Source organism: Pelagibius sp. 7325 (assembly GCF_037652055.1).
Classification (GTDB): Bacteria; Pseudomonadota; Alphaproteobacteria; order Kiloniellales; family Kiloniellaceae; genus Pelagibius.
The window spans coordinates 55532-112464 of record NZ_JBBKAH010000015.1 but is presented as its reverse complement, the minus strand read 5'-3'; the positions used below and the strand labels follow the sequence as shown (position 1 = coordinate 112464).

The following is a 56933-nucleotide window of genomic DNA, read 5'->3' as shown; positions in this document are numbered from 1 at the left end:
CGGAGTACACGGCCGACGAGATCGTCGCCAGCCTGCTGGCGCTGGCGCCGCGCATCCTGCCCTTCGCCGACCGCGTGTGGCAGAGCCTCGATGCGGCGCGCCGCAGCCGCAAACGCATCCTCTTCGAGGGCGCGCAGGGCGTCATGCTGGACGTCGACCACGGTACCTATCCTTACGTGACGTCGTCGAACACCGTGGCCGGCAGCGCCGCCGCCGGCTCCGGCATGGGCCCCTCGGCGCTGGACTTCGTGCTCGGCATCACCAAGGCCTACACCACCCGCGTCGGCAGCGGGCCGTTCCCGACCGAGCTGACCGACGAGATCGGCGAGTTGCTGGGCGCGCGCGGGCGCGAGTTCGGCGTGGTGACCGGGCGCAAGCGGCGCTGCGGCTGGTTCGACGCGGTGATGGTGCGCCAGGCCGCCAAGATCGCCGGCATCGACGGCATCGCGCTGACCAAGCTGGACGTCCTGGACGGCCTGGAGGAGATCAAGGTCTGCGTCGGCTACGAGGTCGACGGCGAGCGCCTCGACTACCTGCCGGCTCAGCCGTCGCGCCAGGCCAGGGCCAAGCCGCTCTACGAGAGCATTCCCGGCTGGGCCGAGAGCACCATGGGCGCGCGCTCCTGGGCACAGCTTCCCGCCCAGGCGGTGAAGTACATCCGCCGCCTGGAGGAGCTGATCGAGGTTCCGGTCGCGCTGCTCTCAACCTCGCCGGAGCGCGACGACACCATCCTGGTACGCGACCCCTTCGCCGACTGACCCCCGCCGCAAAGGCGCCCAAAAGTGCGAAAAACCGTGGTTCCGCCCGGGCGCCTTTAACGTTCTGTTTTCCTTATTGCTGTTAACTGTGGCCTCCCGGGCTGGTTGATAGACCGCCGGGCGGAAGTCCTTCGCTTTCAACAGCAACGAGCAGACAGCAACGGGCAGCGGACGCCGCAATGAGTGACGACAATGGCCTCGTCATGGTGGCCGAGCGCTACCGTGTGCACCCCGACCAGCCGATGCCGGCGCTGGACGCCGCCGGCGGCGTGCGCGCCTATCAGGCCACCGACGAGCGCGGTTCGCCCAAGGCGCTCTTCGCCCTGGTGTGCCGCCGCGATCTTGCCCCGCGCACCGAGGCGCTGAACAGCTTCGCCCGCTTCAACCGCCTGCCGCTGGTCACACCGCTACGCTGGGGCGTGGTCGACTGGCCGCCGGAAAAGGCGCGCCGCTTCGTCATCATCCTGAACCAGCCCGGCGGCGAGCGCATCGCCACGGGCCCCGATGCCAGCTTCGAGCCCTGGCGCGAGGACCGCGTGGTCCGCCTGGTGCTCAACCCGCTGATGCCGGTGTTCAAGGAACTCGGCGGGCGCAACCTGACCCACCGCGCGATCCGCGCCGACAACCTGTTCTTCACCAACGGCACCCGCGACGCGGTGATGCTGGGCGAGTGCTTCTCGCTGCCGCCGGCGATGGCGCAGCCGTCGATCTACGAGCCGATCGACGGCGCCATGGCGATGCCCGAGGGGCGCGGCCACGGCGATCCCGCCGACGACTACTATGCGCTGGGCGTTCTGCTCCTGGTGCTGCTGTGCGGCGGCAACCCGGTGCCCGACATGACCGAGGAAGAGATCGTCGAGTCGAAGATCAGCAAGGGCTCCTATGCCACCCTGGTCGGCGACACGCGCCTCTCGCTGCCGATGGTCGAGGTGCTGCGCGGCCTGCTGTGCGACGATCCGGACGAGCGCTGGCGCCACGGCGATCTGCAGCTGTGGCTGAACGGGCGCCATCTGAGCCCGAAGCAGGCGCTGCTGCCGCCCAAGGCCGCGCGCCTGTTTCCCTTCAAGGAGATCGAGTACGCCAACGCCTCGGCGCTGTCCTACGCCATGGGGCGTCACTGGGCGGAGGCGCTGGACGTCATCAAGACGCCGGATCTGGAGCGCTGGATCCGCCGGTCGCTGGCCGACGACCGCCGCGCCGACGCGGTGGGCGCGGCCACCCAGGTGGTGATCGGCATCGGCGGCGGCGGCTCGGCCGTGGCCGACCGCATGCTGTCGCGCGTGCTGATGGCGCTCGATGGCCAGGCGCCGATCCGCTACAAGCAGGTCGCCGTGCGCCTGCAGGGCCTGTCCACCGCTTTTGCCGTCAACTACCACAACGACGAGCGCCGGCAGATCTTCGCCGAGATCATCCTGCACAAGCTGCCGCAGATGTGGATCGAGGTGCAGCCGCAGGTGCGCGCCGACGTCGTCGCCTTCGTGCGCGCCTTCGACATGGTCGCCATGCACCTGACCAAGCCGCGCATCGGCTACGGCCTGGAGCGCGCGCTCTATTCTCTCAATACCTCGTGGCCCTGCCAGAGCCCGCTGCTGGAAGGCGACTACGTCGCCGACCTGAGCGATCTGCTGCCGGCGCTCGAGCGCCTGGCGCAGCAGGGCAAGACCGACCGCCTGCCGATCGACTGGCACATCGCCGGCTTCGCCTCGGCGCGCTCGAAGATGTCGCTCGACCGGGCCTTCGCCGAGATGTCGGAGACCGAGCGCGAGGACATCCACAATCTCGGCCTGGTCCGCCTCTTCGCGGAGATCCAGGAAGCGGTCGGGCCGGAGCGCCTGCCGCATCTCGCCGGCTGGTGCGCGGCGCTGCTGAAGCCTGCGGTCGACAAGTTCCGCAACCGGACCCGGCGCGAGCAGATGACCGAAGTGCTGCAGCAGCTGGCCGGCAAGGGGCATCTTTCGTCCTTGGTCGCCCTGATCGACAACCCGGACCGGCGCGCCGCCGACGAGCAGGGCTTCCTGCTCGCCCGCCGCGAGTTCGCCGCGCTGGTCGAGCAGATGAACTGGCTGCGCAATGGCGGCCTGACCAGGCCGGCGGTGGTGCGCGCCAGCGGCCGCGAAGCCGCCAGCGTCGTCTCCGGCGTCATCGCGGCGGTAGCGGTGATGCTGATCACCTTGAATGCGGCGCTCTAGGAGGCGGCGATGGCAAAGGCGGTTGCGGTAAGGGGTCAGCCTCAGGGCGGCGGGGCTCAAGGCAGCGGGGCTCAAGGCAAGGGCGGCCCGGGCAAGGCGGCTTCCCAGGGCCAGCGCAAGGCCGGCAAGGCGCGCCGCGGGCCCAGGACCTGGGTGAAGGTGCTCGCCCTCATCATCCTGTTTCCCTTCGCCGCGGTGTTGCTGCCGACCACGCTGGTGTTCTTCACCATGATGGCGCCGACCTGGGTCGCCTACATGACCGACCGCTCGAAGGAAAAGCACCTGGCGGCCACCGTCGGCATGCTGAACTTCGCCGGTACCCTGCCGGCGATCATCACGCTGTGGGCGCGCGGCCAGAACCATCCCGTCGCCATGGACCTGCTCGGCGACGTCTACGTCTGGGTGGTCGCCTACGGCGCCGCTTCCTGCGGCTGGCTGATTTTCGGCTTCATGCCCAACATCGTCGGCAGCTACTACCGCATGACCACGCAGAACCGCATCCGCGGCCTGGTCAAGCGGCAGAAGGCGCTGATCGCCGAGTGGGGGCACGCGGTCGCCGAGGGCATCGGCGTGATACCGTCGGGCGACGACGACGACGCGGAGGCGGGCGAAGGCGCCGAGGACGAAGAAGAGCCGGAAGTCACGGAAGCCGAACTGGTACCGCCACGCCGCGCGCGGTGAAGACCGGCAGTTCCCGCTGCGATCGGTCCCCCGCATTCGCCCATCGCATGCAGCAGAGGTTCGCCCCTGCCAAACCAGGGCTGTCGTCCCGGGACTTGATCCCGGGACGACAACGGTATGTGTGTGGAAACATTGCGGGCAAACCGCGAGAGACGTGTGAATGCAGTAGGGCGACAGCCTGGGGGAGGCGGGCTGACCGCCCGGCCTCGCTCAGTTGACCGCCAGGCGCTCGTCGATGGCGGCGTTGCGGATCGCCTTCTGCAGCTTCTCGAAGGCGCGCACCTCGATCTGGCGCACGCGCTCGCGGCTGATGCCGTATTCCTGCGACAGGTCTTCCAGCGTCGTCGGCTCGTCCTTCAGGCGGCGTTCTTCCAGGATGTGGCGCTCGCGCTCGTTGAGGTTGGCCATGGCCGACTTCAGCAGGGTGCGGCGCTTGCCCATCTCCTCGGACTCGGCGAGCAGGCTTTCCTGGTCCTCGCCCTCGTCGACCAGCCAGTCCTGCCACTCGCCGTCGCCGTCGATGCGCAGCGGCGCGTTCAGCGAATGGTCCGGGGCGGACAGGCGGCGGTTCATCGACACCACGTCCTGCTCCGGCACGCCCAGGGTCTCGGCGATCTTGGAGACGTTCTCCGGATGCAGGTCGCCTTCCTCCATCGCCTTCAGCTGACCCTTCAGCTTGCGCAGGTTGAAGAACAGTTTCTTCTGCGAGGCGGTGGTGCCCATCTTCACCAGCGACCAGGAATGCAGGATGTACTCCTGGATCGAGGCGCGGATCCACCACATGGCATAGGTTGCCAGGCGGAAGCCGCGCTCCGGATCGAAGCGCTTGACCGCCTGCATCATGCCGACGTTGCCTTCCGAGATCAGCTCGGACAGCGGCAGGCCGTAGCCGCGATAGCCCATGGCGATCTTGGCCACCAGACGCAGGTGCGAGGTGACCAGCTTGTGGGCCGCCTCGGTGTCGCCGCGCTCGCGCCAGGACTTGGCGAGCATGTACTCCTCGTTCTGCTCCAGCATCGGGAACTTGCGGATTTCCTGCAGGTAACCGCTGAGATTGCCTTCGGGAACGAGAACCGGAACTTTTGCCGCCATCTCCGTCACTCCTCTAGGGCCCTTGGGGACGGGCCCGCCTTAAAGAACTCTGCTGCGCTCACCGCCGGCCGCAATGCCGTCGCGGGGCCGTCGCTGGGCCGTCGCGGGAAAGCGTCACGCCGTCGCATCAGACTCTGGCACGGACCCCCCTTGGCCCCGACGTCAAATTCCTGGATGTCCAACTCTTGAAACCATACCTGACCAATTTGCTCCAGTATATTTAAAACGATTCTAAGGAGCGGATCAAGGCACTTATGTCAGATGGTAATACGCTTTCAAATTGCAAGCGCTCCCCGCTGACAGGGTGTTGAAAACCCAGGGTTTTCGCATGCAGGGCCTGGCGTCCGAGGGCGCCCAGGGCGGTCTGTGCCGCCTCTGGAAGCAAACGGGCGCGGCGCCCGGCGGTTCCCTGGCGCCCGTACAGCGGGTCGCCGAGCAGAGGGTGGCCGGCCTCCGCCAGGTGAACCCGGATCTGGTGGGTGCGCCCGGTCTTCAGGTGGCACTCTAGCAGGCTGACGCGGCCGTTCTGGTACGTTTCGATCACTTTGTAGGCGGTCTCTGCCGGCCGCCCGCCGTGCTTCACGACCGCCATTTTCTTGCGGTTCTTCGGGTTGCGGCCGATGTTGCCGGTGATCGTGCCCGCAGCGGGCTGGGGCAGGCCCCAGACCAGCGCCTGGTAGGCGCGCTCGATGCTGCGGTCGGCGAAGGCCGCGCTGAGGCCCTTGTGGGCGGCCTCGGTCTTGGCCGCCACCATCAGGCCGGAGGTGTCCTTGTCCAGGCGGTGGACGATGCCCGGGCGCTGCTCGCCGCCGATGCCGCCGCCGACGCCGGTCAGGTCGGGGCCGCAGTGCGCCATCAGCGCGTTCACCAGGGTCTTGTCCGGGTTGCCGGCGGCGGGGTGGACGACCAGGCCGGCGGGTTTGTTCAGCACGATGAGGTCGCGGTCCTCGTAGAGGATTTCCAGCGGGATCGCCTGGGCCTCCAGGGCGACGGGCCGAGCTTCGGGCACGATGATGGCGAAAGTTTGGCCGGCCTTCACCTTGGCCGAGGGCGTGGTCACCGCCTGGCCGGCGCAGCGGACCCGGCCCTCGGCGATCAGCGTCTGCAGGCGGCTGCGCGAGAGTTGCGGCAGGGCGGCGGCCAGCAGGCGGTCCAGGCGCTGGCCGGCCTCGGCCGCGCCGGCGGTGACGCTGAGCGCCTGCGCCCCGGCTTCCTGCGACCCGGCCGCCTGGTTTCCGGCTTCCTGGTCGCCGGCCATCTCTTCTTGACCCTCAGGGGCCGTCATGCTTCCTCGCCTTTCGGTCTCAGGATGCGGCGCCCGGCCCGGCGCCGCGCCCGATTCCCCCGTGGCCCGGTTGCCCGGGACCCGACTGCTGTGGTTAGCCAGGGGTTCTACCCGATGCAAGCGCTCAAAGCCCTCGTCATCTTCATGGCCGTGCTGATCGTTGCCGGCATGGTGCTGCTGGTCTACGGCCTGATCACGCGCACCGGAGGAGACGGGGCTGGGGACGAGGCGCCGGCGGCGCCGCCCGCTGCCCCGGGGATCGCCCCCGCCGGGGTGGTCTCCACCCCCACGGCCGTCACGCCCTTCGGCACCCTCGACCTGGCGGTCCCCGACGGCTGCAGCCTGGCGGCCAGCGAGCTGGCCGGCGACCGCCTGGTGGTGCGCTTCACCGGCCAGCCGGCGCGCGGCTGCCAGCTGCTGGTGATCGTCGACCTCGCCAGCGGCCGCGAGATCGGCCGGGTGAAGGCGGTGCCGTCCTCCGCCCAAACGCCGCCCTGAGACCGGCGCCCCGACACCGGCGCCCCGAGCCGGCGCCCCGAGCCGGCGCCAACCCAACACAGAGCCTCACCCTGAGGAGCCGCCGCCAGGCGGCGTCTCGAAGGGCGAGGCTGCCCCAGCTCCGCCGATCCAGCCCCGCCGCTGCCCCACCCCCAAGCCCCTTGCGCGGGCGCGCAGAGGGGACTTGCAAGCCCCGCCGTCTTGGGCTACACAACCGCCCTTCCGGCCATTGGTCCCCTTCGTCTAGTGGCCTAGGACGTCGCCCTCTCACGGCGAAAACAGGGGTTCGACTCCCCTAGGGGACGCCAGGCTTTTTCCACCACATCGTCGCTCTTTTCCCGGCGCCCGTTCCCGGCGCTCCGCCGTCAGCGCCCGCGCGGGCTTGCGCCGGCTTTTTCACAGGTCGAACATGGTTTATTAACCATGAGGTAAGCCGCGGGGCGGTAAGAATTACCGTCGCAACAGCCAACAGGCAGATCAGGCTTATGGCTCCCGCCACCAGGGCTCCCGTCAGGACACTGCAGATCGCCGGCCGCCGCATCGGGCCGGACGAGCCGCCGTACATCATTGCCGAGATGTCGGGCAACCATAACGGCGAGATCGAGCGCACCTTCCGGATCCTGGAGGCGGCCAAGGCCGCCGGCGCCGACGCGGTGAAGCTGCAGACCTACCGCGCCGACACCATCACCATCGACCACCACGGGCCCGAATTCATGGTCGAAAGCGGCCTCTGGGCCGGCCGCCGCCTCTACGAGCTCTACGAGGAGGCGCACACCCCCTGGGAGTGGCATCCGGAAATCTTCGCCCGCGCGCGCGATCTCGGCATCACGGTGTTCTCCTCGCCCTTCGACCCGACGGCGGTGGACTTCCTCGAGAGCCTGGGCGCCCCGGCCTACAAGATCGCCTCGCCGGAACTGATCGACATCCCGCTGATCCGCAAGGTCGCGCGCACCGGCAAGCCGATCATCATGTCGACCGGGATGGCGAGCCTGGAAGAGATCGAGGAGGCGGTCGCCGCGGCGCGCGGCGCCGGCGCCGAGGACCTGGTGGTGCTGCACTGCACCGCCGCCTATCCGACGCCGCCCGAGGAGGCCAACCTCGCCACCATCGCCGACCTGCAGCGCCGCCTCGGCGTCGTGGTCGGCCTCTCCGACCACACCCTGGGCACCACCGTCGCGGCCATCGCGGTCGCGCTGGGCGCCGCGGTGATCGAAAAGCATTTCACGCTGGCGCGCGCCGACGGCGGCGTCGACAGCGCCTTCTCGCTGGAGCCGGCGGAACTCCGGCGCCTGGTCGAGGAGGCGGCGATCGCCCGCGCGGCGATCGGCACGCCGGCCTACCAGCCGACCCTCTCCGAGGCCACGGTGCTGAAGAACCGCCGCTCGCTCTACGTCGTCGCGCCGGTCGCCAGGGGCGAGGTGCTGACCCACGACAACGTGCGCTCGATCCGCCCCGGTCACGGCATGAAGCCCCGCTACCTCGACGCGGTGATCGGCCGCAAGGCCGCGCGCGATCTTGCGTTCGGCGAGCCGCTCGACCCCTCGATGATCGAAGGCGGGCTGGCGCTATGAGCGGCGCCGCGCCGCGCTGTGTCGCGATCGTTCCGGCGCGCGGCGGCAGCAAGCGGATTCCGCGCAAGAACATCCGCCCCTTCCGCGGCCGGCCGATGCTGGCGTGGTCGGTCGAAGCGGCGCTCGCCTCCGGCGCCTTCGACAGCGTCATGGTCAGCACCGACGATGCCGAGATCGCCGCGGCAGCGCGCGCCTGCGGCGCCGAGGTGCCCTTTCTGCGCTCGGCCAAGGCCGCCGACGACCACGCGACCACCTGCGACGTGCTGCTGGAGGTGCTGAACCGCTATGCGGAGATGGGTCAGACCTTCGACCTCGCCTGCTGCCTCTACCCCACGGCGCCCTTCGTGCGCGCCGAGGACTTGCGGGCCGGCAAGGCGCGGCTCTTGGCGGAAATCTTGGACGTCATCATGCCGGTCGCGGCCTTCAGCTACCCGATCTGGCGCTCGCTCACGCGCGGCGACGACGGCCGCGTGCGGCTGAACTTTCCAGAGCACCTCAACGCGCGCTCCCAGGACCTGCAGCCGGCCTACCACGACGCCGGCCAGTGGTACTGGTTTCGCACCGCCGCCTTCCTGCGCGACCCTGTCCTGATGGGGGCGAACACCGGCTCGATCGTGCTGCCGGCGGGCCGCGTGCAGGACATCGACACCGAGGACGACTGGGCCCTGGCCGAGCTGAAGCACGAGAGGCTCTTCGGATGAACGATCCGCGCCTGAAGCGCCACGCCCTGGGCTTCCTGGAGGTGGCCGAGCGGCCCAGCGAGGCCGAGCTCGCCGACTACTACGCCCGGACCTACTACCAGGAAGAAAAGAGCGGCTTCCGCAAGGCCTATCCGCCGGAGGAGCTGGCCGTCATCGAGCAGCGCATCGCCCAGCGCGGCGCCCGCGCGCTGGAGCTGCTGGGCCGCGACGCGCCGGGCAGCCTGCTCGACGTCGGCTGCGGAGAGGGCTTCGTGGTCGCGGCCTTCGCGCGGCAGGGTTGGCAGGCGCAGGGCATCGACTACAGCCGCGCTGGTGTCGAGGCGATGAACCCGCAGGTCGCCGGCCGCGTCGAGCAGGGCGACGTCTTCGCCCTCCTGGACCGCCGCATCGAGGCCGGCGAGCGCCACGATCTCGTCTGGCTCGGCAACGTGCTGGAGCACGTGCTCGATCCGCTCGGCCTACTGCAGTCGCTGCGCTCCCTCGTCGCGCCCGGCGGTCTGCTGGTCGCCACGCTGCCCAACGACGGCAATGCCTACCACGAGGAGCTGCTGGCGAGCGGCGCCATTCCCGAGCGCTTCTGGGTCGCCATTCCCGACCACCTTTCCTATTTCACGGCGGAGAGTCTGCGGCGCACGGCGGCGGCGACCGGCTGGGACTGCCTCGACATCCTGGCGGACTTTCCGATCGACCTTTTCCTGGCGCACGAGGGCTCGAACTACGTGCGCGACCGCGCCCAGGGCGGCGCCGCCCACCGCGCGCGCCTCACGCTGGAGCGCGTCATCGGCCAGGCGGGTGTGCCCGCGGCCAACCGTTTCTACGCCGCCCTCGCGGAGGTCGGCCTGGGCCGCAACATCACCGCGTTCATGCGGCCGAAGATCTGAGGGAACGTTTCATGACGGCGAAGAAAGAGATCCGCACGCTGGTGGGCTCGACCCGGGGCGAAACCGACGCCAAGCAGGACCTGGTGGCGCGGCTGCGCGGCACGCCGGTCCCCGATGTGGAGCTGCTCGACAACCTCGGCCTGTTCCTCACGCGCCAGACGCTTTCGCGCATCAATTTCATGCAGAAGCTCTACGAGATGATCGTGCCGGTGCACGGCGTCATCATGGAGTTCGGCGTGCGCTGGGGCCAGAACATGGCGCTGTTCTCCTCCCTGCGCGGCATCCACGAGCCCTACAACCACAACCGCAAGATCATCGGCTTCGACACCTTCTCCGGCTTTCCCGCGGTGGCGCGCGAGGACGGCGCCCACGCCAGCGTCGGCGACTACGGCGTCTCGGACAACTGGAAGGCGCAGCTGGAAACCATTCTCGACTTCCACAACGCCAACGCACCGATCCCGCACAAGCGCAAGTTCGAGCTGGTCGAGGGCGACGCGACCGAGACTCTGCCGGCCTACCTGGAGGCGCATCCCGAGACCATCGTGGCGCTGGCCTACTTCGACTTCGACATCTACAAGCCCACGCGCGACTGCCTGAAGGCGATCCAGCCACACCTCACCAAGGGCAGCGTGCTGGCCTTCGACGAGCTGAACATGCCGGAGTTCCCGGGCGAGACCCTGGCGCTGCGCGAGGTGCTGGGCCTCTCGCGCTACGCCATCCGGCGCGATCCGGCGAGCCCCCTGACCTCCTACCTGGTCGTGGAATGAACCGGCCGGAGGCGATTCCGGGCAGCGGCGGCTACCGCTGCATGCCGCGTGCCGAGGTCGCCGACGGCCGCTACGCCGTGCGCGCGGTGGAGCCGCAGCACATTGAGGCGATACGCTGCTGGCGCAATGCGCAGATCGACGTGCTGCGCCAGTCCGCCCCCATTGCGTCGCCGCAGCAGGCCGCCTACTACGCGCGGGAGATCTGGCCCGACAAGGACGCCGCCGAGCCGCGCAACATCCTGCTCATCTACCTGGAAGACGGCCGGCCGATCGGCTACGGCGGCCTCGTCCACATTGCGTGGGAGCATCGCCGCGCCGAGGTTTCCTTTCTGCTCGATCCCGCCGTGGCGCGCGGCGACGCCGAACTGGCGGACCTCTTTGCCCGCTTCCTGACCTTGATGAAGACGCTGGCTTTCGAGGACCTGGGGTTGGCGCGCCTGCACACCGAGACCTATGCCCTGCGCCTTGTCCACATCGCGACCCTGGAGGCCTGCGGCTTCCGCCGCGAAGGGCGGCTGCGCGGCCATGTGTGGATCAACGGCCAGCCGGTGGACTCGCTGCTGCACGGCTGCCTCGCCGCCGATCCCGACCCCGACGCAGGGTGACCGCCATGGGCGGCGCGGCGGCGGAGAACATCCTCATCACCAGCGCGGCGCGCAAGGCGCCGCTGGTGCGCGCCATGCAGGCGGCGGCCCGGCGGGTGGTGCCGGGGGCCGCCGTCATCGCCGGCGACGTCGACGCTCAGGCCCCGGCACGCTACGCCGCCGATGGCTTCTGGCACATGCCGCCGCTGGCCGAGAGCACGCCCGAGGCATTGTGCGAGGGCTGCCTGGCGCGCGGCATCGGCAGCGTGCTGCCGACCCGCGACGGCGAGCTGGCGTTCTGGGCCGAAGCCAAGCCGCTGTTCGCCGAGGCCGGCATCGACGTCATCGTCTCGGCGCCCGACAGCGTCGCGCGCTGTCTCGACAAGCTGGCCTTCGCGCGCATCGGCGCTGAACGCGGCCTGCCGTTCATTCCTGCGGCTCTCGAGATCGACGCCCTGGACGCTGGCGCCTTCGTGGTGAAAGAGCGCTTCGGCGCCGGCTCGCGCAATATCGGGCTGGGGCTGGATCGCGCCGCCGCGCGGGCGCACGCGCGCGCGCTGCAGGCGCCGCTGTTCCAGCCCTTTGTCGCCGGCGTCGAGATCTCCATCGATGCCTGGATGGACCGTCACGGCGCGCCCGCCGGCCTCGTGCTGCGGCGCCGCGACCGTGTCGTCGGCGGCGAGTCGCAGATCACCACGACCTTCCGCGACGCGGCGCTGGAGGCGGCGGCGCACGAGGTGTTCCGCGCGCTGCAACTGAACGGGCCCGCCGTGATGCAGGCCATCGTCTTACCCGAAGGGGGACTTCGGATCATCGAGTGCAATTGCCGCTTCGGCGGCGCCTCGACCGCTTCCATCGCCGCCGGGCTGGAGCTGCTTGGCTGGAGTCTCGCCGAGCGCCACGCGCCGGGCACGCCGCCGCTGTTCCGCCGCGCAGAGGGCGAACTGCGCCAGGTCCGCCTGCCGCAGGACGTCATCATCCATGATCCTGATCTTTGACCTCGACGATACGCTCTATGACGAGCGCAGCTACGTCGACAGCGGTCTCCATGCCGTCGCCGACCACGGCGCGCGCGCCTTCGGCTGGGATGCGAAAGAGGCCTTCCGCTGCATGACCGAGGTGCTGGAGCGCGAGGGGCGCGGGCGTATCTTCGACGCGGTGCTGGAGCGTCACGGCCTGGCGACGCGGGGGCGCGTCGCGGCGCTGGTGAAGGTCTACCGCCATCACGCCCCGGACCTGGCGCTGTTCCCGGCGGCGCGGCGCGTGCTCGACCGCTACCGCGACGAGGCGCCGCTCTACCTGGTGACCGACGGTCACAAGGTGGTGCAGGCGAACAAGGTGACGGCGCTGGATCTCTGGCCGCGTTTTCGCCGGGTGATGATCACCCACCGCTTCGGCATCCGCCACGCCAAGCCCTCGATCCATTGTTTCGAGCGCATCCGCGCCCTGGAAGGCTGCGCCTGGTCCGACATGGTCTACGTCGCCGACAACCCGGCCAAGGATTTCGTGAACCTCAACCGGCAGGGCATGCCGACGGTGCGCGTGCTGACCGGCCTGCACCGCGATACCCCCGCCCAGCCGGGTTACGAGGCCCGCCACCGCATCCCCGACCTCGACGCCCTGCCGGGCGTGCTGGACGCCCTCGCGGCCGTCTGAGGCCGCCGGGCCTTCGCCCGGGCCGCCCTTTCAAGCGCCACCCTCATCCTGAGGAGCCGCCGCAAGGCGGCGTCTCGAAGGATGGGCCACAGGGCGGGCGCCATTTTCAGCAGCCGGCCCGGCGGGCCCGCAGCGCCGCGTCCGTGCTATCCTCGGCGCCGGCGCAAGCCTCCCCGCTGCCCCCGGCCACCCCCGTGACCCCCAAGACACAAGCGAAAGGCCCAACGGACATGTCCTTCTTCAGCGTCCTTCTGAATCTTCTGTGGATTGTCTTCGGCGGCATCTGGATGGCGCTGGGCTGGCTCCTGGCGGCAGGCCTCATGGCGCTCACCGTCGTCGGCCTGCCGTGGGCGCGCGCGGCGCTGAACATCGCCAGCTACACCTTCCTGCCCTTCGGCCGCGTCGCGGTGTCGCGCGAGGCGGTGAGCGGGCGCGAGGACCTCGGCACCGGCCCGCTCGGCACCCTCGGCAATCTCGTCTGGCTGATCCTCGCCGGCTGGTGGCTGGCGCTGCTGCACATCCTGACGGCGCTCGCCCTGGCCGTCACCCTCATCGGCATCCCCTTCGCCTGGGTCCACCTGAAGCTGGTGCCGATCTCGCTCTGGCCCATCGGCAAGACGATCCTGGAGCGCGACGCCTACGAGCGGCTGCAGCGCGGCGGAAGGGGGTAGCGGGCGGCGCGGGGCCACCGCCGTTCGCGATCTCTACCGGGTCACGGGCGATCAGCCGGTGAGGATATAGCCGCCGCCGGCGCGCTGCGCCTGGCCCAGCACGGCGAGGGTGCGCAGCACGTCCTCGACCTTCTTCTCGGCGCGCTTGCCCTGCGCGAACTGGCGGCTGAGCTGCAGCGCCGACAGCGGCTTGGCCGAGTCCTCCAGCACAGCGCGGATGGCGGCCACCTGCTCGGGCAGGGCGGCGGGCAGCTTGGGCTTCTTCGCCTTCTCCTCGCCGGGCAGCAACTCGGCCTCCACCTGGCGCGCCTTCTTCGCCGCCTCGGCCTGCTTGGGCGCCTGGAACTCGGGCCGCAGCCAGCGCACCTTGCCTTCGCGCTCCTCCGCCGCCCGTTGGTGGTTCAGCGCCACCAGGCGTTCCAGAATTTCTTCGTCGCTGAGGTCGGCCGGCCAGCCGTAGGCCGCGGCGACGGCGGCGTCGAGCTCGGCGTGGATCTGTCGCAGCACGCCGACCAGGCCGGCGTCGTATACGTCCTTCTCGGCCTCGGTCAGCGCCGTGCCCGCCTTCACCTTCTCCAGCACGTTGTAGAGCCCGGTCATGGTGAGCTGCTTGTGCTTCTCCAGCACGGTTTTGCGGTGGGCGTCCAGCCGCTCGCCGAGATCGCGGATGCGCGCTTTCAGGTCTTCCGGTGGATCGGGGAAGGGGAAGGGGTCGAACACTGTATCATTTTGGTAACGGGGATCGTTGCCAATCCCCATTCGCCCTCCTACAGATATCGCCCATGTCATATGAATTCGTGAGGAAAGAACTCCAAATATCCAATGGTCGTCGTGGGCGATGGCAATGATAGATCCATCAACTAGGTCATCCGGCCAGCATAGGAACCGAAAAATACGGTGCTTCGATACTTCGCTCGTCACGATGTAGCGAGAGATGCCTTGTAAGGCCTCTCTCATCTCCGGCCTGCGGCGCCCAAACAACCACCACTTCTCCCGGAATCCACGATCACGATTCGCATCGCGCTCAGGCTTTACGTAGTCAATGACATGCTGCAACAAAGTTGGAACTTGCTCTCCAGCCTCCTCGGCGGTCAAGTCCGTGAGATCAATTGCATATCGCAATCTTCGCTTTCCAGTAATATCGCTCCCTGCCCAATATCTTGGCGTCCGCTGAGAAGCGGCATTGGATTCAGCGGTGAGTCTATCTCGGGTCTTCGCATCAATCTGAAAATGCTTTCCGACGAGTTTGCATCCTTGCCAACAAAGACGTTCATTCGCTTTGAGTGGAACAGCAGATGTCAAGTCAGTGCCAACCGTGAGGTCGGCGGCAATCATCCCTTCTAGCAATGTCAGTTCGACGTCAGGTGCATCCGTGTTTAAGCCCTTCTCCACAGTAACCCGTCCAAGCTTGCCAGCCTGCTTACCTGTGACACCTACCGTCATGGCCACACGTACAGCAGCTTTCTCCGCTGCCTTGACCCATGGATGATCTGGTATGGCAAACTTGATAGACAGAGGTCGCTTCTTCGCGCTGACATGAGATTGAACGACCTTGCGGCTCTGAACCTGAGTGATGCTGTTGGTGGTGATAAGGCCAAAGCGTTTTGTCTGACCATTTCTTACGAGTGACGCCGCGGTGTTCCACCAGTACATGACGAAGTCGGCCGAGCCTGGGACGGCAGGATGGGCCTTTCTGACGGCCTCCGTGTATCCTTCTCCAAGCTCCTCGATCATGCGCTTGTTCCCGATGAAGGGCGGGTTGCCGACGATGAACGTGGCCTCCGGCCAGGCCGCCGGCCGCGGCTTCTTGTAGGTCAGCAGCTCGCGGCGGCCGTCTTCGTCGGGTACCAGCTCGCCGGTCACCGGGTGCAGCTTGAAGGTGACGCCGTCCCAGCGCGTCACCGGCTTGCCGTTCGCGTCGCGCTGGATGTCCCAGCCGTCGCAGGCGAGCACGGCGTCCTGCTCCTTGATGTTCTGGAAGTTCTTCAGCACCGGCTCGGCCGGCATGGTGCGCCCGCGGGTGCGGAAGTGCCATTGCAGGTAGCCGATCCAGAGGACCAGTTCGGCGATGGCGACGGCACGCGGGTTGAGCTCCAGCCCCAGGAACTGGTGCGGGTCCACGGTGTGGCGGTCCAGTTCCAGCAGGTACTGGTCGTGGCCCAGTTCGGTCAGGGTCTCCAGCACCTCGCCCTCCAGGCGCTTCATCAGCTCCAGGGAGACGTAGAGGAAATTGCCGGTGCCGCAGGCCGGGTCGAGCACGCGGGTGTTGCAGAGCGCGCGGTGGAAGTCCTGCGCCTCTTTGATTGCCGCCTTCTTGTCGCCGGCTTCCAGGTGCTGGGCGATGGCGGTCTGCACGTTGCGCCAGTCCTCGGTCAGCGGTTCGATGATCGTGGCGACCACCAGGCGTTCGACGTAGGCGCGCGGCGTGTAGTGGGCGCCCAGGCGGTGACGGTCGCGCGGGTCGAGGGCGCGCTCCAGCAGGGTGCCGAAGATCGCCGGCTCCACGTTCTGCCATTCGCGCTGAGCGGCGATGATCAGAAGATCAAGGTCATCTTCGGTGATCTCAATAGCCTCGGCGCTCTGAAAGAGTCCGCCGTTGAAGCGCAGCACATCTTCCCGAAGGATCGGCGAGAAGCCGCCTTCGTTCATGCGCTTCCAAAGGTCGATGAGAGCGAGGTGCAGCTTGCCGGCATTTCCCCGGTATTCCTTCAGCATGCCGACGAAGCTCTGGCGCTTCAGCAGACCGACGTCCTCGGCGAACATGGTGAAGAGGCAGCGCATGAGGAACATCGCCACCTTCTCGGCGATGGTGTGGTGGTGCTGTGCGGCCTCCGACGCCGGCAGGTTCTTCGGTAGCGCGCGGATCAGGCGGGTTTCCAGCGAGGTCGAGAGCTTCGCCAGCAACTCGGCAATCTCGCGCGTCACCTCCGCCGTGCGGCGGGCTGGGTTCAGGCTCTCCGGCTCGGTCCAGATCTTCAGCAGCCGCTCGCGCACCTTCGGCTCGCGCAGGTCTTCCAGGTAGATGCGGAAGGACTGGCGGTCGGGGAACTGGGCGTAGTGCTTGCCCTGCAGCGAGAAATCGGCGTAAAGCTCGATGACGTGGCCGATATCCACGATGACGAGGAACGGCGGCCAGCCCTCCTCCGGTGGCAGGCGCTTGGCATAGTTCTCCGCCTGCTGGCGGGCATTGCGCATCAGGGTGTCCCACTGGGCACTGCCGCGCTTGCCGGAGCCGACCTGCGGCTCAGGCAGGTCGAGGCCCAGTTGCTCCAGTTCGCTGCGGCGCTTGTTGCTCTGCTTGGCCTCAAGGACGAAGCAGCCACGCTTGTAGAGGTCGATAAAGTTGGTGGTGTCCGGGCCGTCGATGCTGCGGACACGTACGGACCGCTCGAAGAGGTAGTCATTGCCCTGCCGGCCGTCCTGACCGCGGGTTGGTGTAGGGGCACCAATGAGCTTGCAGAGCTCCGTCAGGAACATCTGGTAGTTCGAGCGCTCCCCCCCGCCGGTCGGCGACCAGCGCTCGATAAAGCCTTCGATATCGGGGTGGGCAGCGGTCACGCGGCGGGCCTATTCAAACACAGCAATAGGGTGGTTGGCATTGATGCTCTCACGCCGGCCAGTAGATCTTCTTCAGCGGTAGCAGTTGCTTGCTCTCGATGTCCAGGTTCTCGTAATGCTCCAGCAGGGCATCGACCAGGTCGTCGAGGGTCATGAGGGTGATGGGAATGCTGGCCCGTTCCGCCTCGTAGTAGGCGTCCTTGGTGAAGCCGCCGGTGCTGACGTAGAGGCCCTTGTCCTCCGGGTGGCGGCCGCCCAGGAAGCTGCGGATTTCCTGTGAGCCCATGGTCTGGCCGCGATGCTTCACCTCCACCACGATGCGCGGCGATTCGAAGCCGAAGCCGTCGGGCGAGGCGACGATGTCCTTGCCGCGGTCGGGCCCCGAGGGCGAGACCCGCGTCTTGTAGCCCATGGCGCGCAGCAGGCCGGCGACCAGTTCCTGCATGGCGTCCCAGTCCAGGCGCGAGACGTGGTCCTTGATGAACTCGATGCTGCGATCCTGGACGTCCTTGAAGAGGTCGCTTTCCCCGGCGTCGGTTTCCTCCGACGCGCTTTGCGGGACCGGTTGCTGCGTGCCGAGGGCGCGTTCCAGATCGGCGGCGGCCTCCGGGGGCAGCAGGAAGAGGGTGGAGATGGCGCCGAGGCTGTTCTTGGTGGCGACGCTCAGCAGGTCGCGCGAGATCTCGCCCTCCCATTGCACCGGGCGCGCGTTCATGGCGTCGTTATCCAGCTTCGGATCATAGCGGTAGTCGCCGGATATCGTCCCCAGCAGGTAAACCCGCCGGCCCGGGTCGTAGGTAACGACGCGGTCCCCTCTTTGCATTTCGTACCGAAAGCGAAACAGCTGCCCCGCGGTCATGCTGATTTTTTGTGGGTGCCACTCCGGCCATTCGCGGGTGAGGCGTTCGGTGATCTCTTCTCGGGTTTTCAGCGCATCCAGCGGTCCGATATCGGACCAGCCGATGGCGACGACGGCATTGTCCTTGAAGAGATCGAAGTAGCGCCCGCCTCTCCAGGCGCGCACCATCCAGGTTTTCGGCACTACAACCCCCCCTAGCAGCCTTCTTGGGCGCGTCCTATGGCGACCCAGGGGGTCGAGGCGCGCCGTTGCGCATTCCCGCCATAGTAGCGTTCCCGGGAGCCAGTGCCAGCTTCTCGTATTACGAAGAGGATTCGGGGAGGGCGCTAAAAATCCTCCTGCCTGGAGCGCAGCAGCTGTTCGCCGATGTCGCAGGGCGGGGCGACGCGCGCGCCTTCCGCCTCGTATTGGCCGAGGGGCGCTTCGGTCTGGCCGCTGAACTGCGCAAGCTGCAGGCGCGGCGTTACGGCATGCAGCGCGTGTCTCTCCGATCCTTGCGCGGGCCCTTGCGCGGGCTCGCGCGCGGGCGTGAGGCCGGCGATCTCCAGGATCAGCTTGCGGCGGATCGCGCTGGCGAAGGAGTCGAAGCCCTCGGCCGCCACGATGAAGGCGGCCGGGCCGCCGATCACGCAGTCGCGGAAGTAGAGGTCCAGGTTCGGGATGTTGTAGCGCGCGTAGGGCCCGGGATCCGGGTCCAGGATCGGCAGGCCGTTGATGGTGATGCCTTTGTCCACCGCGCGGTCGCGCGCATGGACCACCAGGTCGCCCCAATTGTTCGGCCCGTCGCCGGAGACGTCGATCACCTGGCGCGTGCCCTCGAAGCCGTTGTCGTCGAACAGCCGCGCGCCGAAGTCGATGGCGCCGCTGATCGAGGTGTAATGCGCCGGGCCCGGACGGCGCTTGGCCAGCGCGGCGGCGAAGGTCTCGGCGCTCGCCTCGGAATCGATCACCGTCCAGCCGACCACCATGTGGGTGTGCGCCGAGTTGGCCCACTCGAAATAGGTGACGGCGATGCGCCCCAGGATGCCGCCGCGGATCGCCTGCAGCACGTCGGGATCGCGGAAGGCCTCGACGTAGCCCTGGCGCTGCAGCCGCGCTTCGCCGGTATCGATGGAGAGCGACACGTCGACCGCCAGCACCAGCTCCAGGTCGACGGCGAGATCCTGCTGCGCTTGCGTTGGCTGAGCCCGCAGGGTGGCAATCAGCAATGCAGCCGCCAACGTAGCGGCCAACGCAGCCGGGGCGGCGCGGCGTCTTGTGCGCACCATCAACACCTCCCTCAAGGGGTGATCGACCGCGCCAGCATGACACCGCTAGCCGGTGCGGTCCAGGGCCGGGGGCGGGCTGGGCAATCGCCATTGCCGCCTGCGCCGTTCTGCGCCAGTCTGATGCGTTCGCAGGTTCCATTCCGATTTTTCCCGCCCGAGTCGACCGCTTACCCATGATCGCCGATCCCTGGTTCTACTGCGCCGCGGTGCCCGCCGTGCTGATCGCCGGCATTTCCAAGGGCGGCTTCGGCGCCGGGCTCGGCGTGGTGGCGGTGCCGATGATGGCGCTGGTGCTGCCGCCGGTGCAGGTCGCCGCCATCATGCTGCCGATCCTCTGCCTCATGGACCTGGTCGGCGTCTGGGCCTACTGGCGCAAGTGGGACGGACCGGTGCTGCGCCGCCTGGCGCTGGCCGCGGTCATCGGCATCGCGGTGGGTACGCTCACCTTCCATCTCATGGCGCCGTGGTCGATCCGCCTGCTGGTCGGCGCCATCGCCCTCGGCTTTGCCGCCAACTACTGGAAAAATCGTTTACATGGTAAACGATCGGCCGCGCCGGCGCCCGGGCCGGCCAGCGGCTGGTTCTGGGGCGCGGTTTCCGGCTTCACCTCCTTCACCGCGCATGCCGGCGGGCCGCCGGTGAACGTTTATCTGCTGCCGCTGGGTCTTGAGAAAACCCGCTATCAGGCGACGACCGTTGGGTTTTTTCTGCTGGTGAACTACGTGAAGCTGGTGCCCTACGCCGGCCTCGGCCTGTTCACGGGGGAGAACCTGGCGACCTCGGCCGCGCTGTTCCCGGTCGCCGTCGCCGGAATCCTGGCCGGCATCTGGCTGCACCACCGCGTGCCGACCGGACTGTTCTATACCGCCTGCTACGCCTTCCTGGCGCTGACCGGCCTGAAGCTGGTGTGGGACGGCCTGGCCGGCGCCGGGTTCCTCTAAAACCGCGCTTTTCTAAACCGCGGTGCGGGCCGGGCCGGGGAAGGGGATGACGCGGCCGTCGGCATCGCGCCGGGCGGCGAGCGCGGCGATCACCTGCGGCAGCAGCGCGAAGTGCGCGAAGCTGGCGTCGTGGCTGAGCGCCGCGCAGGGCGAGGCGCGGTAGCCCTCGGTGAACAGCACGAAGGAAACCTTGGCAAAGCCCGCGGTCTGCGCGTCGGTCTCGCTGTCGCCGACGTAGAGCGCGTCCTCCGGCTTTGCACCGCAGGCCGAGATGCAGGCCAGCAGCGGTGCCGGGTCCGGCTTCTTGGCGAGGCCGCTGTCGCCGCCGACCACCGCGGTGAACAGGCCCTCGGCATGCAGGCGGCGCAGGATGGCCAGCGTCGGCCCGGTATCCTTGTTGGTGCAGAGGCCGAGCGTGACGCCGCTGGCGGCGAGCCGCCTGAGCGCCGCTTCGGCGCCGGGCATGAAGCGGGTGCGGCGGTGTTCCTCCTCGGCGTAGTAGAGCTGAAAGCGGGCGACCTGCGACGGCAGATCTCCGGGCACGATGCCGTTGCGCTGGAAGCAGCGCTCGACCAGGCGCGCGATGCCGTTGCCGATGAAGCTGGTCACCGTCGCGCGGTCCAGCTCCGGCAGGTCGTTCTGCCGCATCAGCCGGTTGGCGGCGGCCTGCAGGTCGGCGGCACTGTCGACCAGGGTGCCGTCGAGATCGAAGACGACTGCGTTGAAGGGCGCTTTCATGATGCAGAATCCTTGGCACCGTTCAGACCGCCTCCCTTAAGACCGCCCGCAAAGACCCGGCTGGCGCGGATGTCCTCGGCATCGATGGCCGAGAGCGCCGCGGCATCCAGCGGCCCCGCGGCGCTCTCGAAGAGGCGGTTGGCCTGGCGCAGGCGCGTGCGGTCCAGCGCGTTGCGGATCGAGCGCGCGTTGGCGAAGTGCGGCTGTCCACGGCGCGCGGCGATATAGTCCTTCAGCGCGGCCTCCGCGCCTGCTGTCAGCGTGTAGTTCTGCTCCGCCAGCATGTGCCCGGCGATGCGGAACAGCTCGCCGTCGGAATAGTCCGGAAAGTCGATGTGGTGGGCGATGCGCGAGCGGAAGCCGGGATTACTCTCGAAGAAGCGGTCCATGCGGTCGGCATAGCCGGCAAGAATCACGACGAGATCGTCGCGCTGGTTCTCCATCACCTGCAGCAGGATCTCGATGGCCTCCTGGCCGTAGTCGCGCTCGTTCTCCGGGCGGTAGAGGTAGTAGGCCTCGTCGATGAACAGCACGCCGCCCATTGTCTTCTTGAGGATTTCCTTGGTCTTGGGCGCCGTGTGGCCGATGTACTGGCCGACCAGGTCGTCGCGCGTCACCGTCACCAGGTGGCCCTTGCGCACGTAGCCGAGGCGGTGCAGCAGGTCGGCCATCTTCAGCGCCACCGTGGTCTTGCCGGTGCCGGGGTTGCCGGTGAAGGACATGTGCAGGGTCGGCGTCTGCTGGGCGAGGCCGAGGCGCTTCCTCGCACGCTCGACCAGCAGCAGCGCGGCGGTCTCGCGGATCCGCTTCTTCACCGGCGCGAGGCCGATGAGATCGCGGTCGAGCTCCTCCAGCACGTCCTTCACGCCGGAGGACTCGTACTCGGCCTTGAGGTCGATCGCGGTTTCGCTGACTTCAGTCACGCTCTCGGCACGGGTCATGCGTCACCTCTCGCTTGAGGAATGACGGGCGGCGGCAGCAGGGTAGCACCGCCGCCCGCCGGCATCCTGAGGGTCTTGAGGGGAGCCCTCAGGTGTAGCGCTCGCCCTCCGGCTTGCGGGTGGCGTAGGGGTGGGTGGTGTAGCGGATGTTGCGGCCTTGCGTTTCGGTGCGCTGCAGCCAGAAGCCGGCTTCCTCCGCCTTGGGCCGATTCACGATGAAGGAGAGCTTCACCGATTCCCAGCCGTGGCTGGCGTCGAAAGCCGACATGCGGATGTAGTGGCTGTCGCCGTAGACCTTGCGGCACTCGTTCAGCTCGTAGAGCACGCCCGCGGCGTCCTTCACGTCGAACATCGGGTGGCCCCACATGTCCCAGTAGGTGTTGCGCGGGTGCGGATCGTCGGTGAACTCCAGGTTCACCGCCCAGCCGTTGTCGAGGCAGTACTGCACCTGCTTCGTGATCTGCGCGTTGGTCAGATCCGGCAGGAAGGAGAAAGCTCCCTGAGTAATACGCATGGGGGTAACACGCATAGTTTTGCTCCTTATTCAGCAGCCGTCACGGTCGGCACGAAGTCCGGCGAGTCGGTCGAGGCATAGTTGAAGGTGACGTTCTTCCAGGTCTCCAGTGCCTGCTGCAGCGGGCTGCAGGTCTTGGCGGCGGCGGCCAGGATGTCGGGGCCTTCATTGACGATGTCGCGGCCCTCGTTGCGCGCCAGCACCATGCACTCCAGGGCGACGCGGTTGGCCGTCGCGCCGGCGGCGATGCCCATGGGATGGCCGATGGTGCCGCCGCCGAACTGCAGCACCACGTCCTCGCCCAAGAGGTCGAGCAGCTGGTGCATCTGGCCGGCATGGATGCCGCCGGAGGCGACCGGCATCAGCTTGTTGAGGCTGGCCCAGTTCTGGTCGAAGAAGATGCCGTTCTCCAGCGCCGTCGGATTGAACTCCTCGCGGCAGATGTCGTAGTAGCCCTTGGTGGTGGCCGGGTCGCCCTCCAGCTTGCCGACCACGGTGCCGGCGTGGATGTGGTCGACGCCGGCGAGGCGCATCCACTTGGCGATGACGCGGAACGACACGCCGTGAGTCTTCTGCCGGGTGTAGGTGGAATGTCCGGCACGGTGCAGGTGCAGGATCATGTCGTTCCGGCGCGCCCACTTGGCCATCGACTGGATCGCGGTGTAGCCGATCACCAGGTCGATCATGACGATGCAGGAGCCGAGATCCTTGGCGAACTCGGCACGCTCGTACATATCCTCCATCGTCGCGGCGGTGACGTTCAGGTAAGTGCCCTTCATCTCGCCGGTCGCCGCCTGGGCCTTGTTCACCGCCTCCATGCAGTAGAGGAAGCGCTCGCGCCAGTGCATGAAGGGCTGCGAGTTGATGTTCTCGTCGTCCTTGGTGAAGTCTAGGCCGCCTTTGAGGGCCTCGTAGACCACGCGGCCGTAGTTGCGCCCGGAGAGGCCGAGCTTCGGCTTCACCGTGGCGCCCAGCAGGGGCCGGCCGAACTTGTCGAGCCGCTCGCGCTCCACCACGATGCCGGTGGCCGGGCCCTGGAAGGTCTTCACGTAGGCGACCGGAAAGCGCATGTCCTCCAGGCGCAGGCCTTTCAGCGGCTTGAAGCCGAACACGTTGCCGATGATCGAGGCCGTCAGGTTGGCGATGGAGCCGGCCTCGAAGAGATCGAGATCGTAGGCGATGTAGGCGAAGTACTGGCCCTCGGCGTTGGGCACGGGGTCGACGCGGTAGGCCTTGGCGCGGTACTTCTCCGCCGCCGTCAGCCGGTCGGTCCATACCACCGTCCACGTTGCCGTGGAGCTCTCCCCGGCGACGGCCGCGGCGGCCTCGATGGGGTCGACGCCGTCCTGCGGGGTGATGCGGAACAGCGCCAGGATGTCGGTGTCCTTGGGCTCGTAGTCGGGCTCCCAGTAGCCCATCTTCTTGTATTCCATCACGCCGGACTTGTAGCGGTCCTTGCCGGTGACGGTCTGCGATTTCGTATCCATGAGGGTCACGGGGTGTCTCCTTCTTGAGGGGCGCCGTCAGGCGGCCTTGGTGGCGGCGGCGATCTGCGGGTCCAGGACGCCGCTGCGGTAGCGCTCGGCCATGGCGGCGAGCGGCAGGGGGGTGATGCGGGAAGCCTGGCCGGCGGCGCCGAACTGCTCGAAGCGGTCGCGGCAGAGCTGCTCCATGGCGTCCAGGGAGGGCTTCAGGAACTTGCGCGGGTCGAACTCCGCCTTGTTCTCCATGGCGACGCGGCGGAACTGGCCGGTGATGGCCAGGCGGCAGTCGGTGTCGATGTTGACCTTGCGCACGCCGTACTTGATGCCGCGCTGGATCTCCTCGACCGGGACGCCCCAGGTCTGCGGCATCGCGCCACCGAACTTGTTGAAGAGCTCCTGCAGCTCCTGCGGGACGGAGGAGGAGCCGTGCATGACCAGGTGAATGTTCGGCAGCTTCTCGTGGATCGCCTGCACCACGTCCATGGCGAGGATCTCGCCGTCCGGCCGGCGCGAGAACTTGTAGGCGCCGTGCGAGGTGCCCATGGCGATGGCGAGGGCGTCGACCCTGGTGCGGGATACGAAGTCGACCGCCTGGTCCGGATCGGTCAGCAGCTGCGCGCGGCTGAGCTTGCCCTCGGCGCCGTGGCCGTCCTCCTGCTCGCCCTCGCCGGTCTCCAGCGAGCCGAGCACGCCGAGCTCGCCCTCCACCGAAACGCCGATGGCATGGGCGGTCTCGGTCACCTTGCGGGTGATGGCGACATTGTAGTCGTAGCTGGCCGGGGTTTTGGCGTCAGCCTCCAGCGAGCCGTCCATCATCACCGAGGTGAAGCCCTGCTGCATGGCGGAGTAGCAGGTGGACTCGCTGTTGCCGTGGTCCTGGTGGACGCAGACCGGGATGCGCGGATGCATCTCCTCGACCGCCTCGACCATCTTGCGGATCATCACGTCGCCGGCGTAGGAGCGGGCGCCGCGGCTGGCCTGCAGGATGACCGGCGCATCGACCGCGGCGGCGGCGTTCATGATCGCCAGGATCTGCTCCATGTTGTTCACGTTGAAGGCGGGCAGGCCGTAGCCGCGCTCGGCGGCGTGGTCGAGAAGCTGCCGCAGGGTGATGCGTGCCATCGAAGGTCTCCTTTCTCTCTTGCGCGCGAGGCCCGTTTCCCGGGGGCGCTCAGTTCACGAGGTCGCGCGCGGCGGCGGCCACGGCGGCGGCGGTGATACCGAAGTGCTCGTAGAGCTGCTCGGCGGGAGCGGAAGCGCCGAAGCCGGTCATGCCGACGAAGCCGCCTTCCGGCGTGATCCACTGGTCCCAGTCGTTGCGGGTGGCGGCCTCCACGGCGACGCGGGGCGCGCTGCCCAGCACGTCGGCGCGGTAGGCGGCGGACTGCTGCTTGAACAGTTCCCAGCACGGCATCGAAACCACGGCGGCGCGGATGCCTTCGAGCGCCAGCCGGTCGGCCGCGTCGATGGCGAGCGACACCTCGGAGCCGGTCGCCAGCAGGGTGACGTCGCGCAGCTCGGCGACCTCGCGCAGCACGTAGGCGCCGCGCGCCGCCAGGTTTTCGTCGACGTGCCGGGTCCGCAGGGTGGGCAGCCCCTGGCGCGTCAGGCAGAGCACCGAGGGTCCGTCCGTGTTTTCCAGGGCGCAGGCCCAGGCCTCCGCTGTCTCCACCGCGTCGCAGGGGCGGAAGACCTTGAGGTTGGGGATGGCGCGCAGGGAAGCGAGCTGCTCGACCGGCTGGTGGGTCGGGCCGTCCTCGCCGAGGCCGATGGAATCGTGTGTCATCACGTGGATGACGCGGATGCCCATGAGGGCCGCGAGACGGATCGCCGGGCGGCAATAGTCGGCAAAGGCGAGGAAGGTGCCGCCGAAGGGGATGAAGCCGCCGTGCAGGGCGAGGCCGTTCATCGCCGCGGCCATGCCGTGCTCGCGCACGCCGTAGTGGATGTAGCTGCCGGAGAAGTCGTCCGCACTGACAGGCTTGTAGGCCGCGGTCTTGGTCCCGACGGAGCCGGTCAGATCGGCCGAGCCGCCGATGAGGCCCGGCACCGCCGGCACCAGGGCCTCCAGAACCTGCTGCGACGATTGCCGCGTGGCGAGCGCCGGCTTCTCGCTGCTGAACCGCTGCTTCAGGCCGTCGACGATCTTGCCGAGATCGGCCGGCAGGTCGCCGGCAACGCGCGTGACGAAGGCGCCGCGCCGAGGGCTCGCCTCGAGGCGCTGCCCCCAGGCCTCGCGCTCGCGGCGGCCGCGCCGTCCGGCCTCCAGCCAGCCATGGCGGATGTGTTCGGGAACCTCGAAGGGACCGTGGCACCAGCCGAGCTGCCGGCGCGCCGCGGCGATCTCCGCCTCGCCCAGCGGCGATCCGTGGGTGGCGGCGCTGCCCTGCTTGTTCGGCGCGCCGTAGCCGATGACCGTCTTGCAGGCGATGAGGCTCGGCCGGTCGCTGCGCTTCGCGGCGGCGATGGCGTCGTAGATCGCGCCCGGCTCGTGCCCGTCGACGCGAAAGACGGACCAGCCGGCCGCGGCGAAGCGGGCGGGCTGGTCCATGGAGGTGGCGAGGGAGGTCGGCCCGTCGATCGAGATCGCGTTGTCGTCGAAGAGGACGATGAGCTTGGAAAGCTTCAGGTGCCCGGCGAGATCGATGGCCTCGTGGCTGATGCCCTCCATCAGGCAGCCGTCGCCGGCCAGCACGTAGGTGTGGTGGTCGACCAGATCCGCGCCGAACTGCGCCGCCATCATGCGCTCGCCCAGGGCCAGGCCGACGGCGGTGGCGATGCCCTGGCCGAGCGGCCCGGTGGTCACCTCGATGCCGGCGGCATGGCCGAATTCCGGATGCCCCGCGGTGCGCGCGCCGAGCTGGCGGAAGTTCTTCAGCTCCTCCAGCGTCATGTCGGCGTAGCCGGTCAGGTGCAAGAGCGCATAGAGCAGCATGGATCCGTGGCCGGCGGAGAGCACGAAGCGGTCGCGGTCCGGCCACTGCGGGTCCTGGGGATCGAACTTCATGAACTCGGTGAACAGCACCGTTGCAACGTCAGCCATGCCCATCGGCATGCCGGGGTGGCCGGAGTTGGCCTTCTGCACGGCGTCCATGGCCAGGACGCGGATCGCCTTGGCCATCTCGGCGGTGGCGGGCGCGGGGTGCTGGACAAATTCTGCCCGGGCTGGGGTTGCGGCTGCGGCTGCGGTCTGCAGGGGGGACATCGCGTGGCTCCTTGGATTCATTTCGCGCGGCGGCCGCGCTCGACGAGGCGGATGATCATCGGCGTCAGGATCAGCTGCATGGCGAGATCCATCCTGTCGCCGGGGATGACGATGGAGTTGGCGCGGCTCATCCAGCTGCCCTGGATCATCGAGACCAGGTAGGGGAAGTCGATGCCGCGCGGGGACTTGAAGCGGATCACCACCAGCGACTCGCCGGCCGTCGGGATCCAGCGCGCGATGAAGGGGTTCGAGGTGTCGACCACCGGCACGCGCTGGAAGTTGATGTCGGTCTCGGTGAACTGCGGGCAGATCACGTGCACGTAGGAGTGCATGCGGCGCAGGATGGTGTCGGTCACCGCCTCGGTGGTGTAGCCGCGCGAGGCACGGTCGCGGTGGATCTTCTGAATCCATTCCAGATTGATCACCGGCACCACGCCGATTTTGAGGTCCGCCTGGCCGGCGATGTCGATCTGCGGTGTCTTCACCGCGCCGTGCAGGCCCTCGTAGAACAGCAGGTCGGAGCCCTCGCCGAATTCGTGCCAGTCGGTGAAGTGGCCCGGCGGCACGCCGAAGCGGTCGGCTTCCTCGTCGTTGTGGACGTAGTGCCTGGTGCGGCCCTTGCCGGTCTCGCCGTAGTGGCGGAACGTGCTCTCCAGCTCATCGAGGATGTTGGCCTCGATGGAGAAGTGACTGAAGGTCTGGTCGCCCTCGGCGCTGCGCCGTGTCAGCTCCGCCTTCATCGCCGCGCGGTCGTAGCGGTGGTAGGCGTCGCCCTCGATGGCGGCGGCAGTGATCTCCTCGCGCCGGAAGATCTGGTCGAAGGTGTGCTTGACAGTGGAGGTTCCGGCCCCGGAGGAGCCGACGACGGAGATGATCGGATGCTTGACGGACATGGATGCAAAAATCCCGGTAGGGGGTAGTCGCTCAGGAACTGAACAGGCCACGCTCGCGAAACAGCGGCGGAAGATCGCGCGCCAATGCGGGATCGACGTGGTAGCCGGTGATGCGCCGGACTTTCTCGACCGAGCCGAAGATCAGCGGCGTGCGCTGGTGCAGCTCGCCGGGAACCTTGTCGAGGATCGGCTCGATGCCGTCGGTCGCCGCGCCGCCGGCCTGTTCGGCCAGCAAAGCGATGGGGAAGGCCTCGTAGAGCAGGCGCAGGCGCCCCTTCTCGTAGCCGGGGCGGCGGTCGCAGGGGTAGAGGAACACGCCGCTGCGCGAGAAGATGCGGTGCGTCTCGGCGACCAACGACGCGACCCAGCGCATGTTGAAGTTCTTGCCGCGCGGGCCGTCGGCACCCTCCAGGCAGTCGTCGATGAAGGTGCGGATCGGCGCGAACCAGTGCCGGTAGTTGGAGGCGTTGATGGCGAACTCGCGGGTCTGCGGCGGAATGACGACGGCACTGCGCGCGAGGTGGAAGTCGCCGCTCTCCCGGTCCAGTACGAAGAGGTCGACGCCGTCGCCGAGCGTCAGTACCAGGTCGGTATGGGGCCCGTAGATGAAATAGCCGGCGGCGAGTTGCGCCCGGCCTGGGCGGAAGAACGAGGCGGTGGCGCCTTGCGGCGATGCGCCGAAGATCGAGAAGATGGTGCCGATCGAGACGTTCACGTCGACGTTGGAGGAGCCATCGAGCGGATCCACCGCCACGGCGAGCCGCTCTTCTTTGCCGGTTCCGTCGACGGCCAGGGTGAGGATGGCGTCTTCTTCCTCGGAGGCGAAGTAGGCGACCGGCGCCCGGTGCAGCGCGGCGAGGACGAACTCGTTGGCGCGCAGGTCGAGGGCGACCTGGACATCACCGTCGGCGTTGGCGCTGCCCCCGGTTTCGCCGTGGGCGCCGCCATAGGGACCCGCGGCGATGAGGCGGGAGATCTGCACCGCGGCGCCGGCCAGGGCGGCGACGGTCGCGGCGACGGCGCGCTGCTGCGGGCTGCCCGCCGCCGTGGCCTCGGCGAGGTAGGCCGAGAGGGACTGACCGATCGGGGACGCAATGCGGCGCGCGACGGCGACCATTTCCTTTTCCTCCCGAGCGGCCGTTCAGGCCGCTCTTTTGCCGCTTTCGGGCGGCGTTCTTGTTCTGGGACGCGCTGCCGCCGGGCCCTGCGGGCTTGGGGCAGTGGACTTTTTTTGCTGTCCGGAGGCGGATGCTCCGGGAAAACGGAGAAAAAGAAAATTTAAAAAAATGGAATGTATGTTAAGAAAAACTATGGTCGACTTCCGCAGCCTCTCCCTGAAGCACCTCCGCGCCTTCGCTGCGACCATCCGCAGGGGCTCGGTGACGCAGGCCGCCCAGGCCCTCTTCGTGACCCCGCCGGCGGTTACCACCCATCTGAAATCCCTTGAGAAAATCGTCGGCCAGTCAATCTACGAAAGGAACCCCGACGGGCCGGAGCCGACCGAGGTGGGGCGCGAACTGCTGGAGGCCGCCGACGAGATCGAAAAGGTCATCGAGCGGGCCCGCGTCAAGATTGAGGCACTCGCCAGCGGCGCGACCGGCTCAGTGATCCTGGGGGTGGTCAGCACCGGCAAGTACTTCGCCCCCGGCATCGTCGCCCGGTTCCGCCAGGATCATCCGGATATCCGGGTGCGGCTGGCCATCGGCAACCGCACGGAGATCATCAAGGGTCTGGAGCGGCGCGAATACGACCTGCTGATCATGGGGCGCCCGCCGGCCCACGTGGCCGTCGAGCGCGAGGTGCTGGGCGACCATCCCCACGTGCTGGTGGCGGCCCCCGACCATCCGCTGGTCGGCGACCCGGAGATTCTGCCCGAGGATCTGCTGCGCGAGACCTTCCTGGCGCGCGAGGAGGGCTCCGGCACGCGCCTGCTGATGGGCCGCTTCCTCGAGCGCATCGGCGGCGGGCGCAGCTTCAACACGGTGGAGATGGGCACCAACGAGACCATCAAGCAGGCGGTGATGGCGGGCCTCGGCATCGCCATCATCTCGGCGCACACCTGTCACAGCGAGCTGGCCGAGGGCAAGCTGGCGCTGCTGCAGGCCGAGGGCCTGCCGCTGGTGCGCCAGTGGTTCCTGATCCACCGTGCCGACCGTGAACTGACCAAGGCGGCCGAGGTCTTGCGTCGCTTCATCGTCGACCACAAGGGCGAGATCCTGCCGTAGGATGCATCGGGCGCGTCATAACGCCGCGCCGATGGAACTTCTTGATGGAACGGCTGCGCCTGTGACCTAGTTACAGAAAGAAGGGCGCCGACCGATTACGCCGACATGATCCCTGCGGCAAATGCGCCCTGTGACGATACGGCCTCTGCAGCGGCCCCAGCGGCCCATGCCAGTCTTAGGGAATACGCCCACGCCAGTTCCGACGAACGTCACGGGAAAGCGATTCTGATATGAGCGATCTTGCCGCCGTCGACTCTGCGATCACCCTGGCGCGCTTCCAGTTCGCCTTCACCGTCTCGGCCCACATCATCTTCCCCGCCTTCACCATCGGGCTGGCCAGCTATCTCGCGGTGCTGGAGGGGCTGTGGCTGTGGACCCGCAACGACCGCTACATGCGTGTCTTCGACTACTGGAAAACCATCTTCGCCGTGGTCTTCGGCATGGGCGTCGTCTCCGGCATCGTCATGAGCTACCAGTTCGGCACCAACTGGAGCGTTTTTTCGGATAAGACCGGCCCGATCCTGGGGCCGCTGATGGGCTATGAGGTGCTCAGCGCCTTCTTCCTGGAGGCCGGCTTCCTCGGCATCATGCTGTTCGGCCTCACGCGCGTCGGCCCCCGGCTGCATTTCTTCGCCACGCTGATGGTCGCCGTCGGCACGCTGTTCTCGGCGTTCTGGATTCTGTCGGCGAATTCATGGATGCACACGCCGGCCGGCTATGGGATCAACGAGGTCGGGCAGTTCGTGCCGACAGACTGGTGGGCGGCGATCTTCAATCCCTCCTTTCCCTATCGCTTCGTGCACATGGTGATGGCGGCCTATCTCACCACCGCCTTCGTGGTGGGCGGCGTCGGCGCCTGGCACCTGCTGCGCGACAGCCGCGACGAGGGCGCGCGCATCATGTTCTCCATGGCCATGTGGATGGCGCTGATCGTCGCCCCCCTGCAGGTGGTGGCGGGCGACCTGCACGGCCTCAACACCCTGGAGCACCAGCCGGCCAAGATCGCCGCCATGGAAGGCCACTGGGAGGAGACCATCGAGGGCGCGCCGTTGATCCTCTTCGGGCTGCCGAACGACGAGACCGAGACGACCGACTACGCGATCGAGATTCCGCATCTCGGCTCGCTGATCCTGACCCATGAGTGGAACGGCACGGTGAACGGCCTGAAGGCCTGGCCGAAGGAGGAGCGGCCGCTCTCCGCCATCGTGTTCTGGAGCTTCCGCATCATGGTGGCGCTGGGCTTTGCGATGGTCGGCCTCGGCCTGTGGAGCGGGCTGCAGCGCCTGAGGGGGCGGCTTTACGACTCGCCCTGGCTGCAGCGCGCGGCCGTCGCCATGGGGCCCGCCGGCTTTGCCGCCGTGCTGGCCGGCTGGATCACCACCGAGGTTGGCCGCCAGCCCTATACCGTCTACGGCCTGCTGACCACGGCGCAGTCGGCCTCGCCGCTGGAGGCGCCGGCGGTCGCCACCTCGCTGGTCGCCTTCATCGTGGTCTATTTCGCCGTGTTCGGGGCGGGAACCTTCTACGTGCTGCGCCTGATGGCGAAGCCGCCGCGTTCAGGCGACAGCGGCGAAGAGGACAGCGGGCCGTCGCGGGCGGCCGGCATCGTGCCCGGGCCGGCCATGGCCGGGCGCCACCGCAGCCATCCGGCGGAGTAGGGGAGAGACGACCATGGAACTGGATCTTCCTTTCATCTGGGCCGCGCTGATCGCCTTCGCCGTGCTCGCCTACGTGGTGCTGGACGGCTTCGACCTCGGCATCGGCATCCTGTTTCCGCTGTTCGACAAGGGGCGCGAGCGCGACGTCGCCATGAACTCGGTGGCGCCGGTGTGGGACGGCAACGAGACCTGGCTGGTGCTGGGCGGCGGCGGTCTCTTCGCGGTCTTTCCGCTGGCTTACGCGACCATCCTGCCGGCGCTCTACGCGCCGCTCATCGCCATGCTGCTGGGCCTCATCTTCCGCGGCGTCTCGTTCGAGTTCCGCCACCGCACGGTGCGCGGCAAGTTCCTCTGGGACTGGGGCTTTGCCGGCGGCTCGCTCGTCGCCGCCTTCGCCCAGGGCATCACCCTCGGCGCCCTGGTGCAGGGCATCGAGGTGGCCAACCGCGCCTATGCCGGCGGCTGGTGGGACTGGCTGACGCCGTTCAGCCTGCTGACCGGCGCTGCCCTGGTGGTCGGCTACGCGCTGCTCGGCGCCACTTGGCTGGTGATGAAGACCGAGGGATCGCTCTACCACCGCGCCCGGCGCTTCGCCTGGATCGCCGGCCTGGCCACGCTGGGCCTCATCGCCGTGGTCAGCCTGTGGACGCCGTTCCTCAACCCGGTTTTCCTCGAGCGCTGGTTCGCCTGGCCGACGCTGATCTTCAGCATCGTCGTGCCGCTGCTGGTGGCGGCCTGCGCGTGGCTGCTGTTCCGCGGCCTCATCGACCATCGCCAGGCGCAGCCCTTCCTCGCGTCCCTGGCGCTCTTCGTGCTGTGCTTCGCGGGCATCGGCATCAGCTTCTATCCCTACATGGTGCCCCCCAGCGTAACCATCTGGCAGGCCGCCGCTCCCGATGAGAGCCTCGCGTTCCTGCTGGTCGGCGCGGTCGTGCTGATCCCCATCATCCTGGCCTACACCGGCTACGCCTACTGGGTGTTCCGCGGCAAGGTCGATCCCGAGGAGGGCTATCACTGAGGAGGCTGGCGTGAAGAAGGAACTGCGCCGCCTGCTGTGGTTCGTCGCGCTGTGGGCGGCCGGCGTGCTGACGCTGGGCGCCGTCGGCTACCTCATCAAACTCGTCCTCGCGGGCTGAAACTCTGTCCGCGGTGCAAGGCTGCACTGCGGGGAGCCGCGTTGCGGGCCGCGGCGCGGCGTTGTAGGGTCGCCGCGTGTTGCCGGTCGGAAGGGGCCCTGGATGAAAAAGCGTTCTTTGCTTCTCTTGGCCGCCGTCGTGCTGGTGGCGGCCGGCGCGGCCGGCACGCTCTGGTGGCGCGATCACCAGAACGACCTGCCCGACTTCATCGCTAGCGGCAACGGCCGCATCGAGGCGGAAGAGGTCCATGTCGCCACCAAGTACGCGGGCCGCGTCGCCGAGGTGCTGGTGAACGAGGGCGACATGGTCGAGGCCGGCCAGGTGCTGGCCCGCATGGACACCAGCGAGCTGCGCGCCGAACTGGCCGCCGCCAAGGCGAGCATCGCCCAGGCCCGGGAGAACGTCGTCGAGGCACGCGCACAGATCATCCAGCGCGAGAGCGAGCTGAAGTTCGCCGAGCAGGAGCTGGAGCGCGCCGATACCCTGGTGAAGAAGGGGCACATCTCCCAGCAGCAGGCCGACCAGAAGCGCACCGACCGTGAGACCGCGCAGGCAGCGCTGGATGCCGCGCGGGCGAGGCTTGCCAGCACCCAGGCGGCGGTCGAAGCCGCCAGGGCGCAGGCCGAGCGTATCGAGACGCAGATCGCCGACTCCACGCTGGCCGCGCCGCGCGCGGGCCGGGTGCAGTATCGCCTGGCCGAGCCGGGCGAGGTGCTGGCGAGCGGCGGGCGGGTGGTCACGCTGCTGGATCTGACCGACGTCTACATGACCATCTTCCTGCCGACGGCCGAGATCGGCCGCCTGCTGGTCGGCAGCGAGGCGCGCATCCTGCTGGACGCGGTGCCGCAGTACGTTATCCCGGCCACGGTGTCGTTCATCTCCGCCGAGGCGCAGTTCACGCCGCGCGAGGTGGAAACCCGCAGCGAGCGCGAGAAGCTGATGTTCCGGGTGAAGGTGAAGATCGCGCCGACGCTGCTGAGCGAGCACATCGAGAAGGTGCGCACCGGCCTGCCCGGCGAGGCTTACGTGATGCTGGGCGGCGGCAGCGCCTGGCCGGAGCGCTTCGCCGTCAACCTGCCGCCGGCCGCCGGGCAATGACCCCGGGGCCGGGGGAGGGAGTTCCGGCCGCGCGGCTGGAGGCCGTCACCCACCGCTACGGCAAGACGACGGCGCTGGAGGCGGTCTCCCTGGAATTGCCGGCCGGCCGCATGACCGGCTTCATCGGGCCGGACGGCGTCGGCAAGTCGACCCTGCTGGCGCTGATCGCCGGGGCGCGCGTGATCCAGGAGGGCCGTGTCGAGGCGCTGGGCGGCGACATGGGCGCGCGGCGCCACCGCGAAGCGGTGCAGCCGCGCATCGCCTATATGCCGCAGGGCCTCGGCAAGAACCTCTACATGGACCTGACGGTCGCCGAGAACCTGCACTTCTTCGGACGCCTCTTCGGACAGGACGCGAAGGAACGGCGCCGCCGCATCGACTCGCTGCTGAAGAGCACCGGCCTCGATCCCTTTCCCAACCGCCGTGCCGGCAAGCTGTCGGGCGGCATGAAGCAGAAGCTGGGCCTCTGCTGCGCCCTGATCCACGATCCGGCCCTGCTGATCCTCGACGAGCCGACCACCGGCGTCGACCCGCTCTCGCGCCGCCAGTTCTGGGAACTGATCGCCCGCATCCGCGCCGAGCGGCCGGAGATGGCGGTCCTGGTCGCCACCGCCTACATGAACGAGGCCGAGGGCTTCGACAACCTGGTGGTGATCAACGACGGCAAGGTGCTGGCCACCGGCAGCCCGGCGGAGATCAAGCGGGCGCAGCAGGCCGACACCCTGGAGGAGGCCTACATCGCCCTGCTGCCGCCGGAAAGGCGCGAGGGTCATCGCAAGCTCGAGATCCCGCCGCCGCCCCGGCACGACGGCGCCCCTGCCATCAAGGCGGAGAATCTCACCCGCCGTTTCGGCGACTTCACCGCGGTCGACAACGTCAGCTTCGAGATCGCGCGCGGCGAGATCTTCGGCTTCCTCGGCTCCAACGGCTGCGGCAAGACGACGACCATGAAGATGCTGACCGGCCTGCTGCCGCCCAGCGAGGGCGAGGCCTGGCTGTTCGGCGAGCGGACGCGTTCCCAGGACATCGCCGCGCGCAAGCGCGTCGGCTACATGTCGCAATCCTTCTCGCTTTACGGCGAGCTTACGGTGGCGCACAACCTGCTGCTGCACGCCCGCCTGTTCCACCTGCCGGCCGGAGAAATTCCCGCGCGCGTCGAGGAACTGATGACGCGCTTCGGCCTGGCGCACTACGCCGAGGAACTCACCGGCGACCTGCCGCTGGGCGTGCGCCAGCGGCTGTCGCTGGCGGTCGCGGTGATCCACAAGCCGGAAATCCTGATTCTCGACGAGCCGACCTCCGGCGTCGACCCGTTGGCTCGCGACGGCTTCTGGGAACTGCTGGTCGATCTCTCGCGCAACCAGGGTGTCACCATCTTTATCTCCACCCACTTCATGACCGAGGCACTGCGCTGCGACCGCATTTCCCTGATGCATGCCGGCAAGGTGCTGGCCAGCGACACACCCGAGGCGCTGACGGCCGCGCGCCATGCCGACAGCCTGGAAGACGCCTTCATCGCCTACCTGGAAGAGGCGACTCTGGAGGGGGTAACGGGGGAAAGCGGGGAGGCGGCGAACGGCGCGAAGCCGGTTCGGCTGGCGCAGGAGGACGGCGGCGCCGCGCCGCGCCGCGCCGCTTTCGGCTTCAGCCCGCGCCGCCTACTGGCCTACAGCCGGCGCGAAGCCATGGAGCTGCTGCGTGATACCATCCGCCTTGCCTTCGCGCTGGGCGGCACGGCCTTGCTGCTGCTGGTCTTCGGCTACGGCATCACCTTCGACGTGGAAAACCTCACCTACGCCGCCTTCGACCGGGACAGGACGCCGGAGAGCCGGCGCTACCTGGAGAGCTTTGCCGGCTCGCGCTACTTCGAAGAGCGCGCGCCGATCGGCAGCTACGCGGAGATGGACCGCCGCCTGCAGTCGGGCGAGATCACCCTGGCGGTCGAGATCCCGCCGGACTTCGGCAAGAATCTGCTGCGGGCGCGGCGTCCGGAGGTCGCCGCCTGGATCGACGGCTCCATGCCGTTCCGCGCGGAAACCGTGCGCGGCTACCTGGAAGGCCTGCACCGCGGCTATCTCGCGGACCTGGCGCAGCGTGCGCCGGACCTCGCCTTGCCGGCCCTGCCGGCCGAGATCCAGTCGCGCTACCGCTACAACCAGAATTTCGAGAGCGTCAACGCCATGGTGCCGGCGAACATCGTCATCATGCTGGTCTTCATCCCGGCCATCCTCATGGCGCTGGGGGTGGTGCGCGAGAAGGAGCTGGGCTCGATCACCAACCTCTACGTGACGCCGGTGAGCCGGCTGGAATTTCTGCTCGGCAAGCAGCTGCCCTACGTCGTCATCGGCATGGTGAACTTTCTGATGATGGCGGCTTTGGCCGTCTTCCTCTTCGGGGTGCCGGTCAAGGGCAGCTTCCTTGCGCTCAGCTTCGGCGCCTTCTTGTACGTCATCGCGACCACGGGGGTCGGCCTGCTGGTCTCTTCCTTCACGCGCACGCAGATCGCGGCGCTGTTCGGAACCGCGATCCTCACCATGGTGCCCTCCGTGCTGTTCTCCGGCATGATGCAGCCGGTGTCGTCTCTGGAAGGCGGCGCGGCGCTGATCGGCAAGGGCTTTCCCGCCGGCTATTTCATGACCATCTGCGTGGGGACCTTCACCAAGGCGCTCGGCTTCGCCGAGCTGCGCGACAGTTTCCTGTCGCTCGCGCTGTTCTTTCCGGTCCTGACGACGGTCAGTCTGCTGCTTCTGAAAAAGCAGGAGCGCTGACCGTGGGCAGCCTCAAGAACATCTTTAACCTGGGGGTGAAGGAGCTATTCAGCCTGCGCCGCGATGTGGTGCTGCTGGCGCTGGTGGCCTGGGCCTTCTCGCTGTCGATCTACACCGCCGCCACCGGCATGTCGCACGACCTGCGCAACGCCGCCATCGCCATCGTCGACGAGGACAGGTCGCAGCTGTCCCGGCGCATCCAGCAGGCATTTCTGCCGCCCTTCTTCCAGGAGCCACAGGTGATCAGCTTCGCTGGGATCGATCCGGGCATGGATTTCGGCGACTACACCTTCGTCGTGGTGATTCCACCGAACTTCGAGGCTGACGTGCTGGCCGGGCGGGCCCCGGCGCTGCAAGTCAACATCGACGCGACGGCGATGATGCAGGCGGGTATCGGCGACGGCTACATCCAGTCGATCATCAGCCAGGAGATCGCGACGTTCCTGCGCGGCAGCGGGCAGGTTCGGACCGCCGTCGAGCTGGAGGCGCGCTATGCCTTCAACCCGAACATCGAGAGTTCCTGGTTTACCAGCATCATGCAGGTGATCAACAACGTCACCATGCTGTCCATCGTGCTGACCGGCGCCGCCCTCATCCGCGAGCGCGAGCACGGCACCATCGAGCACCTGCTGGTCATGCCGCTGACGCCGTTCGAGATCATGATGGCGAAGGTCTGGGCCAACGGGCTGGTCATCCTGGTCGCCGTTGCCCTCTGCCTGCTGCTGGTGGTGGAAACGCTGCTGCAGGTGCCGGTGGCGGGCTCGCGCAGCCTGTTCTTCCTCGGTCTGGTTTTCTATCTCTTCTTCGCGACGGCGCTGGGCATTTTCCTCGCCACGCTCGCGCGCTCCATGCCGCAGTTCGGGCTTCTGTTCATGCTGGTAGCGCTGCCCATGAACCTGCTGTCCGGCGGCCAGACGCCGATCGAAAGCCAGCCCGAATGGCTGCAGACGATCATGGAAGCGGTGCCCTCCAAGCACTTCGTGTCCTTCGCCCAGGCCATTCTCTTCCGCGATGCCGGGATCGAGATCGTCTGGCCGCAGTTCGCCCTGGTGGGCGGCATCGGCGCGCTGTTCTTTGCCTTCGCCGCCCTCCGTTTCCGCGCCAGCATTGCGGAGATGCAAGGGTAGCAGGCGGCTACGGCCGTGCTCCGGCCCATCCTTCGAGACGGCATTGGCGCGCCTCCTCAGGATGAGGTTGGAATCGAACTGTGAGCTCCTACCGAAGCGCGAGTTGCTTTCAGCGCCGCGAGCGTACCAGCAGGATCAGCCAGGCCAAGCCGCTGATCAGCATCAGCAGCATGAAAGGCACCACGACCAAGGCGATGTGGGGATCGTTCAAGCCGGTAAAGGGGGTGAGCGGTCCGCCGATCATGAGATAGGCCGCGACCACCGCTGAGCCGGCGATCCAGAAGGCGAACAGCCGCTTGCGCCACTTGGTGCGCAGGGCGTGGTTCAGCGCGGCATCCGGCGGTTGCGCCGTCGGCGCCTGATAGGCGGAGCCGCTGTGATAAGTCGTCGACATGACGGTTCTCCTCGTTCCTTGCGAGGTAAAGTACACAAGAGAGCAACGTACGGCGGGGCGATGCGGTTCCCAGGATCGTTTCCGCCGATCCGCTCTTTGCATCCGCGCCCGGTCTTGGCATCTTGAACCCGCGCATCGAGGCGGGGCAGGTCGAGATCCCGCAGGGACGCCGAGAGCAGGGAGCATTTATGGATCTGGTCGCTCAACCGCTGTGGGCCGCGCTGGCGGTCTTCACCGTCGCCGTCGTGGTCATCGCCGCGGCGGGCACGGTGATGGCCCAGGTGGCCGACCGCCTCGCCGACCGCACCGGCTTCGGCGAAGCGATCACCGGCGGCGTGCTGCTGGGTGCCAGCACATCGCTGTCCGGCTTCATCACGTCGGTGTCGACGGCCGCGCAGGGCTTTCCCGACCTCGCGCTCAGCAATGCGGTGGGCGGCATCGCCGTGCAGACGGCCTTCCTGGCGGTTGCCGACATCACCTACCGCCGCGCGAACCTGGAGCACGCCGCCGCCTCGCTGACCAACCTCACCCAGGGCGCGCTGCTCATCGCGCTGCTCAGCATTCCCCTGCTTGCCGGTCAGATGCCGCCCTGGACCATCCTCGGCTGCCATCCGGCAAGCTTCGTCATCCTCATCGCCTACGTCTTCGGCGTTCGCCTCGCCTCGCAGACTCAGCGCGAGCCGCTGTGGGGCGCGAAGCAGACCGAGGAAACCCGTGCCGATGTGCCGGCCGAGCCGCAGGGCGGCGGGCGGCCTCTGCGCATGCTGGTGCTGCGCTTCGCCTTGCTGCTGGTCGTCGTCGGCTTCGCCGGCTACGCACTGGGACAGTCCGGCATCGCCATCGCGCAGAAGACCGGCCTCTCCCAGACCGTGGTCGGCGCGCTGCTGACCGCCGTCTCGACCTCCTTGCCGGAACTGGTGACGACGATCGCGGCGGTGCGCCGCGGCGCGCTGACCCTGGCGGTCGGCGGCATCATCGGCGGCAATACCTTCGACGTCATCCTGGTCGCGGCCTCCGACATCGCCTACCGGCCGGGCTCGATCTACCACGCCGGCTCCGATCGCCCGGATTTCCTGATCGTGCTCACCGTGCTGATGGCGGCCATCCTGATGCTCGGCCTGCTGCGGCGGGAGAAATACGGCTTTGCCAACATCGGCTTCGAGAGCCTGTTGATCCTGCTGATCTACCTGGGCGGCACCACCCTGCTGGTCTTCAACAGCTAGCGGACTGCTGAAAACGGGCACCCGACCCGTGGCCCATCCTTCGAGACGGCGCTGACGCGCCTGCCTCAGGATGAGGGTGGAGTTTGAAAAGATTGACCTCATGCTGAGGAGCACGCGGGAGCGTGCGTCTCGAAGCACGAGGTCAATCAGGCCGTCAGGCCTTCTTCAGCAGCCGGCGAGATCCTTTTCAACCGACCTCGCCGGGAACTTTCGGGCCCCGCCGAACATTGCCTTCGATAAGGCTGCCAGCGCGGAACCCCTATGTTCGACGCCATTTCCCCCCATCTGCTGCAGACGAATACCCCCGTTCTCGAGATCGTCAGCCGGCTCACCCTGGCGATCGTCTTCGGCGGCACCCTGGGGCTCGACCGCGAACTGCGCCAGAAGGCCGCCGGCCTGCGCACGCATATACTGGTCTCCCTGGCGGCGGCGATCTTCACCCTCATCACCTTCGAGATCTTCTTCGAAATGAACGAACTGATGGCGGAACCGCGCAGCGACGCGATCCGCATCATCGAGGCGGTCACCGCCGGCGTCGCCTTCCTGGCCGCCGGCACCATCATCCAATCCGGCGGCACCGTGCAGGGCCTCACCACCGGCGCCAGCATGTGGCTGGCCGGGGCGATCGGCCTTGCCTGCGGCGGCGGCTTCTACATCATCGCGGTTATCGGCACGCTGCTGGCGCTGGTGGTACTGTATCTGCTGGGCAAGGTGGAGGCCCGGCTGCTTCCCGGTGACGACGATTAGCTGCCGACCGGCCAGGCGATGTAGAATCCCAGGACGCCGATCACGGCGGCGGCGACCAGGCCGGCGATGAAGATCGCCTGGCGCGTGCGGGTCTTCAGGATGATTTCACCCTGGCGCGCCTCGCCGCCGCTGAGCGTCGGCCCGCCGGTTTCCGCGGCGGGAGAAGAGGAAGAGCCGGCAGAGAGCGGCGCCGAAGCAGAGGGGGAAGCAGAGCGCGCAGCAGTGGGCGTGGGCTGACTGCCGTGCATCGTCGCCGGGCCGCGCGGGCGTTCTGGCGGCGCGGGCAATTCGGCGAGCGCCTGCAGCACGCGGTCCAGGTCGTTGGGTTCGCCGCCGCCCATGTTCTCATCCTCCGCGACGGCCAGTTCGCGCGCGTCACGCTCCCAGCTTTCCAGGATGCGGCGCTTCTGCGCGTCGCTGAGGGTGGTATCGGCAAGCACGTCAGCCGGCGCCTCGTAGGCGTTCCTGTCGAGTTCCGCCTGACTGGCTTGGGTTCGGCTGGCTTGGGTTTGGCTGGGCATCGGGGGTCCTTTCGCGCAGAACAATGGTGACCGTACCGCCACCGGCACGGCCTTTCTGTGTCCTAGGGATAACGGGCTTGCTGCTGCCGGGTTCCGAGAAGTCCTCAGGGGACGGGGTGGAGGGACAGTCAATCCGATGTGAACCGCCAGACCCTGCTTTCCGGCGGACATCGCGGAAACTGCAGTTTTGACAGGCCGCCGCCAAGAATGCTTATGCTGGGATCGCGGCGTGCGCCGGTTGCACGGCAGGCGGCGTCCGGTCGTAAGGGATAGAGCAGGGGAGCAAGGCCATTGCGGGGTCGGCTGAAGGGGGACGGGGCAGCCAAGCCAGGGGAAATCCCTGTTCTCCTGCCGGCGAATCGGGGCGGTCTGCGCCGATGAAAAAGGTCAAGCGCGAGCGCCCCGTCGTCGGCTGGCGCGAATGGGTCGGCTTGCCGGAACTGGGTGTTGACAGAATCAAGGTGAAGATCGATACCGGCGCGCGCACTTCGGCGATCCACGCCTTCGAAATTTGGCCTTTTGAGCGAAATGGCAAGAAATACGTTCGTTTCCTGTTGCATCCGGTTCAGCGTCGCCGCCAGCCGGAGGTGCGCTGCGAGGCGCCGGTTATCGACGAGCGTATCGTGACCTCCTCGAACGGGGAGCGTGAGCGCCGCTATGTCATCGAGACGGCCGTGAAGCTGGGCGAAGCGGTCTGGCCCATCGAGATGACGCTGACGAATCGCGACGAGATGGGTTTTCGCATGCTGCTGGGCCGCGGCGCGCTGAGGAAGCGTTTCGTGGTCGATCCCGGCGGTTCGTATAAGATCTCGGGTAAGATCTCGGGTAAGATCTCGGGCAGGCTTTCGGGCAAATCTTCAGGTCAGAAGACGGCGCGCAAAGTGAAACTGAAAAAGAAAGCGAGGCCGGTATGAGAATCGCGTTGATGGCACGCAACCCGAGCCTCTACTCCCACCAGCGATTGATCGAGGCCGCCGAAGATCGCGGCCACGAGATCGAGGTGATCGACACCATGCGGGTCTATATCCACATCGCCTCGCATCGCCCGGAGATGTATTACCGCGGCGAGAAGCTGGGTGACTTCGATGCCGTGATCCCGCGTATCGGTGCCTCGGTGACCTTCTTCGGTACCGCGGTGCTGCGCCAGTTCGAGATGATGGGCGTCTATCCGCTGAATGAATCGGTGGCCATCAGCCGCTCGCGCGACAAGCTGCGCAGCCACCAGTTGCTGGCGCGCAAGGGCATCGGCCTGCCGGTGACGGTCTTCGCCCATTCGACCAGCCGGGCCGACGATATCGTCGAGATGCTGGGCGGCGCGCCGGTGGTCATCAAGCTGCTGGAGGGCACGCAAGGGATCGGCGTGGTGCTGGGCGAGACGACGGGGGCGGCCAAGAGCATGATCCAGGCCTTCGGCGGGCTGAAGGCGAACATCCTGGTGCAGGAGTTCATCAAGGAGTCCGGCGGTTCCGACATCCGCTGCCTGGTGGTCGGCGACAAGGTCGTCGCCTCGATGATGCGCAAGGGATCGGAAGGCGAGTTCCGCTCCAACCTGCACCGCGGCGGCTCCGCGCAAGCGGTGAAGATCACGCCGGAGGAGCGTTCCACCGCGGTGCGCGCGGCGAAGATCATGGGCCTCAACGTCTGCGGCGTCGACATGCTGCGCTCGAACCATGGCCCCGTCGTGATGGAGGTGAATTCCTCCCCGGGCCTGGAAGGGGTCGAGAAGGCGACCGGCAAGGACGTCGCCGGCGCCATCATCGGCTTTCTGGAGAAACACGCGAAACCCAACAAGACGCAGACCCGCGGGCGGGGTTAGCCCGCTTCGTGCCCTGTTGATATCCGGGCCGCAAAAGGCGAGACTCGGGGGCCGGCCGACGCGGGGCGCATGGGGTGCCCGCCGGCCGGTGGCGGCGATCGCAGGATGTCCAAGCTCGAATCCCTTTCCCGGGCGCACAAGCGCGGCCGCAAGAAGTCCGCAACCGCGCCTTCGGAGGGCGGCAAATCCGGGAAGCTCCAGAAGAAGCCGCTCGTCATCGGCGGCGTGGCGGTGATGCCGGGTGAGCGGCGGACCATCGACCTGCCGGTCACCGACCTTTCGACCCACACGCCCATCACCATGCCGATCCACGTGGTGCGCGGGCGCCGCGCCGGGCCGACGCTGTTCGTCTGCGCCGCCCTGCACGGCGACGAGATCAACGGCGTCGAGATCATTCGCAGGCTGTTGAGGCTCTCGGCGCTGAAGCGCCTGCAGGGCAGCCTCATCGCGGTGCCCATCGTCAATGTGCTGGGCTTTCTCTCGCAGTCGCGCTACCTGCCGGACCGCCGCGACCTCAACCGCAGCTTCCCCGGCTCGCCGCAGGGCTCGCTCGCCGGGCGCCTGGCGCGCCTCTTCCTCGACGAGATCGTCGCCAAGTCGAGCCACGGCATCGACCTGCACACCGCCGCGATCCACCGCGACAACTTCCCGCAGGTGCGCGTCAACCTCGACGACCCGGAGGGCGAGCGCCTGGCCCAGGCTTTCGGCGTGCCTTTCGTGATCAACACCGGCTTTCGCGAGGGCAGCCTGCGCGAGGCCGCCGCGGAGCTCTCGGTGCCGGTGATCGTCTACGAGGCGGGCGAGGCGCTGCGCTTCGACGAGAACAGCATCCGCGCCGGCGTGAAGGGCGTGGTGCGCGTCATGCGCCAGCTGGAGATGCTGGCACCGTCGTCGCGCAAGACCCGGCGCGTGAAGCCGCTGGTCATCCGCTCCAGCAAGTGGGTGCGCGCGGCGCACAGCGGTCTGTTGCGCTCGGCCACCGCGCTGGGCAGTGCGGTGAGCGAGGGCCAGCTGCTGGGCGTCATCTCCGATGCCTTCGGGGAGAACGAGGTCGAGGTGCGCGCCAGTGTCAGCGGCGTGGTGATCGGGCGCAGCAACATCCCGCTGGTGCACGAGGGCGATGCCCTGTTCCACATCGCGCGCCACGAAGGCACGCAGATCGTCGCCCGCTCGCTTGACGACTTCGAGCCGGAAGCGGCCTACGAGCGCGGCCTCACCTCCGAGCTGGCCGGCGAGGCGCCGATTGTCTAGGAGGAAAGCTCATGCCTCTTTCGGTTCCTGGCCGTTTACCGCGGCGTAGATCTCCGCCTTCTTCGCCGGCTGGACGTTCAGGTAGCGCAGCTTCGGGCTGTCCTCGCAGAGCTTGCTGAGGCGCTGGATCGACTTCTCCGTAAGCGCGGTGCCGGCGGCCAGCAGCAGGCGGCCGCCGTCGCTGTAGACGTCCTGCGAGACCACCATGCCGGGCTCTATGCGGCTGTAGTGCAGCTCGTCGCCGGGCGTCCCGCGCCGCTTGGTCTTGGCGGCCCGCGGGTGGGGCGTGAAGGGCACCTCGGGCGGGAAGATCGTGTCGCGCAGGATCCAGGCGTTGCTGGAGGTGCGCGCCTGGGCGCCGCATTCGGCGGGCAGCACCTCGACCGCATCGTAGAACGTCGGGGCTTTCAGCTGCGGGCTGCGCTTCAGCGCGCTGTCCAGCCGCTGGCGCAGCTGCGCCTTGGAGACCGGCTTGGTCAGCAGGGCGGAGACGTCGAGCTCGCCGGCGACGCGCACGATGTGCTCGTCGGCATGGCCGGTCAGCATGAGAATCGGCAGGGCGCGCGACAGGCCGGTATGGCCGGCGCGCACCGCGCGCAGGATCTCCAGGCCCGTGAGCCCGGCCATGCGGTGATCCAGGATCAGGGCGCGCGGGCGCAGGACCAGCTGCTGCATGGCCTGGTGGCCGTCGATGGCCTCCACCGGCTTGTAGCCGAGGTCGCGCAGCATCGATACCAGCAGCGAACGGATGAACGCCTGGTCGTCGGCGATCAGGATGGCGTTATGCGGTCTTGAGTTGTTCATGTCCCATCAGTCCTGACGTGGTCAGGAAAGCCTCCAGGCGGCGTGTCTCACTCTTCAGATACCGGACGCTCGCCGCCGCCTGCGTCCAGTTTTCGTCCCGGGCCAGGGCCTCCAGTTCGCCCGCGGCGGCGGCGAGCCGCCCCGCAGCGCCGTATTGGGCGATGCCCTTGGCGGCGTGGGCCGCCTCGGCCAGGCCCGCCGCGTCCTGTCGTTCCAGCAGCTCCTCGATGGCGGCGAGCGATTCCTGCCAGCTGCGGTGGAACGCGTCGATGATGCGGTCCAGCTGGGCGGGATCGTCGTCGCCGAGAATGCGCGCCAGGTCGGCCCGGTCGATAGGGGGCCGGTCGATCGGCGTCCTGTCGCTCGCCGCCCGGTCGTTCGGCGCCGGCGCGGCAGGCGCGACGGCCGCCGTCGGCGCGCCATCCTGATGCCACTGCCGCAGCACGGCATGCAGCTCGGCCAGCTTCAGCGGTTTGGTCAGAAACGCGTCCATGCCGGCGGCATGGCAGTCCTGTGCCGCGCCGGTGATCGCGTTGGCGGTGAGGGCGATGACGGTGGTGCGCGCTCGGCCCGCCGCGGCCTCCGCCGCGCGCAGCTGCCGTGTCATTTCCAGGCCGTCCATCACCGGCATGGCGCAGTCGGCGATGACGATGTCGTAGCGTCGGCGCGTTAGCAGGTCGAGCGCCTGGCGGCCGTCGTCGGCCAGATCGCAGTCGATGTTCAAGCGCTCCAGCTGGCGCTCCAGCACCCGCCGGTTCATCGCCTGGTCGTCGACGACGAGAACGCGCGGGGCCGCGCCCGCCGGGAAGCGGCTGATATCGCTGTCGGCATCGGCGGCCGCGTCGCGCGGGGCCGCGGGGGCGCCGCCCGTCCACTGGGTCACCGTCACCGGCAGGCTGACCAGGAAACGGCTGCCTTCGTGCGGCCGCGAGCTGCAGCGGATCTCGCCGCCGTGCAGCACGGTAAGCTCGCGGGCGATGGCGAGGCCGAGGCCGGTGCCGCCGAAGTCGCGCGCGATGGACGTCGAGGCCTGGCGGAACGGCGTGAAGAGCGTCTCGGCCTGCTCCGGCTCGAAGCCGATGCCGGTATCCTCCACCGCGAAATGCAGCCAGGCCGAGCGATCGTCGATCTTCTCCGCCGCCACGGACAGGCTGATATGGCCCTTGTGGGTGAACTTCACCGCGTTGTTCAGCAGGTTTGAAAGGATCTGGCGCAACCGCATCTCGTCGGCGATGACGCGGCCGGGAATCTCGGTCGCGACCGTGCTGGTGAGCGCGAGATGTTTCGTCTTTGCAGCGGCGTGGTAGATCGAGCGGATGCTCTCCACCACGGCAAGAAGGTCGAACTCCGTCGGGTCGAGCGCCAGTTCCTCGGATTCGATCTTGGTGAGATCGAGGGTGTTGCCGATCACGCTCAAGAGGCCGCGCCCGGCGCTCATCGAGGCGTCGACCAGCTCGCGCTGGTCGGCCGAGAGACCGGTGTCGCACAACAGTTCCAGGTTGGCGATGACGCCGGACAGCGGCGTGCGCAGCTCGTGGTTCACATGGGCGAGGAAGGCCGACTTCAGCGCGGAAGCATGCTCGGCGGCTTCGCGCCGGCGCACCGAGCGGTAGTCGGCAACGATGCGGGTGATCGCGTGAATGACCGGCGATAGCTCGTCGACCAGCGCCTCGCTGAAGCCACCGGCGCGGTTGGCCAGCACGATGCGGCCCAGCACCTCATCGTCCAGCTTCAGCGGCAAGTGCAGGGCATTGGCGAGGGCGATGCCGCCAACGGCAGCGGCCTTGGGCGCCTCGGCCTGCGGCTTGGCGAGGCCCGTCTCGCCGGTCAGCGCCCGCGCGCCGAGCAGGTCTTCCAGGCGGTTGGAAACGAGCGCCTCGTGAGAAACCGCCAGGATGCGCACCGCCGTCCGGCGGGTGCCGTCGTGGACGTTCTCGGCGATCACGCCGTGCTGGCAGCGGCTGATCTGCAGGATCTTGGCGAGCAGCTGGTCGAAGGACTTCCGCGCCCGCGTCTCGTCCAGGTAGATCGCGTGGGCGTCGTTGACGGCGGAGAGAATGGCGGTCTGCCGGCGCTGGCGCTCCGCCAGGACGACCTGTTCGGTCACGTCGTTGACAATGGAACGCACCGCCTGGACGCCCTGCCAGTCCACCGGCTGTGACAGAATGTCGACCGGAATGCGCCGCGCGTCGGCGGTGCGCGCCTGCCAGCGCAGCGGCTTCGAACCCGCCTCGCCGGACCCGGCTTCCCACCAGGGCGCACCGTCCTCGTGGCGCGGGTCCTGCGGGATGAAGTCGAGCAGCGAACGGCCGACCAGATCGGCACCGCGGGCGAAGCCCAGAACCTTCGCCATGGCGTCATTGGCAAAGAGCACCACGCCGTCGCGGTGGATGGCGACGCCGTTGTGCGACTGCTCGATCAGGCTGCGGAAGCGCCGCTCGCTGTCGCTGGTTTCGGCCTGCTGGCGGTAGACGCGGGAAACCAGCATCACCAGCGCGGCGGTGGTCAGGGCCAGCGCGGCGGCCAGCGACGGCAGATCGGCGCGCCAGGCCAGCACCCCGAAGAGCGCTGCCTGGGCGACAATCACGAGCATAACTGCCGCCGGTTTTGAAGTTGTTCTGGACATGGTGACTAAAGAGTTACCCACGCTAAATGGATTCGCAATAAATATCGTATACAAATTAATATATTACTTTATATAAATTTAAATAAAATCCAAATTATTTGCAATTAATCATTCAAAAACCAATGTATTCAACAACTGTTGGGTAAATTCATCTCCCTGATCGCGACGTTGCCGGGTCCGATCGGGCTGCCCCGGCGGCGTGCGGGGCTTGAACACGGTTCCACCGGAGGGTGCCTTGGCACTACTCTGGGCGGGACCAAGGTCGACTTGAGGAGCGCGGAACGCCGGCATGGATGACTTCTTCGATATGGACCAGGCGGCGGAAACCCTGCGTTTTGCCGGCGACTGGATCCTGCTGAACGTCACCAACTTCTGGACCCTGCTGCAGGTGGTTCTGCTGGCGGTGCTCTTCGGGCTGGCGATGCTGCTCGGCGGCCGGCTGCGGGCGCCGGTGGAGGGTTGGATCGCGCGCGCCAGCGTACCGGCGCGCTTTGCCGCGCAGGTGCGGGTGCTGCCCTCGCTGCTGAGGCCCTTCCTCTACCTGGTGTTCCTATGGATCGCCCTTGCGGTGCTGCGCCAGAGCACCTGGCCCAGCCGCAGCTACCTGGTCAGTGTGGCGGTCAGCCTCCTCACGGCCTGGGTGGTGATTCGACTGGTCACCACCTTCGTGCGCAACCCGGCGCTGGCCAAGGCAGTGGCCGTTGCTGCCTGGACCCTCGCCGCCCTCAACATCACCGACTTGCTGGACCCGACGGTGGTGTTGCTCGATTCCCTGGCCTTCACCTTCGGCGAACTGCGCATCTCGCTGCTGACGGTGGTCAAGGGCATGCTGACCCTGGCCTTGCTGCTGTGGGCAGCCTCGACGCTGTCGCGCTTCCTGGAGCGTCGCATCAGCGGCGTCCGTGACCTGACGCCTTCGGTCCAGGTGCTGCTCGGCAAGCTGCTGAAGATCACGCTGATCACCCTGGCCGTCGTCGTGGCGCTGAATAGCGTCGGCATCGACCTGACGGCGCTGGCGGTGTTCTCCGGCGCCATCGGTGTCGGTATCGGTTTCGGCCTGCAGAAGGTCGTCTCCAACCTCATCAGCGGCGTCATCCTGCTGCTCGACAAGTCTATCAAGCCGGGCGACGTCATCGAGCTGGGCAGCACCTTCGGCTGGATCTCCTCGCTGGGCGCGCGCTACGTCTCCGTGGTCACCCGCGACGGCAAGGAGTACCTGATTCCGAACGAGGACCTGATCACCCAGCAGGTGGTCAACTGGTCCTTCACCAACCAGCTGGTGCGCATGGAGATCACCTTCGGCGTCTCCTACAGCTGCGATCCGCACGAAGTGCGCCGCATCGCGCGCGAGGCAGCGGCCAAGCCGTCACGGGTGGCCAAGGACACGCCGCCCGTCTGCCATCTCGCCGGCTTCGGCGACTCGTCGCTGGATTTCGTGCTGCGCTTCTGGATCCGCGACCCGCAGGACGGTGTCGCCAACATCAGGGGCGAGGTGCTGCTGGCGGTGTGGGACGCCTTCAAGGAGCACGGCATCGAGATTCCCTATCCGCACCGCCACCTGCTGGTCACCCACCCGATCCCGGTGGAGACGCGCGAGCGGCCGGCGGAAAGCTGAGGGCATGCCAGGCTGCTGAAAAATACTTGGCGGCTTCGGCATATCCTTCGAGACGCGCGGCGACGCCGCGCTCCTCAGGATGAGGTCAATCTTTTCAAACTCCGCCCTCATCCTGAGGCAGGCGCGTCAGCGCCGTCTCGAAGGATGGGCCGCAGGCCGAGCGCCTCTTTCAGCAGCCTGCTAGATCGTGATCCGATCTAGTAGTCCCACTGGAAGCGCACGCCGGACTTGCTGGCGCCGCTGCCGGTGACTTCGCTCTCGACGGTGATGTTGGGGGTCAGTTCGACCTCGACGCCGGCCGCGGTGGATTGCGGATCGGCGCCCTGCTTCACGCCCAGATAGACGTCGTCGGTCAGGTATTTGCCGGCCTCGACGGCGGCCCCGCCGGTATCGGCGGTCTCGATGCGCAGCACGTCGACGCCTAGGGTGCGGCGCGCGAAGCCCAGGATGTCGACGCCGCCGCCGCTGCCGGTCAGTTCGCGCAGGGCAATGGCGAGCTGCGCCGCCTCGGCGGCGGTCAGCTGTGCGGCCGACTTGTTGAACAGCACGCGCGAGACGATCTCGTCGCGCGGCACCTCCGGCGACGAAGAGAGGTCCAGGCTGGGCTGCGACAGGGTGCCGCTGAGGCGCGCGGTAACGGTGATGTCCTCGCCCTTGTGCACGGCGGTAACGTCGAGCGACGGCTCGCTGTCGGCGCCTTCCGGCAGGGTCACCTTCCCGTCGGTCAGGTCGAAGGGCTTGCCGACGACAGACAGGAAGCCGCGCACCAGGTTCAGCTCGCCGCCCACCGCCGGCGACGATGCCGGCCCCTGGACGGAGATCCGTCCCGCCCATTCCGAATCGAGACCGCGGCCACGCACGAAGACGCGCCTGGGCATGTCGATGACGATGTCGAGGACAGGATCGACCGGCGGCGGTCCGTCGGCTTCTTCCGGCGCCGCGACGACCTCGCCGTCGCTCACCTCGACGACGTCGAGGCTGACGACGTTGGGCGGCAGGTTGGCCAGGAGGCTGATCTCCACCGTCTCGGTGGTGAAGCGTCCGTCGACCTGCGGCGCGTCGATATCGCCGCTGATCGTCAGCGTGCCGCCGGTGACGGCGGTCACATCGTCGCGGCGAACGGCGTGGAACTTGTTGAAGGTCATGGCGACGTCGAGGGGAAAGCGCGCCGCGGGATCGACGGCGAGGCTGCCTTCGCCGCGCAGCGTGCCGCCGGCGCCGTCGTTGGCGCTGAGGGCGCTCAAGGTGACGCGCTCCTCGGTCGCCTCCGCCGCCAGCGTGAGGTCGCGCAGGATGGTTCCGGTTTCCAGGTTCTCGTAGCGTCCGTTCCGCAGGGCAATGCTGCCCTCCGCCCGCGGCGCCGCCACCGTGCCGTCGACGGTCACGGCGATGCTGGCGTCGCCGTTCAGACGATGCTCGGGCAGGGGTACGAACAGCAGCAGCGTCGCGATATCCCCGGTCCAGTCCAGACTTGCGGCAAGCGGCCCCTGGGGCGGCACGGCAACGCCGCCTTCCGGTGTCATTTCGAGCGGGGCATCGGCGGTGAAGCGCGCGCTTGCGACCTGCGCGCCGCCCAGTTCGCCGGTGGCGGCGACGCGGCCGTCGCGCCAGTCCGCGGATGCCTCGAGGGTGAGAGGCGGGGTGTCCCCCGCATCGCGCGGACGTAGCCCCGTGGCGGTCAGCCGCGCGGTCCCTTGCGGCGCCGCGAAGCTGCCCTGCAAGTCGACCTGAGCGGAGACGCTGCCCTCCAGGCCGCTGTCCCAGAAGGCGTCGACGGTGGCGAGCGGCAGGGCCTCGAGCGCCGCCGTCACCGCGACGCGCCCCTCGCCGAGCAGCGCATCGGCCTGCAGCGTCGTGTCGCCGGAGGCCAGCGTCAGGTTCTCCAGCCTGGTGGCATCCGGGGCCAGCGTGAGGGTCGCCGTCTCGCGCAACCGCAGCGGCTGGCCGAAGATCTCGCCCTCTGCCTTGTCGAGCGCGACGGAGAGCGTGTCTGCCTGCTGCGTCACGCGGGCCTCCGCGCTGAGGTTGAGCGGCTCGATCCATCTGCCGTCGGCCTGCAGCGTGACGTCGAGCGCCGCCAGGCTGCCGCGGGCGGCGAGATCGAGGCGCTCGAGGTCGAGGCTGTCCCAACGCAGCGTCTCGGTGGCGATGTCGACCTGACCAGGCTCGGTGAGCGCCGGGTCCTGCGCGCTGAGGGCCAGCGTGACCCGCTCGGCACGCAGCGGCGCGGCGTCGGCGTCCGGCTGCACACGAAGGTGCGACAGCTCGGCGCTGGCTACGACGGGCGCGGCGGTGCCTGGCTGATTCCACTGCAGGCGCGCATTGCCGGAACCGCCCCCGGCCAGGCCGGCGACCTGCAGCCAGGGAGCGAGATCGGCGAATTCGCCCCGGAGGTCGGCAGCGATCGGGCGGCCGTCCAGCGGTACCGTGAGAGCGCCGGTGACCGTGGTTTGCGGCAGGCTGCCGCGCAACGCATCGAGGGTGACCGACTCCTCGCGCACCTGCAGCTCCGCGGAGGCTTTGGCGGGGCCGTAGGGGCTGGTCAGCGTGACCTCGACCGGTCCGTCGACATTGGCGCCGCTGATGCGCAGGCGATAGCCGGCATCGATCGCCGTGAGGGACTGATCCTCCACGCTGAGGCGGGCGAGCTTGGCCTGGCCGGCAAGCGCGAGCGCGTCGAAGGGACCGGCGAGGGTGCCCTCGACCGTCGCCGGTCCGGCGGTGGCAACACCCAGTTCGCCGGCCAGCACGCCGGCGTCGGCGAGAGCAAGGCTGTAGCGGCCGTCCCGCAGTTCACTGCCGGCGACGGTGAGGCTTGCCTTCAGATCGGTGGTGGGAGAGCGCGCCGTCAGCTGCTCCACCCGCACCTCGGCGCCGTCGATGGCGAGGCGCGTGGCGACGTCGAGATCCTGGCCGGCGACGGCGGTGATGAGGCCGATGTCGCTGGACGGCTGCGCCCAGCGGCCGGTGAGGTCGGCGGCAATGCGGCTGCCGAAGTTTTCGAGCGTCACCGGCCCGGCCAGACTCAGCCCGCCGCCGAGCCGGATCTCGGTGAGCGGCTGCAGGGCGGCGAGGTCGGCCACTTCCGCGCTGGCGTCGAGCTGCGCGTTGCCGTCATTCAGGTCGAACGGCCCACTGGCGGTGAGCTGCGCGGCCCCTGTGCTGGCCTCGAGCCGTTCGACGTCGAGCACCAGGCGCGCCAGGTCGAGACGGCCGGCGAGTTTGACCGGCAGCGAGTCGCCGAGGACCGCGTTCACGGCATCCTGACCCGGCAGGCGCGGCGCGTCGACGCGCCCCGAGAAATCGAGCGCCAGCACCGGTGCGTCCCCGAGCAGGTCGCTTTCGGCGTTCGCCGTACCTGTCACCGTTGCCTTGCCGGCCGCGACGTCGGGCGTCGCGATGCCTTCAATGCTCAGATCGACAGTCGTTTGTGGCCGGTTCATGGTGCCGCTGACGGCGATGTCGGCGGCCAGGGCGCCAAGGCTATCGAGGCCGGCAAGCGTCGCCAGCGCCGAAGCGTCGTCGGCCGCCAAGGACAAAGTCATGTCGAGTTCGCCGCTCGCCGGCGTCACGCCCCCTTGCAGGGCGAGACGCAGGTTGTCGTTGGTCGCGGAGAGATGATCAAGGCGGAGGCGTCCCGCCTGTTGCCAGGTGCCGGCGAGGTCGATTTCCGTGCGTCCCGCGGCGAGGCGCCAGAGGTCGGACTCTTCGGGCGGTCGGATCGTGCCGCCGCCTTTCACACGGAAACCGAGATCGTCGTTCGCCTCGCGCCGCAGCCCAATGTCGGCGCGGGCTTCGGCGACATCTCCGAGATGTAAGGTGAAGTCGCCGTTCCAGTCGGCGAGCGGGCCGCTGCCGGCGATCTCCAGCTGTGCACCGGGCAGGTCCGGCATGTCCAGTGCAGCGGCGAGCAGCCCGCCGGCCGCCGAAGCCGCGGTGACGTCGGCGGTAAGGCTGTCGCTCTGCGGTGCGTAGTGCAGCCGTGCCAGCAGGCGTCCCTCGATGCCGTCCAGCCGCACGACGTCGAGCCGCGTGGTGAGACTGCCGTCGTCGCTGCGTCCCGCTTCGCCGGAGAGGGTGAAGCGGGCGGCCTGGCCGAGCACCGGTTCGCCGAGCGCGATCTCGTCGGCCGCGAGCTGGCCGATGCGCACTTTCAGGGGAAAGTTCAACAGATCGAGGGAGGTGTCGCCGCTGTCGTCTTGCGTGGCCGTCTCCGCCGGCGTGGACGGCAACCGCACGAGATCGACGTCGGTCAGCTTCAGGCTTGAGATATCCAAGGTGCGCTCGAGCAGCGACCAGGGATGCCAGTCGAACGCCAGCGCCGCGATGGTGAGCCACTCGCCTTCGCCGTCGCGTAGCACGATGTCGCGCGCCACGAGCGACTGCGGCAGGCTGCCCTCCAGCGCGCCGATCGAGAGTTCCATTTCGCCCGGCGTGCCGGCGGCGTCTTCGATCTGCGCGATCAGCCAGGCGCGCCCGCTGTCGCTGTTGATCCAGGCGTAGCCGCCGGCGAGGGCGGCGGCCACCAGGGCGACAAGGCCGCCGAGGCCGATTGCCAGCCCCTTCAAGATCGCTTTCGCGCGCGGCATCTCAGAACGCCTGTCCGAAGCTCACGTAGAACTGGAACGTCTCGTCGACCCCATCGCGCGGATTGAGGGGGAAGGCGACGTCCAACCTCACCGGGCCGAAGCCGGTGAAATACCTTAGGCCCAACCCGGCGGCCCAGCGGAAGGTTTCCTCGCCGTTCGGCCAGGGGTCGTCGTTGACCGTGCCGCCGTCGACGAAGGGAACGACGCCGATCTCTTCGCTCACACGCACCCGCAGCTCGCCGCCCACCTCGACCAGCGAGGTACCGCCGAAGGGGTCCTCATCATTGTCGAGCGGGCCCACCAGCTGGTACTCGTAGCCGCGGATCGAGCCGCCGCCGCCGGCGTAGAAGCGGCGGGAGGCGGGGAGGGCCTCCGTCTTTTCACCGACGATGGAGCCGACGCGCGTGCGCCCGGCGAGGACGAAGCGCTTGGCGTCGTCGATGGCATAGTAGGCCGAACCGCCCACGACCGTGGTTAGGAAGAAAAGACTTTCGCTGCCGACGCCGGTCGACGGCGTGAGCGTCAGCTGCAGGCGCGTTCCCTCGGTGGGATCCAGTGGATCGTCGGTGTCGTCGCGGCTGGCCGTCAGCGGCAGGCCGAACAGCTGGAAGGTTTCTTCGCCTTTGCCGTTATCGGCGTTCTCGTCGATGATCTCGTAGGCGAAGGAGAGGCCGGCGGAGACGCGCCAGTTGTCGAGCACCGGCCGCTCCAGCGCGACCAGCGAATCGACCCACTGGCGTTCGTAGGCGTCGGTGTCTTCCAGGCCGCCGTTCAGGTTGCCGAGCAGGTCCTGGTCGCTGCGGAGGAAGGCCGGCTTGCGGAAATCCAGCTCGCCCGTCTGCTCGACCGGCGATCCCGTCGCGCTGGCCCGAAGCGTTTCGTTGCGGCCCATCAGGTTGCGGTGTTCCCAGAACAGCTCGAGGCTGGGGCCGATATCGGTGGAATAGGCCGCCGCGGCGCCGATCGACCTGTGCTCGCGCTCCACCAGGGTCACGGTGACCGGCAGACTGCCGTCGTCGGCGGGCGTGCCTGCGGTTTCCGCGTTGACGGTGGAAAAGAGGTTGGTGTTCGACAGGCGGCGCTGCAGGTCGCGCACCACCCGGCGGTCGTAGAGCGCGCCTTCCGGCCAGTCGGCGACACGCCGCAGGTAGTCCTCCTTGACATCCTCCCGCCCCTTGAAGGCAAGGGGGCCGAACGTTGCGCGCGGGCCGGCGGTCACCGAAAGACGCACCGTCATCTCGGTCTTGTCGCGGTCGATGAAGGTCTTGCGTTCGGCGACGCGAGCCATGGGATAGCCGTTCTCCTGCAACTGGCCGACCAGGCTCTGTTCGGCGGCGACGATAACCGGCGCGCGGGCGGCCATGCCGAGTTCGATGCCGAGCGTGTCCAACGCCGGCTGTGTTTCGGCCGGCGGCGGGCTATCGCCGGTATAACCGATCTCGTAGGCGGCCAGGCGATAGCGCGGCCCGGTGTCGATCCGCAGGCGCACCGCCGCCGGCTCGGCAACAGGCTGGGCGCCAGACGGGTCGCCGGATTGGCCCCCGGACTGGTCGGGGATGTCGATCTCCAGGTCGATCTTGCCGTCGTAGTAGCCTTCCGAGCGCAGCGCCGTCTGCAGCCGTTCGATGTCGGCCTCCGCCCGGCGGCGCAGGCCCACCGTGGTGGCCGGCGGCTTGTCGGCCAGCGCGACGAGCTGGGACGACTGCCGCAGAATCTCCAGCAGCGCCTCATCCTCGACGCCTTCCAGTTCGACCCGGTAGCGAACGCTGTCCTGGACTTCGCTTTCGGCCGCGGCCGCCGGCTCCTCGGGGCCGAAGAACTCCTTCGCCTGGCCGGCCAGAACCGGGGCGGGCAGAACCGGGACGGCTGCGCAGAGCAGCAGCGCGGCGCGGAGGTCACGCCAAGCGCGCGCGCCCCGGCGGACCCGGGCGTCGGTCGTGCGCGGGCGTCTCAAGAAGCGGCCCCCGCCCTCGGCTTTGTCATGGCAACATTCACGGCATGGAAGAGGCAGGGCCTCATTCTTATTGTCAGCTTCCCTGGATCAGGCTCTTCATCTCAATATAAGGGCTGAGGCCTGCATTGCCACGTTGCAGGTCGGGAAACCGCCGGCCGTACGCCGGGCCCAGCGCTTGGACAGCGGCATCGGCGGCAGCGGCCGGGCCTTGGTCTGTACTTCGCCGCGACGGCGCCACTATTCACAAATCAACCGTGAGTAATGAGAGGCACGAAAGATTTTTGTGTGATTTCCCTGGCCTTATCTGTTCGTTAACCTATTTTTTCACATGCTATACCATAATAGGTTGTATTTCGGGACATACGTCCTATGCCGATTCGTGAGATTTCCTTGGCGGAGGTGCCGCCCGGCCACCCAGCGGCGGTCTTCTTTCGCTTCTGGCAGCAGGCCGCCGACGGGTCGGCCTGGGTGCCGTGGCGCCGCTTCGATGCGACCGAGCATCCGGGAATACTGCCCTGGGTTCTGCTGCTGCGCCGGGAGCCGGACGAGACCGGCGGCGGTTCTCCGCGCTGGCGCTACAGCGTCTGCGGCACCGGCTGCACCGAGCTGTTCGGCTTCAGCTACCAGGGGAAGTTGTTCGGCGAGGGCATGCCGGCCGAGGCGGCGGCCGAACGCCTGGCCGAGTTCCAGCGGGTCATCTCCGGCGAGGGCCCCCTTTTCTTCGTCAGCCACCTGCCGATTCCGGACCGCGAGTTCGTGCGCGTCCTGCGCGGCCTGTTCGCCTTCTCCTCCAACGACGACGGCGACATCGATCGCCTGTTCGTGGTGGTCGCGCGCGAAGACACGCAGATCGCTTGATCGGCGGTCCGCTGCCGCGGGGTTTCAGTTGTGTTTCCCGCGGTGGCCAAGTGTTTCTGCGGCGGGACATCATGCAGAAATAGTGAACGGCTAGGGTCTCCAGCCATTGCAGCCGCCTGAAAGCTGCAATCGCTTGAAGGAGACTCTTATGGCCAAGTACCGAAACAGCCTGCCGCAGTTGAATGGCGGCCTTTTCCTGACCGACGGTGGCATCGAGACCACCCTGATCTTCCACGACGGCCTCGACCTGCCTTACTTCGCTGCCTTCGATCTGCTGAAGGACCAGGCGGGACAGGCCGCGCTGCGCCGCTATTTCAGCAGCCACGCCTCGATTGCGCGCGAAAACAATTGCGGCTTCATCCTGGAGAGCCCGACCTGGCGCGCTTCACGCGACTGGGGCAGCAAGCTCGGCTACAGCGACGACGACATGGCAGCGGTAAACCGGCAGTCGATCGCGCTGCTGCTGGACCTGCGCCGCATCTTCGAATCCGAGCGCGCGCCGATGGTGATCAGCGGCTGCGTCGGACCGCGCGGCGACGGCTACAACCCCGGCGCGGTGATGACCGCCGAAGAAGCGCAGTCCTATCACGCGACGCAGATCGGTGTCTTCGCCGAGACCGAAGCCGACATGGTCACCGCGATCACCATGACCAACCTGCCCGAAGCCATCGGCGTCACCCGCGCCGCGCAGGCAGCCGGCATGCCGGTGGTGATCTCCTTCACGGTGGAGACCGACGGACGCCTGCCGGACGGCGAGACCCTGAAGGACGCCATCGAAGCGGTCGATG

The 56933-nt window shown here is 68.0% G+C and carries 47 protein-coding genes and 1 tRNA gene (2 of these 48 running past the window's edge); 29 read left to right on the top strand and 19 right to left on the bottom strand.

The genetic code is table 11. The annotated features are described in order from the left end of the window. The 3 genes from WDC82_RS24660 to WDC82_RS24650 form a co-directional block, all read left to right on the top strand. Positions 1–758, top strand: partial view of an adenylosuccinate synthase gene (locus WDC82_RS24660; RefSeq protein WP_340120108.1) — the 3' portion only. The gene continues 535 nt to the left of window position 1, outside the view; the window shows 758 of its 1293 coding nt (coding positions 536–1293); its start codon lies off the left edge, out of view; its stop codon occupies positions 756–758. 179 nt (positions 759–937) lie between these two features. Next, entirely contained in the window at positions 938–2947 is a 2010-nt protein-coding gene (locus tag WDC82_RS24655) for a hypothetical protein (RefSeq protein ID WP_340120106.1), read from the top strand. Positions 2948–2956: 9 nt separating this feature from the next. Next, the gene (locus WDC82_RS24650; RefSeq protein ID WP_340120104.1) at positions 2957–3628 is read left to right on the top strand and encodes a hypothetical protein; all 672 of its coding nucleotides are present in this window, start codon (positions 2957–2959) and stop codon (positions 3626–3628) included. A 210-nt stretch (positions 3629–3838) separates the two neighbouring features. Here the strand turns inward: WDC82_RS24650 and rpoH are convergent, their stop codons facing one another. Then, positions 3839–4720, bottom strand: a complete 882-nt coding sequence (rpoH, locus tag WDC82_RS24645; RefSeq protein WP_340120103.1) for an RNA polymerase sigma factor RpoH — start codon at positions 4718–4720, stop codon at positions 3839–3841. Between the two features lie 220 nt (positions 4721–4940). Beyond that, entirely contained in the window at positions 4941–6005 is a 1065-nt protein-coding gene (locus tag WDC82_RS24640) for an RluA family pseudouridine synthase (RefSeq protein ID WP_340120101.1), read from the bottom strand. Positions 6006–6119: 114 nt separating this feature from the next. Here WDC82_RS24640 and WDC82_RS24635 point away from each other — a divergent pair, with 114 nt between their 5' ends. The 10 genes from WDC82_RS24635 (at position 6120) to WDC82_RS24590 (ending at position 13334) form a co-directional block, all read left to right on the top strand. Next, a complete protein-coding gene (locus tag WDC82_RS24635) occupies positions 6120–6503 on the top strand; it encodes a hypothetical protein (RefSeq protein WP_340120100.1) in 384 nt (127 codons plus the stop codon). Between the two features lie 232 nt (positions 6504–6735). Next, positions 6736–6811: transfer RNA gene (locus WDC82_RS24630), tRNA-Glu, on the top strand. Positions 6812–6988: 177 nt separating this feature from the next. Then, the gene (gene pseI / locus WDC82_RS24625) at positions 6989–8074 is read left to right on the top strand and encodes a pseudaminic acid synthase (protein WP_340120099.1); all 1086 of its coding nucleotides are present in this window, start codon (positions 6989–6991) and stop codon (positions 8072–8074) included. After that, a complete protein-coding gene (pseF, locus tag WDC82_RS24620) occupies positions 8071–8775 on the top strand; it encodes a pseudaminic acid cytidylyltransferase (protein WP_340120098.1) in 705 nt (234 codons plus the stop codon). Before pseI ends, pseF begins: the two co-directional genes overlap by 4 nt. Further along, positions 8772–9656 carry a methyltransferase domain-containing protein gene (locus tag WDC82_RS24615; RefSeq protein ID WP_340120097.1) on the top strand — a complete coding sequence of 295 codons (885 nt, stop codon included), beginning with the start codon at positions 8772–8774 and terminating at the stop codon, positions 9654–9656. Before pseF ends, WDC82_RS24615 begins: the two co-directional genes overlap by 4 nt. Positions 9657–9667: 11 nt before the next feature. Then, positions 9668–10423 carry a class I SAM-dependent methyltransferase gene (locus WDC82_RS24610; RefSeq protein ID WP_340120096.1) on the top strand — a complete coding sequence of 252 codons (756 nt, stop codon included), beginning with the start codon at positions 9668–9670 and terminating at the stop codon, positions 10421–10423. Next, positions 10420–11028 (top strand): GNAT family N-acetyltransferase, encoded by a 609-nt coding sequence (locus tag WDC82_RS24605; RefSeq protein ID WP_340120095.1) that lies wholly within the window; start codon positions 10420–10422, stop codon positions 11026–11028. The genes WDC82_RS24610 and WDC82_RS24605 overlap by 4 nt, the downstream gene beginning before the upstream one ends. A gap of 5 nt (positions 11029–11033) precedes the next feature. Further along, entirely contained in the window at positions 11034–12005 is a 972-nt protein-coding gene (locus tag WDC82_RS24600; protein ID WP_340120094.1) for an ATP-grasp domain-containing protein, read from the top strand. Next, positions 11989–12663 (top strand): HAD family hydrolase, encoded by a 675-nt coding sequence (locus WDC82_RS24595; RefSeq protein ID WP_340120092.1) that lies wholly within the window; start codon positions 11989–11991, stop codon positions 12661–12663. The genes WDC82_RS24600 and WDC82_RS24595 overlap by 17 nt, the downstream gene beginning before the upstream one ends. Positions 12664–12893: 230 nt before the next feature. Further along, positions 12894–13334: a YccF domain-containing protein gene (locus WDC82_RS24590; RefSeq protein WP_340120090.1), complete on the top strand. Its 441-nt coding sequence runs from the start codon at positions 12894–12896 to the stop codon at positions 13332–13334. Positions 13335–13385: 51 nt separating this feature from the next. Here WDC82_RS24590 and WDC82_RS24585 read toward each other — a convergent pair whose 3' ends face one another. The 3 genes from WDC82_RS24585 to WDC82_RS24575 form a co-directional block, all read right to left on the bottom strand. Continuing rightward, positions 13386–16892, bottom strand: coding sequence for a DNA methyltransferase (locus tag WDC82_RS24585; protein ID WP_340120088.1), 3507 nt, complete (start codon positions 16890–16892; stop codon positions 13386–13388). Between the two features lie 49 nt (positions 16893–16941). Then, a complete protein-coding gene (locus tag WDC82_RS24580) occupies positions 16942–17934 on the bottom strand; it encodes a restriction endonuclease (protein ID WP_340120087.1) in 993 nt (330 codons plus the stop codon). 143 nt (positions 17935–18077) lie between these two features. Then, the gene (locus WDC82_RS24575) at positions 18078–19019 is read right to left on the bottom strand and encodes a DUF1194 domain-containing protein (RefSeq protein WP_340120086.1); all 942 of its coding nucleotides are present in this window, start codon (positions 19017–19019) and stop codon (positions 18078–18080) included. Positions 19020–19192: 173 nt separating this feature from the next. Here WDC82_RS24575 and WDC82_RS24570 point away from each other — a divergent pair, with 173 nt between their 5' ends. Continuing rightward, the gene (locus tag WDC82_RS24570; protein ID WP_340120085.1) at positions 19193–19960 is read left to right on the top strand and encodes a sulfite exporter TauE/SafE family protein; all 768 of its coding nucleotides are present in this window, start codon (positions 19193–19195) and stop codon (positions 19958–19960) included. A gap of 12 nt (positions 19961–19972) precedes the next feature. Here the strand turns inward: WDC82_RS24570 and WDC82_RS24565 are convergent, their stop codons facing one another. From WDC82_RS24565 to WDC82_RS24530, 8 genes are all read right to left on the bottom strand, one after another. Next, positions 19973–20698: an HAD-IA family hydrolase gene (locus WDC82_RS24565; protein ID WP_340120084.1), complete on the bottom strand. Its 726-nt coding sequence runs from the start codon at positions 20696–20698 to the stop codon at positions 19973–19975. Then, entirely contained in the window at positions 20695–21639 is a 945-nt protein-coding gene (gene cbbX / locus WDC82_RS24560) for a CbbX protein (protein ID WP_340120083.1), read from the bottom strand. The genes WDC82_RS24565 and cbbX overlap by 4 nt, the downstream gene beginning before the upstream one ends. Before the next feature lie 88 nt (positions 21640–21727). Continuing rightward, positions 21728–22168, bottom strand: coding sequence for a ribulose bisphosphate carboxylase small subunit (locus tag WDC82_RS24555; RefSeq protein ID WP_340120082.1), 441 nt, complete (start codon positions 22166–22168; stop codon positions 21728–21730). A gap of 11 nt (positions 22169–22179) precedes the next feature. Further along, a complete protein-coding gene (locus WDC82_RS24550; protein ID WP_340120139.1) occupies positions 22180–23640 on the bottom strand; it encodes a form I ribulose bisphosphate carboxylase large subunit in 1461 nt (486 codons plus the stop codon). A gap of 36 nt (positions 23641–23676) precedes the next feature. Next, a complete protein-coding gene (gene fba, locus WDC82_RS24545; RefSeq protein WP_340120081.1) occupies positions 23677–24759 on the bottom strand; it encodes a class II fructose-bisphosphate aldolase in 1083 nt (360 codons plus the stop codon). A gap of 49 nt (positions 24760–24808) precedes the next feature. Then, positions 24809–26758 carry a transketolase gene (tkt, locus tag WDC82_RS24540; RefSeq protein WP_340120138.1) on the bottom strand — a complete coding sequence of 650 codons (1950 nt, stop codon included), beginning with the start codon at positions 26756–26758 and terminating at the stop codon, positions 24809–24811. Positions 26759–26859: 101 nt separating this feature from the next. Continuing rightward, positions 26860–27735 carry a phosphoribulokinase gene (locus tag WDC82_RS24535; RefSeq protein ID WP_340120080.1) on the bottom strand — a complete coding sequence of 292 codons (876 nt, stop codon included), beginning with the start codon at positions 27733–27735 and terminating at the stop codon, positions 26860–26862. Positions 27736–27766: 31 nt separating this feature from the next. Then, positions 27767–28852, bottom strand: coding sequence for a class 1 fructose-bisphosphatase (locus tag WDC82_RS24530; protein WP_340120079.1), 1086 nt, complete (start codon positions 28850–28852; stop codon positions 27767–27769). Positions 28853–29045: 193 nt separating this feature from the next. Here WDC82_RS24530 and WDC82_RS24525 point away from each other — a divergent pair, with 193 nt between their 5' ends. From WDC82_RS24525 to WDC82_RS24495, 7 genes are all read left to right on the top strand, one after another. Next, positions 29046–29960 carry a LysR substrate-binding domain-containing protein gene (locus WDC82_RS24525; RefSeq protein ID WP_340120078.1) on the top strand — a complete coding sequence of 305 codons (915 nt, stop codon included), beginning with the start codon at positions 29046–29048 and terminating at the stop codon, positions 29958–29960. Positions 29961–30190: 230 nt separating this feature from the next. Next, the gene (locus tag WDC82_RS24520; protein ID WP_340120077.1) at positions 30191–31618 is read left to right on the top strand and encodes a cytochrome ubiquinol oxidase subunit I; all 1428 of its coding nucleotides are present in this window, start codon (positions 30191–30193) and stop codon (positions 31616–31618) included. 13 nt (positions 31619–31631) lie between these two features. After that, the gene (cydB, locus tag WDC82_RS24515) at positions 31632–32636 is read left to right on the top strand and encodes a cytochrome d ubiquinol oxidase subunit II (RefSeq protein ID WP_340120076.1); all 1005 of its coding nucleotides are present in this window, start codon (positions 31632–31634) and stop codon (positions 32634–32636) included. A 10-nt stretch (positions 32637–32646) separates the two neighbouring features. Next, positions 32647–32754: a DUF2474 family protein gene (locus WDC82_RS24510; RefSeq protein ID WP_340120075.1), complete on the top strand. Its 108-nt coding sequence runs from the start codon at positions 32647–32649 to the stop codon at positions 32752–32754. 102 nt (positions 32755–32856) lie between these two features. Further along, positions 32857–33852, top strand: coding sequence for an HlyD family efflux transporter periplasmic adaptor subunit (locus WDC82_RS24505; RefSeq protein WP_340120074.1), 996 nt, complete (start codon positions 32857–32859; stop codon positions 33850–33852). Then, the gene (rbbA, locus tag WDC82_RS24500; RefSeq protein WP_340120073.1) at positions 33849–36620 is read left to right on the top strand and encodes a ribosome-associated ATPase/putative transporter RbbA; all 2772 of its coding nucleotides are present in this window, start codon (positions 33849–33851) and stop codon (positions 36618–36620) included. Before WDC82_RS24505 ends, rbbA begins: the two co-directional genes overlap by 4 nt. Further along, the gene (locus tag WDC82_RS24495; RefSeq protein ID WP_340120137.1) at positions 36617–37747 is read left to right on the top strand and encodes an ABC transporter permease; all 1131 of its coding nucleotides are present in this window, start codon (positions 36617–36619) and stop codon (positions 37745–37747) included. The genes rbbA and WDC82_RS24495 overlap by 4 nt, the downstream gene beginning before the upstream one ends. A 109-nt stretch (positions 37748–37856) precedes the next feature. Here the strand turns inward: WDC82_RS24495 and WDC82_RS24490 are convergent, their stop codons facing one another. Continuing rightward, entirely contained in the window at positions 37857–38141 is a 285-nt protein-coding gene (locus WDC82_RS24490; RefSeq protein WP_340120072.1) for a hypothetical protein, read from the bottom strand. Between the two features lie 188 nt (positions 38142–38329). On the opposite strand from WDC82_RS24490, the gene WDC82_RS24485 reads away from it, so the two are divergent. Next, positions 38330–39364 carry a sodium:calcium antiporter gene (locus tag WDC82_RS24485; RefSeq protein WP_340120071.1) on the top strand — a complete coding sequence of 345 codons (1035 nt, stop codon included), beginning with the start codon at positions 38330–38332 and terminating at the stop codon, positions 39362–39364. Positions 39365–39625: 261 nt separating this feature from the next. Continuing rightward, complete coding sequence (locus tag WDC82_RS24480) at positions 39626–40111, top strand: MgtC/SapB family protein (protein ID WP_340120070.1); 486 nt, start codon at positions 39626–39628, stop codon at positions 40109–40111. Here WDC82_RS24480 and WDC82_RS24475 read toward each other — a convergent pair. Further along, complete coding sequence (locus tag WDC82_RS24475; protein ID WP_340120069.1) at positions 40108–40632, bottom strand: hypothetical protein; 525 nt, start codon at positions 40630–40632, stop codon at positions 40108–40110. The two genes, WDC82_RS24480 and WDC82_RS24475, sit on opposite strands and share 4 nt — an antisense overlap. A gap of 377 nt (positions 40633–41009) precedes the next feature. Between WDC82_RS24475 and WDC82_RS24470 the strand changes: the two genes are divergently transcribed. The 3 genes from WDC82_RS24470 (at position 41010) to WDC82_RS24460 (ending at position 43699) form a co-directional block, all read left to right on the top strand. After that, positions 41010–41546: an ATP-dependent zinc protease gene (locus tag WDC82_RS24470; protein WP_340120068.1), complete on the top strand. Its 537-nt coding sequence runs from the start codon at positions 41010–41012 to the stop codon at positions 41544–41546. After that, a complete protein-coding gene (gene rimK, locus WDC82_RS24465) occupies positions 41543–42448 on the top strand; it encodes a 30S ribosomal protein S6--L-glutamate ligase (protein ID WP_367576136.1) in 906 nt (301 codons plus the stop codon). The genes WDC82_RS24470 and rimK overlap by 4 nt, the downstream gene beginning before the upstream one ends. A gap of 105 nt (positions 42449–42553) precedes the next feature. After that, a complete protein-coding gene (locus tag WDC82_RS24460; RefSeq protein ID WP_340120065.1) occupies positions 42554–43699 on the top strand; it encodes a succinylglutamate desuccinylase/aspartoacylase family protein in 1146 nt (381 codons plus the stop codon). Positions 43700–43708: 9 nt separating this feature from the next. Here the strand turns inward: WDC82_RS24460 and WDC82_RS24455 are convergent, their stop codons facing one another. After that, complete coding sequence (locus WDC82_RS24455; RefSeq protein WP_340120064.1) at positions 43709–44503, bottom strand: response regulator; 795 nt, start codon at positions 44501–44503, stop codon at positions 43709–43711. Next, positions 44481–47096: an ATP-binding protein gene (locus WDC82_RS24450; RefSeq protein ID WP_340120063.1), complete on the bottom strand. Its 2616-nt coding sequence runs from the start codon at positions 47094–47096 to the stop codon at positions 44481–44483. The genes WDC82_RS24455 and WDC82_RS24450 overlap by 23 nt, the downstream gene beginning before the upstream one ends. A 322-nt stretch (positions 47097–47418) precedes the next feature. On the opposite strand from WDC82_RS24450, the gene WDC82_RS24445 reads away from it, so the two are divergent. Continuing rightward, positions 47419–48744 (top strand): mechanosensitive ion channel domain-containing protein, encoded by a 1326-nt coding sequence (locus tag WDC82_RS24445; protein ID WP_340120062.1) that lies wholly within the window; start codon positions 47419–47421, stop codon positions 48742–48744. A gap of 197 nt (positions 48745–48941) precedes the next feature. On the opposite strand, the gene WDC82_RS24440 is transcribed toward WDC82_RS24445, so the two are convergent. Then, a complete protein-coding gene (locus WDC82_RS24440; RefSeq protein ID WP_340120060.1) occupies positions 48942–53333 on the bottom strand; it encodes a translocation/assembly module TamB domain-containing protein in 4392 nt (1463 codons plus the stop codon). 1 nt (position 53334) lies between these two features. After that, entirely contained in the window at positions 53335–55287 is a 1953-nt protein-coding gene (locus WDC82_RS24435; RefSeq protein ID WP_340120059.1) for an autotransporter assembly complex family protein, read from the bottom strand. A 369-nt stretch (positions 55288–55656) separates the two neighbouring features. On the opposite strand from WDC82_RS24435, the gene WDC82_RS24430 reads away from it, so the two are divergent. Beyond that, the gene (locus WDC82_RS24430) at positions 55657–56145 is read left to right on the top strand and encodes a hypothetical protein (protein WP_340120058.1); all 489 of its coding nucleotides are present in this window, start codon (positions 55657–55659) and stop codon (positions 56143–56145) included. Positions 56146–56293: 148 nt separating this feature from the next. Continuing rightward, on the top strand, positions 56294–56933 hold the 5' portion of the coding sequence (locus WDC82_RS24425; protein ID WP_340120057.1) for a homocysteine S-methyltransferase family protein. 314 nt of this gene lie beyond the right edge of the window; the window shows 640 of its 954 coding nt (coding positions 1–640); its start codon is at positions 56294–56296; its stop codon lies beyond the right edge, outside the window.

Excerpts from the sequence above, each read along its gene's own strand:
- WDC82_RS24655 (WP_340120106.1), top strand. The coding sequence starts at position 938 with ATGAGTGACGACAATGGCCTCGTCATGGTGGCCGAGCGCTACCGTGTG.
- WDC82_RS24650 (WP_340120104.1), top strand. The coding sequence starts at position 2,957 with ATGGCAAAGGCGGTTGCGGTAAGGGGTCAGCCTCAGGGCGGCGGGGCT.
- rpoH (WP_340120103.1), bottom strand. The coding sequence starts at position 4,720 with ATGGCGGCAAAAGTTCCGGTTCTCGTTCCCGAAGGCAATCTCAGCGGT.
- WDC82_RS24640 (WP_340120101.1), bottom strand. The coding sequence starts at position 6,005 with ATGACGGCCCCTGAGGGTCAAGAAGAGATGGCCGGCGACCAGGAAGCC.
- WDC82_RS24635 (WP_340120100.1), top strand. The coding sequence starts at position 6,120 with ATGCAAGCGCTCAAAGCCCTCGTCATCTTCATGGCCGTGCTGATCGTT.
- pseI (WP_340120099.1), top strand. The coding sequence starts at position 6,989 with ATGGCTCCCGCCACCAGGGCTCCCGTCAGGACACTGCAGATCGCCGGC.
- pseF (WP_340120098.1), top strand. The coding sequence starts at position 8,071 with ATGAGCGGCGCCGCGCCGCGCTGTGTCGCGATCGTTCCGGCGCGCGGC.
- WDC82_RS24615 (WP_340120097.1), top strand. The coding sequence starts at position 8,772 with ATGAACGATCCGCGCCTGAAGCGCCACGCCCTGGGCTTCCTGGAGGTG.
- WDC82_RS24610 (WP_340120096.1), top strand. The coding sequence starts at position 9,668 with ATGACGGCGAAGAAAGAGATCCGCACGCTGGTGGGCTCGACCCGGGGC.
- WDC82_RS24605 (WP_340120095.1), top strand. The coding sequence starts at position 10,420 with ATGAACCGGCCGGAGGCGATTCCGGGCAGCGGCGGCTACCGCTGCATG.
- WDC82_RS24600 (WP_340120094.1), top strand. The coding sequence starts at position 11,034 with ATGGGCGGCGCGGCGGCGGAGAACATCCTCATCACCAGCGCGGCGCGC.
- WDC82_RS24595 (WP_340120092.1), top strand. The coding sequence starts at position 11,989 with ATGATCCTGATCTTTGACCTCGACGATACGCTCTATGACGAGCGCAGC.
- WDC82_RS24590 (WP_340120090.1), top strand. The coding sequence starts at position 12,894 with ATGTCCTTCTTCAGCGTCCTTCTGAATCTTCTGTGGATTGTCTTCGGC.
- WDC82_RS24575 (WP_340120086.1), bottom strand. The coding sequence starts at position 19,019 with ATGGTGCGCACAAGACGCCGCGCCGCCCCGGCTGCGTTGGCCGCTACG.
- WDC82_RS24570 (WP_340120085.1), top strand. The coding sequence starts at position 19,193 with ATGATCGCCGATCCCTGGTTCTACTGCGCCGCGGTGCCCGCCGTGCTG.
- WDC82_RS24565 (WP_340120084.1), bottom strand. The coding sequence starts at position 20,698 with ATGAAAGCGCCCTTCAACGCAGTCGTCTTCGATCTCGACGGCACCCTG.
- cbbX (WP_340120083.1), bottom strand. The coding sequence starts at position 21,639 with ATGACCCGTGCCGAGAGCGTGACTGAAGTCAGCGAAACCGCGATCGAC.
- WDC82_RS24555 (WP_340120082.1), bottom strand. The coding sequence starts at position 22,168 with ATGCGTGTTACCCCCATGCGTATTACTCAGGGAGCTTTCTCCTTCCTG.
- WDC82_RS24550 (WP_340120139.1), bottom strand. The coding sequence starts at position 23,640 with ATGGATACGAAATCGCAGACCGTCACCGGCAAGGACCGCTACAAGTCC.
- fba (WP_340120081.1), bottom strand. The coding sequence starts at position 24,759 with ATGGCACGCATCACCCTGCGGCAGCTTCTCGACCACGCCGCCGAGCGC.
- tkt (WP_340120138.1), bottom strand. The coding sequence starts at position 26,758 with ATGGCCAAGGCGATCCGCGTCCTGGCCATGGACGCCGTGCAGAAGGCC.
- WDC82_RS24535 (WP_340120080.1), bottom strand. The coding sequence starts at position 27,735 with ATGTCCGTCAAGCATCCGATCATCTCCGTCGTCGGCTCCTCCGGGGCC.
- WDC82_RS24530 (WP_340120079.1), bottom strand. The coding sequence starts at position 28,852 with ATGGTCGCCGTCGCGCGCCGCATTGCGTCCCCGATCGGTCAGTCCCTC.
- WDC82_RS24525 (WP_340120078.1), top strand. The coding sequence starts at position 29,046 with ATGGTCGACTTCCGCAGCCTCTCCCTGAAGCACCTCCGCGCCTTCGCT.
- WDC82_RS24520 (WP_340120077.1), top strand. The coding sequence starts at position 30,191 with ATGAGCGATCTTGCCGCCGTCGACTCTGCGATCACCCTGGCGCGCTTC.
- cydB (WP_340120076.1), top strand. The coding sequence starts at position 31,632 with ATGGAACTGGATCTTCCTTTCATCTGGGCCGCGCTGATCGCCTTCGCC.
- WDC82_RS24505 (WP_340120074.1), top strand. The coding sequence starts at position 32,857 with ATGAAAAAGCGTTCTTTGCTTCTCTTGGCCGCCGTCGTGCTGGTGGCG.
- rbbA (WP_340120073.1), top strand. The coding sequence starts at position 33,849 with ATGACCCCGGGGCCGGGGGAGGGAGTTCCGGCCGCGCGGCTGGAGGCC.
- WDC82_RS24490 (WP_340120072.1), bottom strand. The coding sequence starts at position 38,141 with ATGTCGACGACTTATCACAGCGGCTCCGCCTATCAGGCGCCGACGGCG.
- WDC82_RS24485 (WP_340120071.1), top strand. The coding sequence starts at position 38,330 with ATGGATCTGGTCGCTCAACCGCTGTGGGCCGCGCTGGCGGTCTTCACC.
- WDC82_RS24480 (WP_340120070.1), top strand. The coding sequence starts at position 39,626 with ATGTTCGACGCCATTTCCCCCCATCTGCTGCAGACGAATACCCCCGTT.
- WDC82_RS24475 (WP_340120069.1), bottom strand. The coding sequence starts at position 40,632 with ATGCCCAGCCAAACCCAAGCCAGCCGAACCCAAGCCAGTCAGGCGGAA.
- WDC82_RS24470 (WP_340120068.1), top strand. The coding sequence starts at position 41,010 with ATGAAAAAGGTCAAGCGCGAGCGCCCCGTCGTCGGCTGGCGCGAATGG.
- rimK (WP_367576136.1), top strand. The coding sequence starts at position 41,543 with ATGAGAATCGCGTTGATGGCACGCAACCCGAGCCTCTACTCCCACCAG.
- WDC82_RS24460 (WP_340120065.1), top strand. The coding sequence starts at position 42,554 with ATGTCCAAGCTCGAATCCCTTTCCCGGGCGCACAAGCGCGGCCGCAAG.
- WDC82_RS24455 (WP_340120064.1), bottom strand. The coding sequence starts at position 44,503 with ATGAACAACTCAAGACCGCATAACGCCATCCTGATCGCCGACGACCAG.
- WDC82_RS24450 (WP_340120063.1), bottom strand. The coding sequence starts at position 47,096 with ATGCTCGTGATTGTCGCCCAGGCAGCGCTCTTCGGGGTGCTGGCCTGG.
- WDC82_RS24445 (WP_340120062.1), top strand. The coding sequence starts at position 47,419 with ATGGATGACTTCTTCGATATGGACCAGGCGGCGGAAACCCTGCGTTTT.
- WDC82_RS24440 (WP_340120060.1), bottom strand. The coding sequence starts at position 53,333 with ATGCCGCGCGCGAAAGCGATCTTGAAGGGGCTGGCAATCGGCCTCGGC.
- WDC82_RS24430 (WP_340120058.1), top strand. The coding sequence starts at position 55,657 with ATGCCGATTCGTGAGATTTCCTTGGCGGAGGTGCCGCCCGGCCACCCA.